Raw genomic sequence first — 54,521 nt, 5'->3', positions numbered from 1 at the left:
TCCTTACCGCCCGACATGACCAGGCCCGGCGAGCCCAGTTCCCGTACTCGCTGGATCACCGCCTCGTACAGACCCCGTCCGGCACCGCCGGAGGAGCGGGCCAGGATCAGGTGCAGGCCGATATCCCTTGCCTGCGGGAGGAATTCCAGCAAGGGCAGCACGGGGTTCCGGCCCGCGGTGGCGACCAGTTCGTAGTCGTCGATCACCACGTACAGGTCCGGGCCCCGCCACCAGGAGCGGTTGCGCAGTTGGTCGGGCGTGACGTCCGGGCCGGGGAGCCGGTTGCGCATCGCGGTCGCGCATTGGTTGACCAAGTCCGTCAACGTGTTCTCCGCACCGGCATAACCGAGCAGGTGCGGTTGGTCCACCACGCCCAGCAGGCCGCGCCGGTAGTCGCCGACCAGGATCAGGGCTTCGTCGGGGGTGTGCGTTTGGCAGATGCCGGTGACGAGGGCGCGCAGCAACGAACTCTTGCCCGATTCGACGTCGCCGAACGCCAGGAAGTGCGGGTCCGTCCGGAAGTCCAGGTGGACGGGGCGCAGGGTGGATTCGGCCAGGCCCAAGGTGATCCGGCCGTGCGGGGCGGCGGGGAGCGAGTCCAGCGGGACTTCTGGTGGGAGCAGGCGGACTTGGGGCGCGCGCGGACCGGTCCAGGCGGCGGAGACTCGGCGGACCAGGTCTAGGCCGCCGGCACCGACGGTTTCTGGGCGTTGGTCCGAGTCGATACGCGGGAGGGCTGCGAGGAAGTGCAGTTTGTCCGCGGTCAGGCCGCGTCCGGGGCGGTCGGCGGGGACGTTTTGAGCCACCTTGCGGTCGATCGACGAATCCGCTGGGTCGCCCAGACGCAGTTCGAAGCGGGTGCTGATGGCGTCGCGGAGTTGCGCGCGGGCGCCGATCCACTGGTTCAGCGAGACCAGGACGTGGATGCCGAAGCCCAGACCACGTTGGGCCAGCGCGGTGATCTGTTCTTCGAGCTTCTCGTACTCCGAGCGGATCGTGGTCCAGTTGTCCACGAACAGGAACACGTCGCCGAACTCGCGGTCGTCGCTGCTTTCGGTGAATTCGCCGCGGCGGCCGCGGAAGGCGGCCATCGACTCGATCCCGTGGGCGGCGAAGAATTCTTCCCGTTGTTCCAGCAAAGTGACCAGTTCCGCGACGACCCGGCGGCAGCGTTGCGGGTCGCGGCGGGTGGCGTAACCCGAGACGTGCGGGAGACCGGCGATCGGGGCCAGCGCGCCGCCGCCCATGTCGAGGATGAAGAACTGCACCTCAACGGGGGTGTGGGTGAGCGCGAGCATCGCGGCGATGTCCTTCATCAATGTCGACTTGCCGCTTTGCGGTGCGCCGACGATGACCGCGTTGCCCGCCGCGCCGGAGAAATCTGCCCACTGCATGTCGCGACGCTGTTCGAAAGGCTTGTCCACCAAGGCGACCGGGATGGTCAGCTTGCCGTTGCCGCCCCAGCCGAGAGGACACAAGCCGCGGCGCGGGTCTTCGCCGATCGGGGGCAGCAGCTGGTCCAAAGTGGGCGGTTCGGCCAGCGGCGGCAGCCAGATCTGGTGTGCGTCCGGGCCGCGTCCTTCCAAACGGGACAGCATCGCGCCGATGATCGTTTCCCCGGTGCCCTTTGTGGGCGCCTCGGCGGCGGGTTGTTCGGCGACTGGTACTTCAACCGGTCCCAGGGTGAATGGCAGGACGCCCAGTTGTTGTCCGTCTGAGCGCACGATCCGGCTGCGTGGCGGGAGTTCGCCGGACACGTATGCGGCCTTCAGTCGGATCAGGGTGTCGTTGTCGGACTTCAGATACGCAGAACCGGGCACCGGCGGCAGTTGGTACGCGTCCGCGACACCCAGCACCGCGCGGCTTTCCGCGGCGGAGAACGTCCGCAGGCCGATCCGGTACGACAGGTGCGAGTCGAGCCCGCGCAACCGGCCTTCCTCAAGACGCTGCGACGCCAGAAGCAGGTGAATCCCCAGGGAACGGCCGAGCCGTCCGATCGCGACGAACAGGTCGATGAACTCTGGCCGCGAGGACAGCAGCTCGGAGAACTCGTCGATGATCACCAGCAGCGACGGCAACGGTTTCAGCGGCGTACCCTCCGCGCGCGCCTTTTCGTAGTCGCGCACCGACGCGTAATTGCCGGATGAGTGGAGAAGTTCCTGCCGCCGCAGCAATTCGCCGTTCAACGCGTCCGCCATGCGGTCGACGAGCGCAAGGTCGTCGGACAGGTTCGTGATCACCGCGCAGGTGTGCGGCAGGTTCGTCATGCCGGCGAACGTCGCGCCGCCCTTGAAGTCGATCAGCGCCAGGTTCAGCTTTTCCGACGAATGCGTGACGGCCAGCGCGGTGACCAGCGTGCGCAGCAGTTCGCTCTTGCCGGAGCCGGTCGCGCCGATCACCAAGCCGTGCGGACCCATGCCGCCCTCGGCGGATTCCTTGAGGTCCAGGTCGACCGGGCGGCCGTCGGGGTTCACGCCCAACGGAATCCGCAGCCGGTCGCGCGCGGCGCGCGGGGCCCAGGTGACGGTCGGGTCGGTGTCGCGCGGGTCGCCGATGCCGAGCAGCCCGGCCAGCCCGAACGTCGAGGACATCGGTTGTTCGCTGACCACCGCGCCGCCGTGGTGCAGCGGCGTCAGCATCCGGGCCAGCGCTTCGGCGGCGCCGTGGTCGAGCCGGTCCGGCATGCCGAGGAAGCCGAGCCGCGCTTCGGTGCCGTCGAGCACCACCATGCCGAGCTGGTCGGGCGAGATGTGCAGGCTCAGCAATCGGTCGGTCGACGTCGCGCGCGGCTGGTCGCCGCTGACTTCCAGCACCGTCACGCCCAGCCGGCCTTCTTCGGCCAGCAGCCGCGGTTCGCCGTGGGAGTCGCCGCCGTCGACGACGAGCACGAGGTGCGGCAGATCCACGGACGCACCACGACGCGAGAACGCCGGACGGTCGCCCAGATCCGGGCCGAGCAACCGCGCCAGTTCCGCGGCGTTGTCGGCGAACAGCCGCCGCGGGCCGGTCGCGTCGGCGAGCACCGGCGCGGTGGCGTGCGGCAGCCACTTCGCCCAATCCCAGTCGTGCGAACGGTCCGGGGCGACGCAGAACGCCACGCGCAGGTCGGTCGGGGAGTGGAAAGTGACCAGCTGCGCCAGCACCGCGCGCGTCATCCCGAGCACGTCGAACCGGCGGCCGGACAGCGTCGCGGCCGCGTACGAGCGCAGCGAAACCGAAACCGGCAGTCCCTCGACGGTCGAGAAAGTCTGGATGAAGTGCTTGAGGTTGGTGGAGGAAACCGGGTCCAGCTCTTCCAGCGGCGCGATCTGCGGCGCGCGCAACGGTGTCGCGAGCGGCTGCGGACCGGTGGCCGCGCGCACCATCCCGAAGGAGCGGTCGCCCCGGCGGCGGTCCCAGTGCTGGTCGGTTTCGACGTACGCCCACAGGTCCGCCGGATCCGGCTGCTGCGCGATCAGCGTGGCGCGCTGGGAGTCGGCGACCGCGCGCACGCGCGTGCGCAGGCCGGCGAGGTACCGCTGGTAGTCGCGGCGCTCCTCGTTGATCTGCGCCTTCTTCGCCATGCCGCCGCGGCCGAGCGACATCACGATCATGCCGCCCATCGCGGTGACGAACAGCGCGCCGAAGATCCAGGTCATCACCCCGCCGTCGCGTCCGATGTAGACGAACGACATCGCGCCCATGCCGAGCATCATCGGCAGGAACATCATGAGCTGCATCACGCCGCCGGAACCGCTCTTGGGCAGCATCGGCGGCGACTGCAGCATGATCTCCCCAGGCTGCTCGCCGAGCAGGCCAAGGCGGTCGCGGGGGGAACTCATGCCCCGTATTTTGGCCGCCCGTTGTCCGGTCGCGGTGGGTACTTTTGCCGTCCGCTCGCCCGGCGGCGCGAACCTACGCTCTGCGCGGACGCCCCGCACCGGTGCGTCGACCGCAGGAGACCGGGAGGGTGAGCCATGGGCACGACCGGCGAGTACCGGGCCGAGCCGGAGGCCATGCGCTCCACCGTCGGCAACGTGGGCGGCATCATCGCCCACGGCATCAACGCCGTCGCAGACCTGGAAAAGCTCGTCCTGCAGCCGACGACGTTCGCCAGTTTCGGCAGCGTCGTCGCGGCGGCGAACGAGGCGCTGCACTCGCAACAGGTGACCGCGGTGCGTTCGCTGCTGCAGCTGCTGCAGGAAATCAACGGCCTGGTCAAGCACAGCGCGGACGCTTACCAAAGTGCCGACGAAGCGGTTTCCGACGGCTACGGCGGCGGCCATGCTGGGTCGTCTGGGTCTTCTGGGTCGCCGCTGACGTCGATCTGGGGAGCCCCGCACGCCGCGCACCTGGCCGAGGCGGCGATCACCGACAGCACCGGCGCGCACGGCGAACCGTCCTCGGTCGGCAACGTGCTGCGCTACCTCGGCGACGCGGACCTGGGCAGGCTCGCCGACCATCCGCTGACCGACGCCCGCTTCCACGGCGTCGCGGACTTCAACGACTGGCTGGCCGGCGATGCCGACAACCAGGCGCGCGTCGGCCTGATCGAGGTTTATTCGGGCACCGCGCGCACCTTCGGCGACGTGCCCGGCGGCGTGCACAGCGGCGACGTCGTCGTCGTGGAGCCGCTGCTGCTGCCCGACCACCACCCGGTGATCGGCGTCGCCGGGGACGGCGGCGCCCTCTACAACCACGGCCCTGTCGATCCGGGCCTCGGCGGACTGGCCAAGGTCAGCGTGTACCGGCCCGCCTCCGTCTGACCCCGATCCCCCGACCAAGTGAGGTCCGAAGCCGATGTTCTTCCCGAACTCCAGCGCGATGGACGCCACCGCGACCAGCGGCGGCCCGATCACCGTGCTGCCGCAGATCGTCACCGGCCAGCCCGAGCAGATCGCCAAGCACGTCCTCGACCTGCTGCACAAGGCCGCCGAGCTGACCTCGCTCTACACCGAGCTGAGCAAGGCCGCCGACCAGCTCGGCAAGGTCTGGTCCGGCGGGGCGTCGGAATCGGCGCTGCAGAAGATCTCCCATTCGCTCGAGCAGCTCACCAAGATCATCAACGTGATCGAGAAGGGCGCTGAGCTGCTCGGCGTCTCGGGCACGCTGGTGAAGGCGGCGCAGGAGGCGTACCGGTCGGTGGTCGCGGCGGTGAACCCGACTGTCGCGTCGCTGATGTCGAACTGGTGGACCTACGGGGCTGCAGTAGCGCTTTCCACCGCCACCAGCGCCACGCTGCGCGGATTCATCACCGCGGTCGGCGGTCTGCTGAAGGCGCTCGGCGCGGGCGACCTCGCGAACCAGATCAGCCAGGTCGCGACGATCATCGGCGACCTCGAGAAGCTGTTCCACCACGGTGCTTCCGACGCCAACGGCGCGGCGGGCAACGCGGCGGTCTCCGGCACTCCGGTCACCGCGCCGCAGATGCCCGCGCCGGTCGCGAGCGCGTCCGGGCAGGCGGCCATCGGCGGCAGCGGCGGGGGAGCGCCCGGCGGCAACCCGTCGTTCACGAACTACACGCCGCCCGCGTTGTCCAACGGCAGCTGGCCTTCGGGAAGCGGAACCGGCACTGGCACTGGGACCTGGCCGTCCGGCGGAGGTGCCGGAACTGGGGCCAATCCCGGGAACAGCTGGATCCCCGTGGATCCCGCCCCGGCTCCGTCCCCCGCGCCTTCGGTGCCGGGACAGTCGACGGGCGCGCACGAGGTCGTGATCCACACCGACCTCAACACCGGCCAGTCGACGGTCGAAGCGCCGGCCGGGCAGGACGTGGACATCGATGTCGACGTCACTTACCAGGGCAAGCACTTCCAGCAGCACGTCGACATCGACGCGAAGGGCGCGTAACCGGTGGCCGTGGACGCGTCCGGAGTCGTCAGCTCGGTGCTGTCGAATTACCGGCAGGTGCTGGTCGAATACCAGCGCCGGGTCACGGGCGACCCGGCGGCGCTCGAGGCGGCCGCGAACCGCTGTGGCACCAACGCGTCCACGATTACCGGCAAGGCCACCGAAATCGCGGACGCTGCCACGGCTTTGCACGCTGACTGGGACGGTGCTGCGTACACCGCGTACGCGACAGCAGCATCCGATGTCGCGCACGCGTTGACCGAAGACGGCACGAAACTGGCAGACCAGAGCAAGCGGTTGTCGATGGCCGGACAGCTGCTGCGGTGGGCGCGCTCCGGGGTCGACTCGGTTCTCTCGCAGTTCGATCAGTACGGGGCGCAGCTCACCAATCAAGCGCGGTCGGCGGATCCGAACGCGGTGGGCGCTTTTATCGCCGCCGCAAGGGATTTGGGCGAGCAGGCAGTCGCGGCGGCCGGGCAGGTCGCCGACGAGCTGTCGGACGCGTTGGCGGAGCTGTTCCCCGCGCCGTGGGCCGGGCCGATGAGCAAGCCGGGCAAGCTGGGCAAACGGACCTACGGCCCGCTCTCCTGGGTCAACGGCGACACGCTCGACGGACGGAAGCGACCTCGTTCGGCACCGTCGTGGTTCGGCAACTCCGGCTGGAAGAAGCTGACCTGGAACGGCTTGGAAGGCACTCGCGCGCCGAAGAAGGCCGACACTCCGTTCGGGCAGCCGAAACAGAAGAGCGAGATTGCCCGCGCCACCGAGATCACCTACTACAAGACGGCGCACGAGCAAGACGGCTTCATTCCGGAGTATGACGGGAAAATCTCCTCGCAGGGCTGGGATGCGAAGGCTTCCGGCCATGCGGAACTGGGATTCCGCGAGGACATCGGGACCAGCGGCAGCTACGGCGTCGCGCACGGCAGCGCTCGCGGTTCCGCGTTCGCTGGCGGCGAGGTGAGTGCGTCGGGGCAGCTGGGGTTGCACGGACTTGGCGTGCACGCCAACGCTTTCGCGGGCGGCAAGCTGGAGGGCCAGGTCGCCGCGGATGTCGCGGGGGTCGGCGTCGGCGCGAGCGGGAGTGTCCAATATGGAATCGGTGCACAGCTCGACGGCCAATTTGTCTATGACAACGGGCATCTGAAGATGAACTTCAAGGCCGGTGCCGCGCTAGGACTCGGCGCTGGTCTTGGCGCGAAGATCGACATCGACCTGCCGAAGGTCGGCGCGGCGGTCAGCGAATACGGCGGCGCGGCGGTCGACGCGGTCGGCCACACGGCGAGCCAGGCGGCGGACGCCCTGGGCGGGGCTTGGGACGACGCGGTGCAGTATGCGGGTTCGTGGTGAGCGCCATGGCGGATCTGGTGACGCTTCCGCTGGGCTTCGACGTCCCCGAGGGCTGGACGCCGGTGCCGCCGATCTCGCCCGGCCTGGTTTTCGTCGCGGTGCACCCGAAACCGCTCGCGGACTTCACGCCGAACATCACGCTCGGCATCCAGCAGCGGCAGGATTCCTTGCCGATGAAGGACATCGCCGACGAGGCCGTCGAACGGCTCGGCCGGACGATGGCGCTGCTGGACGTCCTCGACCGCCAAGAGGTTGGCAGCCCCGATGCGCCCGGCTGCACCCAGACGGTGCGGATGCGCACCGGCGAAGGCCAGGACCTGCTGCAGATCCAGGTGTTCCTGACCGTGCCCGGTCCGGCCGGGCGGGTCGTGCTGGAGCTGGTCTGCACCGCCGATCCGCAGGACGCGCGCACGCTCGTCCCCGACTTCCGGAAGTTCGTCGCCAGCGTGCACGTCCGCCGGGAAACCCCGCAGGAGAAGGAGAACGACGGTGACTGAACCGTATGCCGTGCCGGACATGGACGATCTGCTCGCGCAGGTCCGCAAGCAGACCGAAGAGGTCCAGCGGATCCAGCGCACGGTCGAGGCGATGGAGGTCAAGGCGGCTTCGCGGCAGAACGAGGTGACCGTGACGCTGCGCGGCGACGGCCGGTTCACCTCGGTCGACATCGACCAGCGCGCGATCCGCGAGTACGACGCGCGCACGCTGTCGGAGATCGTCCTCGAAGCGGTGAACGCGGGCCTGCAGAAGCTTGCCGAGGCGAGCAGCGCGAAGTTCGCCCCGGTGATCGAGGCGTCCAGGTCCCAGCTGTGAGCGCGCCGGCCGTCGCCGGGTCGACCCGGCGCGTCACGATCGTCACCCCGCGCGCCAGGGTGGACGTCGCGCTGCCGCAGCAGAGCACGTTCGCCGAACTGGTGCCGCAGCTGGTCCGGCTCGCCGGGGCGGCCGGGCAGGCGTCGGCCGAGCATCCGGGCTGGGTGCTGTCGCGGCTCGGCGGCGCGCCGCTCGCGCTCGGGCTCACCGTGGCCGCCGCGCAGGTGCGCGACGGCGAGGTGCTGCACCTGACCCCGCGTGAACGTCCGCGGGGTCCGCTGCTGTTCGACGACGTGGTCGATTCGATCGCGAGCGTCGGCGAATCCGCGTCGACCGCGTGGGGGCCGAAGATCGCGCGGCGGGCCGGGATCACGGCAGCCGCGGTGCTGTTGTTCGCGGGCGGGCTGCTGATCCAGGCCTCGCTGGCGGGCAGCGTGCTCGCGCCGATCGGCACCGGGCTGCTCGCGATCGTGCTGCTGCTCGGCGGCGGCGCGCTGAGCCGGGCGTACGGCGATTCGGGCGCGGGTGCGGCCGGTGCGCTGGCCGGGGTCGGCGTGGCGTTCCTGGCCGGAATGTCTTTGCTGCCACCGCATTCGATGTTCTCGCTCGCCGCCGGACCGCTTGCCGCCGGTCTGGCCGCGGTGACTGTTTACGGTGTGCTGGCCGCGGTTTCAGTGTCCGACCGGCTGCCATTCTTCGTCGCGGTCGTTGGTGCGGCTGGGATCGGCGCGATCGCGACCGGCGTCGTGTTGCTGACTGGCGCGAAGCCGGTCGCCGCCGCGGCTGTCGCGGCAGTATTGGCGACGGCGTTGGCGGCTGTCGCGCCGATGCTCGCGCTGCGCCTGGGCCGGATGCCGCTCCCGCGCGTGCCGGACGACATGGAATCCTTCCGGGCCAACGAACAACCGTCGCTCGGCGTGGAAATGGCCGGCCGGACGACGCACGCGCAGGCGTTGCTCACCAGCCTGCTGGTCGCGCTCGGGCTGGCGGTGATCGGTTCGTCGATCGTGCTTGCCACCGGCGGCCCGTGGGAAGCCGGGCTGGCCGCGCTTCTCGGGACGGCGTGGATCCAGCGTTCGCGTTCGTACGCGGGCCGCACGCAACGGCTGGTGCTGGTCGGCTTCGGCCTCGCCGCGTTGCTGACCGCGGGTTTCTGGCTGATCGCGGACAACCAGCGGATCGCGCTGCTCGCGGTCGGGCTGGTGCTGGTGGTGGCCGCGGTGGTGTCGCTGTTCTACGCGACGCGGGTCGCGCGCGGGGTGCGGTCGCCGTATTGGTCGCGGTTGCTGGACATCTCGGAATTCCTGGTGCTGCTGTCGCTGGTGCCGTTCGTGGCGTTGATCGCCGGGGTGTACGAGGCGGTCAGCGGCTGAGCGGACTGGCGGCTTTCAGCGTGCGCAGGACTGGCGCGGTTTCACACGAGCGGATGCCGGGCAGCGCGCCGAGCCGGTGGGTGAGGTAGCGGTGCAGCGCTGGGGGATCGGCGCAGAGCGCGTGCGCGAGGAGATTTGTCGGCCCGGTGGTCGCGGCTACGACGGCTAGTTCGCGATGGGCGGCGAGTTCGGTGGCGACGGCGTCGAGATCGGCGGGGGCCACGGCCATCCACAGCAGGGCTTGGGTGGTCGCGCCGAAGAGCCGGGCGTCGATTTCCACGTCGAAATAAAGGGTTTCCGCTGCGCGCAGGTCGGCGATCCGGCGCGCGACGGTCGCGGCGGACCAGCCGGTGACGGTCGCCAGTTCGGTCTGCCCGAGGCGGCCGTCTCGCTGCAGCGCGGTGAGCAGGGGTTCGTCGGCGGGAGTTGCGTCGATGTGGGTGGGGCTCGTTTCTGGCTCCAGTTGGCGGCGTTGGTCGTCAGTCAGGACCTCGGCGCGGCCCAGCCAGGCGGTGGGGCCGCCGTGGTACAGGTGCAGCAGCTGGTGCGCGGAGACGGCCGTGATGCCGGTCGTGCGCGGGATGTCGTGCAGCAGCAGACCGTGCTCGGGCGTGGAGTCGTTGGCAGCGTTGACGATCACACAGATTTCGGTACCGCCTCCGGCCAGCTTGACCCAGGTCGTGTCGGTGCGCCGGACGAGCGCGTCGGCGACCCGCTGCGCGACTGCCGGGACGACGGTGAGCCGCACGAGCCATTGCGTCTGTCCGGCGCGATGCGGTGCGGCCAGCCCGACGACGCGCAGCCCGGCTTCGGCGCGCAGCCGTCGGTAGCGGCGTGCGACGGTCTGCGTCGAGACGCCCAGGACGGTGCCGATCCGCGCGAACGGGGCGCGGCCGTCGATCTGGAGCGCGTGGACGAGGGCATGGTCGAGATCGTCGAGCATGGCTTGATTCTGCACCAAGATGTCCTGAGTGGAAGATTTCTGTTCATTTTCGACAGTGGCTGGAATCCGGTGGAGAAGCTGCGCAGCCTGGCCGCATGCCGAACGATTCACGCCGCTGGGCCGCGCTCGCGGTCCTCCTCGTCGCGGAAGCGATGAACCTTCTCGACACCACCATCGTCCAAGTCGCCGCCCCCGCGGTGCACGCCGAACTCGGCGGCGCACCCAGCACGATCTCCTTCTACACCGCCGGTTACACGCTGCCCTTCGCGCTCTTGCTGATCACCGGCGGACGCCTCGGCGACATCCTCGGGCGACGCCGTACGTTCCAGTTCGGCGTGGCCGGTTTCGTGCTCGCCTCAGCTTTGTGCGCGGCCGCGGCTACGCCAGGGTTCTTGCTCGTTTTCCGTGCGCTGCAAGGGGCTTCGGCCGCCTTGGTGATCCCGCAGACGATCGGGCTGATCCGCGTCCTGTTCGACGGCGCGGCCCGGGCGCGGGCGCTCGGCATGATCGGCCCGGTGATGGGACTGGCCGCGGTGAGCGGACCCGTCCTCGGCGGACTGCTGACCGACGCCTGGTCGTGGCGGTCGGTGTTCCTGGTGAACGTCCCGCTAGGACTCGCCGTGCTCGCCGCGTCCGGGCTGCTCGCCGAAGACCGGTCCGCCGCCCGGCCGCGGCTCGACCTGCTCGGGACCGGTCTGGTCGTCCTGGGTGCCGGGCTCGTGGTCTACCCGCTGCTTACCCACTGGAACGGCTATCTCGTCGCTGCAGGAATGGTCGTGCTCGGTATTTTCGCTCTACAACAACGATTCCGGGGCAACCTGGTCGAGCGCAGCCTGTTCCGCGGTCTGGGCTTCCCTGCCGGGCTGGTGACATCGGTGCTGTTCTTCGCCGTGATGACCGGCCTGACCCAAGTCGTCGTCTTGTTCCGGCAACTGACCCAGCACGCCGACGCCCGGACGGCAGGACTCTCGTTGCTGCCGTGGTCCTGCGGCCTGGCCGTATCGTCCTTTGTGGCCGGACGCTGGCTCGTCCCATGCTTCGGAACCCGGATTCTCTTTGCTGGCACGGGATTCCTGGCCGTTGGCATCGCCGGGGTCGCGCTGGGCTGCCCGCTGCTGCCCTCGCTGGCGGTCGCGGGAACGGGGACCGGGCTGTTCACCGTGCCGTTCTTCACCGCTGCGCTGGCACTCGTCCGCCCCGCGGAGACGGGTTCGGCGGCGGGCCTGCTGAACGCGGTGCAGCAACTCGGCGGAACCGTCGGAGTCGCTGTGCTGACCACGGTCTTCCTCGCGTCCGATCTGACCGTCGCGTGCTGGACGGCCGTCGGCTTGACCGTCGCGGCCGGGCTGACGGCGATCGGGCTCACTCGCGGAACGCGCGCCGATAGTCTGTCGGAGCCGTCCCGAGCCGGAGGGTGAAATGGCGGCGGAGGTTGGCCGCCGAGCCGAGGCCGCTGCGTTCGCCGATGAGGCCGATCGGCAGGTCGGTGGATTCCAGCAGCCTGCGGGCGTGCAGAACGCGCTGGTCGAGCAGCCATTGCAACGGCGTCGTCCCGGTGGCCTCGTGGAACCGGCGGACGAACGTGCGCGGGCTGACTCCGGCTTGCCGGGCCAGTTGCTCGACGGTCAGCGGCTGGTCGAGGTGCCGCGTCGCCCAGTGCAGCACCGGACCGAGCCCGGCGTCGTCGGTCTCGGGAACGGTGGCGGAGACGTACTGCGCCTGCCCGCCGCCGCGATGGGCGGGAAGCACCATCCGACGGGCGACCTCGTTGGCGACGTGCGCGCCGAGGTCGCTGCGCACGACGTGCAGGCAGAGGTCGATTCCCGCGCTGCGTCCGGCGCTGGTGAGCACCTGCCCGTCGTCCACGTAGAGCACCGACGCGTCCACCTGGACCTGCGGATGAAGCATGGCGAGCGTGGCGGCGTACATCCAATGCGTCGCCGCGCGCCGACCGTCCAGCAGCCCCGCCGCCGCGAGCGCGAAGGCACCGGTGCACAGCGAAACGATCCGCGCACCCGCGTCCGCGGCCTCCTGGATGGCCTTGACGAGGTTCGCCGGGACGGGCTGTCCAGTTTGGACACACGCATACGGCAACGCGGGCACCAGCACGGTGTCAGCGTCCTTGAGCGCGTCGAGACCGTGACTGGCGTGGTGCCGGAAGCCGAACTCCGTGCGGGTTTCCGGCTTCGCCGCGCAGAACCGCAGCTCGTACCAGGGGTCGGCGAGGTCGGTCCGGGACGGCCCGAACACCTCCGCCGCGATGGCCAGTTCGAACAGCGGCATGTCGTCGACCAGCGCGACCGCGACGGTTCGCATGGGTTCGAGGATACGGCAGGAATTTTGCGGAAGGAGTCAGTCCTGCCACTCGTCCTGGCTTCGGCGCGGTGGCAGATTCGCTGCCGTGACCGTCGTGGAACTTCGCCAGTACACCCTCCGGCCCGGGCGACGGGACGTCCTGATCGAGCTGTTCGACCGGGAGCTGGTGGAACCGCAGGAAGCCGCGGGCTGCACGGTCGTCGGCCAATTCCGCGACGAGGACGACCCGGACCGGTTCGTGTGGTTCCGCTCCTTCCCGGACCTGGCTGCCCGGCACGCCGCGCTGACCGCGTTCTACCTCGAAGGTGAGGCTTGGCGGAAGCATCGCGAGGCCGCCAACGCCACCATGCTCGACAGCGACAACGTCCTGCTGCTCCGCCCCGAAGTCGACTTCCCGCCGTCGCCCCGGACGCTCGAAGCTGCGTCGTCGCGAGTCCTGGTGCTCATCGGCCCGCCTTCCACCTACTTCCTTGAACCGTTCGCTTCCTTCGTCACCGAGCCCGCGGAGAACACCTTCCGCGCGCTGCCGGTGCGGGAAGGGGAGAACGTCCGGGTAGGAGTCTGGGTTTTCCCTGATCTTGCGGCCCGGCAGGCTTTCGAACGCGAGCTGGCTATGCCCGACGTGCAGCGGCTCCGCTTGGCTCCGACGTCGCGTTCTGCGCTGCGCTGATCCGCTGGGCGACCAGCTGGTCGAGACGCTGCCAAGCCGGGCTGTCGAGATGCCCGGTGAGAAGCTCGACGACCTGGCGGGGGACCTTCTGGAAGTCCGGCAGATCAGACGGCAACGTCATTCGCTCCGCGAGCGCCGCTGCGGTGTCGGCGATCGCTTCGAGCCTGGGGTCGTCGGGATTCCACTCGATCGCCTCGTCATAGCCGCGCAGGACGGCGATGTACTCCGGATCGTCCAGCAGCGCGGTGCGTCCCGGGAGGATGGCGCGAGTGATGTCCGGGGCGAGTGCGTAGGCGAGGATCCAGCCGTCGCGGATCGCGCGCTCGTGGCGTTCGGACAGCCCGACCGGCCTTAGCCGCTCCATGAACGCGATGGCCTCGGGCGACAGACACAGCCGGTCAGGCCGATCGAGATCCCGCAACCGGACGCGACGTTGTTGAAGCTGCCGGATCCGGTCGCGCAACTCGGCGTCGATCTGCTCAAGCGCGGTCTCGTCGGCGTTCAGCACCTGGGGGATGCGCGCCAGCGGGACGCCCGCCTGGGCGAGCGTGACGATGCGGGCCAGGTCGATCACCGCCTGCGCGTCGTAACGGCGGTACCCGGACGCGTCGCGCTCGGGCTCGGGAAGCAGCCCTTTGGCGTGGTAGACGCGGACGGCCTTGGCCGAGATCCCGGCTTGGCGGGCGAGCTGGCCGATGGTGAGCATGTCTCCAGTATCGCGCTTGACCTTGTCCCAGGGGCAAGGTTGGAAGCTGGCGGCATGGCTGATTACGACACCCTGCGCGCGCTCGCCGACGAGGGGAACGAGACCGCACTGGACCGCCTCGCCGACCTCGCGGACGGCCGCGGAGACCTGACCCAACTGTCGGATCTGCTGGACGAGGGCAGCGAACACGCCGGTCGGCTGCTGACCCGGCGCGCGGTGGAGAACCGCGATCTGCGGGAGTTGCAACGGCTTTCGGACGCGGGGAGCAGCGAGGCGGATACGGAACTAGAGCGGCTCCTTCGCGCTGATTAACTCGGCTTGCCAGGTCCGTGAGGGGAACCCTGAGGGACTCTGATTCCCTCAGGGTTCCCCTCACGGACCTGGCTGTCTCAGGTGAGCGCGAGAGGCAAAGTCCTCCGCACCGCCGCCCCGTGCCCGCCATGCAACGGAACCACCGAAACCCCCTGCGGCACCGGCACTTCCGCGGCCCGGGCCCCTACCCGGATGGTCAACTCGAGCTTCTCCCGCCCACCCGGCGTCCGCCGCAGCGTCGCGGAAGTAGCGGTAAACGCCGCCCCCGGCACCGCCACGCCCAACGTCCGGGCGAGGCCCCGCGAAGACCGCGGTGAGTAGCACGTCTGCGTGAGCCCGCCCCACTTCCACGCGCGCCACAAGTCCCCGTCGGACTCCGGGTCGCCCGTCGAAACACCGAGCGCCACCCGAAGCTCGTTGGTCAGCTCGCCAGCCTCCAGCACCGTCGACGGATACCCGGCCTCCGCCAACGCCACCATCAAGCTCAACGCCGCACTCGCCGTGCTCCGCAACGCGCCCAGCTCACCGCCGCCTCGGGCGAGGGCGGCGATCGGCGCGTCTTCCGGCCGGTAGCGCACCGCGAGCCAGCGCACCCGGTACACCCGCGAATCCCTTGGCACCGCCCACGTCAGCAGCTGCACGGCGGCCAGCGGGATGTCCGGGTTCTGGAACGTCGTGCGGAGGATCGTCAGCAATTCGTCGGTCGATGGCTCCCCGGCGCCAGGCGTGAGGCGGACGATCGCGCTCCAGTCGCCGTCGACCTCGGCGACGCCGAATCGGTTGCCCGCGCGGTCCACGTGCTGGCGGACCTTCACCGGACCGGCGATGCGCAGGAGCGCGTCCGGACTGTCGCGGCGGCTGTCGTGGCGACGCAGGCGATGCGCGAGCCACGTCCACGCCCAGCCGGCGAAATGCCGTCCGGCGACCCGCACCGACGTCGTCACCACCAGCAGTCCGGCCAGCGCGGCGACGGTGATCCGCACCGGCTGGGCCAGGCCGGGCACGGTGAACGCGAGCAGCAGCGCCAGAGCGGCGATCTCCCACCCGGCTGCCTGCAGCGGGCGGATCGGCAGCAGCCACGGCCACGGCGCGGTGCCCGAAATCCCGGCGGTCCCGGGAGCGCGGACAGGAGCCGGGGCAGGCGGCGCGGACACGGACAACGCATTCCCCTCTTCCCCGGGCAGCGACCCGGCCCCGCGAACGCTAGCGTTCCCGCGCGGGCGCGTGGGCGTAAAAATTACCCTCGTAAGCCCTCCCGGAACTGTCTAGCCTGCGCGAGAAGCGGATGTGATCTCCAGGGGGCCGGGACAGCGTGTGGACGCAGCGGGACCAGATCCAGGCGTACCAATTCCTGCGCCGCCGTCTCGTGTCCGCGCTCGTCGCCGCGGACGCCAACCATCCGGTGTCGCCCAGCCGCCGCCTCGTGCTCGGCACGGTGCTCGGCGTCGGCGCGGCCCTGCTCGCGACCGCGGTGTTCGGGGTGATCGGCCTGGTCAGCCCGTCCGGCGGGAAGGACTGGCTGGCCGGCGGCAAAGTGATCGTGGAAGAGGGCAGCGGGGCGAGATTCGTGCTCGGCGCGGACGGCGCGGTGCACCCGGTGCTCAACTACGCGTCCGCGCGGCTGCTGGCCGGCGGCAACGGCCATGAGACCGTCACGGTGCCCGCCGAGAAGCTCGGCACAGCACCGCGCGGCACGCAGATCGGGATCGTCGGCGCGCCGGATTCCTTGCCCAGCACGCTGATCACCACGCCGTGGACCAGTTGCAGCCGCACCACCCAGGACGCTCCCGCCTCGGCGGAACCGCTCGTCGCCGTGCTGCTGGAAGCGGCCCCGTCCGGGGTCGAGCTGCCGCGCGATTCGGGCGTGATCGTCCGCGTTCCGCAGAGCGGCCGGTTCCTGCTCGCGGGCGGCCACCGGTACCGGCTGAGCGACGAAGCCGCGGCGGCTCTGCAATTCGACAGCTACCCGACGATCACCGTGTCCGCCCGCTGGATCGACACCGTGCCCGCCGGACGCGACCTCGGTGAGATACCAGTCGACGGTGCTGGAAACCGCGGCCCGCGCGTCGGGACGCAGGAGACGCGCGTCGGCCAGGTGCTGTCGGTCGTCGACCCGATGGCCGGGCCCGCCAATGCTTCGACGTATTACCTCGTCCGTCCGGACGGACTCGAACCCGTCGGCCAGACCGAAGCCGCCTTGCTCGTTACGACCCCGGGCAACGAATCGGCGTACTCGGGCCGTCCGGAACCGGTGCGGGTTCGCGCCGCGGACGTCGCCGCGGTGAAGAAGGTGAGCGAATCCCGCTCTGGCGGAGCGGATCCGGCGGCGTATCCGGACCGGATCCCCGGGAAAGCGCCGATCACCGGCAGTGCGGTGACGCTGTGCGCGCAGAACAGCCGCGTGACGGTCTCGGCGGATCTGCCAGTCCCGTCCGGTGCTCGCGCACTGCCGGTGCAGAGCCGGACGGACGCTCGGGTCGCCGATGTCGTGTACGTCCCGCCATCGCGCGGCGCGGTCGTGACAGACCCCGGCTCCGGCACCATTTATCTCGTCACGGACACAGGCCGAAAATATCCGGTGGCGAACGGGACGGCGCTCGCGTCGCTGGGCTACGGTTCTGGTTCCGGGCATCCGATCGCGGGCGGGCTTCTCGCGCTGATGCCGACCGGTCCCGCGCTCAGTCCCGACGTGGCCGGGCAGCCTGCGGGAACGGGGTGAGCGAGCCGGTGACCACGACAGCGCAGCGGACCAGCGACGTAGGAGACCCGGAGCCGGAACCGCCGGAATCCTTGGCGCCCGGCAACGTCCAGGTCGCCGTCATCGAAGACCACCCCCTCTACCGCCGTTCGGTGGAACGCGTCCTCATCGAGGCCCCGGACGTCGAACTGGGCGCGGTGGTCGACTCGGTCGCCCGCTTCCACGTCGCGCGCCAGCCGGCCGGGAGCGTGGTTCTCCTCGACCTCGGCCTGCCTGGCGTCGCCGGTGCGGCTGCCGTGCTCGAAGTGGCCGAGCTGGGCCATCACGTGCTGGTCGTGTCCGCACAAGCCGAACCGGAGACGGTGCTCGCCGCGATCGCCGCCGGTGCCAAGGGATTCCTGTCGAAGGACGTCGACGTCGACGAACTGCTGATCGCCATCCGCGCGGTCGCGGGCGGCGGCGCGTATGTGTCGGCTGTCGTCGCCGGAATGATCATCAAGGACAACACCGACCGCCCGGTCACCCGGCCGGAAATGGAGCTGTCGCCGCGAGAAGTGCAGGTGCTGCGGCTCGTCGCCGCGGGGGAACGGGACGTCGACATCGCGCGGATCCTCGACATCGGCGTCCGCACCGTGCGCGGCTACCTCGACCGGATCCGCGACAAGACCGGCGAACGGCGGCGCCCCGGCCTGGTGAAGGAAGCGATCCGCCGCGGGCTGGTGGGGAAGGAAACACTGAGGTGAAAGCCGACGAGGGGCGGCGCCGGAGCGGACCCATCCAGGTCGGGGTGATCGAAGACCACCCGCTGTACCGCGATGCGGTCGCGCGCGTGCTGAACGAGGCCCCGGACATCGAACTGGTCGCGGTAGCCGACTCCGTGGCGCGGTTCGCGGTGCAGGACCAGCCGCCCGGCAGCGTGGTCGTGCTCGACCTGAAACTGCGCGGCGTCCAGGACGCGGCCGCGGTGCTCGAGGTGGGGCAGATGGGGCACAAGGTGCTCGTGGTGTCCGCGCACGCAGAACAGCCCGAGGTCCTCGGCGCGATGCAGGCCGGAGCCAAGGGCTTCCTGTCGAAGGATGTCGACGGGGACGAGTTGCTGCGCGCGATCCGCACGATCGCGGAGGACAACGCGTACGTCTCGCCGACGCTGGCCGGGATGATCATCCAGGACAGCGACGAACGGCACGCGGGACCGAAGATAGTGCTGTCGGAGCGGGAAAAGCAGGTCCTGCGCCTGGTGGCGGCGGGAGAGCGGGACGTCGACGTCGCGGAGATCCTGGACATCAGCGTGCGGACGGTGCGGTCGTACCTGGACCGGATCCGTGACAAAACGGGGGAGCGGCGCCGGGCCGGTTTCGTGCGAGTGGCGATCCGGGAAGGCTTGCTGCGCTAGGGAGTCGTGAGTGCTTATGCCGGTTCTAACCGGCATAAGCACTCACGAGAGCCGCCGGTTCGCCAACGCCCCAGTAGCCGTCCGAGCCTTCCCAGCCACCTCCGGCTCGACATCCACCACCAGCATCTCCGCCCCGGCCCCCGCCTGCTCCGCCACTCGCCCGAAGCCGTCCGCCACCAGCGAGTACCCGATCCCGGTCGGTGCCTTCGGATTGACCTCCACCCCGGTCGCCGAAGGATCAGCCTGCCCGCAAGCAGCCACCCAGCACCCGGAGTCCAGGGCCCGCGCCCGCACCAGCACCTCCCACTGCTCCCGCTTCCCAGCCCCCGCACCCCACGAAGCCGGGACCGCCACCACGTCCGCCCCGTCGTCGGCCAACCGCCGGAACAGCTCCGGGAACCGCAGGTCATAGCAGGTAGCGACCCCGAACACGGTCCCCTCCGCGGAGAACGTCACGACCTCCGACCCCGGCGCGACAGTGTCCGATTCGGCGAACCCGAACGCGTCGTACAGGTGGATCTTGTCGTACCCGAGATGCTGCCCCAGCCCGGTGACCAGCAGCGTGTTCCGCACCCGGCCGTTGTCCGCGGGCGTGAACATCCCCGCGATCACCAGCACGTCGTGCTCCGAAGCGATCGAAGCCACCGCCGACGCCCACGGGCCGTCCAGTTGCTGCGCGACCGGGGCGAGCGGGCGGCCGAAGCGGGCCATCGTCGCCTCCGGGAACACCGCCACCCGGGCGCCGGCGGCCGCCGCGGCCTCCACGCCGGAGCGAACCGGTTTCAGGTTTTCTTCCGGGTCGTCGCCCGAGTTGAGCTGGCACAACGCGATCCGGGGCACACGAGCCTCCCTGGTCCGGGGACAGCGGGTCGACACCGAGTATCCCTGCCGGGCGCGCGCGGGCCACCTCGTACCCTGGTGTCCATGTTGAACCGCACCGACCTGCGCGGGCAGGTCCCCTCCGCTGCCGAGCTCCGTGCCGCGCTTCCGCGCGCCGAGTACGACGTGGACGCGGCGCTGCATCAGGTCCGGCCGGTGGTCGAGGCCGTGCGGGACCGCGGGGTCGAGGCGGTCCTCGAGTTCACCGAGCGGTTCGACAAGGTGCGCCCGGAGACCGTCCGGGTGCCCGCCGAAGAGCTTTCGAAGGCACTGTCCGAGCTGGATCCGCAGGTCCGCGCCGCGCTGGAGGAGTCCGTCAAGCGCGCCCGGAAGGTGCACTCGGACCAGCGCCGCCAGGACGTCACGACGCAGGTCGTCCCCGGCGGCACGGTCACCGAGCGCTGGGTGCCGGTCGACCGCGTCGGCCTGTACGCGCCGGGCGGGCTGGCGGTCTATCCGTCGACCGTGGTGATGAACGTCGTCCCGGCGCAGCTGGCCGGCGTGCGCTCGCTGGTCGTGTGCTCGCCGCCGCAGGCCGCGTTCGGCGGGCGGCCGCACCCGACGATCCTGGCCGCGGCCGCGCTGCTCGGCGTGGACGAGGTCTGGGCGGTCGGCGGCGCGCAGGCGGTCGCGCTGGTCGCGTACGGCGGCGTCGACACCGACGGCGCCGAGCTGGCCCCGGTGGACATCGTCACCGGACCGGGCAACATCTACCTCACCGCGGCGAAGCGCCTGGTCCGCGGCGTGATCGGCATCGACTCCGAGGCCGGTCCGACCGAGATCGCGATCCTCGCCGACGAGACGGCCGACCCGGCGCACGTCGCGGCCGACCTGATCAGCCAGGCCGAGCACGACCCGCTGGCCGCGAGCGTCCTGGTGACCACGTCGGAGGAGCTGGCCGACGCGGTCGACCGCGAGCTGGTCGCCCGGGTCGCCGCGACGAAGCACTCCGAGCGGGTCGGCCAAGCGCTGGGCGGCAAGCAGTCCGGCATCATCCTGGTGTCCACTGTGGACGACGGCCTGCGCGTCGTGGACGCGTATGCCGCCGAGCACCTGGAAATCCAGACCGCGAACGCCCGCGAAGTGGCCGCCCGGGTGCGCAACGCCGGAGCAATTTTCGTCGGCGCGTACGCCCCGGTTTCGCTGGGCGACTACTGCGCGGGCTCGAACCACGTGCTGCCCACCGGAGGATTCGCGCGGCACTCCTCGGGCCTGTCGGTGCAGAGCTTCCTGAAGGGGATCCACGTCGTGGACTACTCCGAGGACGCCCTGCGCGAGGTCGCCTCCCGCGTCGTCGCGCTCGCGGACGCCGAAGACCTGCCCGCCCACGGCGAAGCCGTCACCGCACGTTTCGAAGGAGACGGCCGATGAACGAAGCCATCCCCGGCGGAGAGGTCACCCTCGCCGACCTTCCGCTGCGCGAGGACCTGCGGGGCCGCACCCCGTACGGCGCGCCGCAGCTGGACGTCCCGATCCGGCTCAACACCAACGAAAACCCGTACCCGCCGCCGCCCGAGCTGGTCGCCGACGTCGCCGAGGCCGTCCGCGCCGAAGCCGCGTCGCTGCACCGGTATCCGGACCGCGGCGCGGTGGCGCTGCGCACCGATCTGGCCGACTACCTGACGGTGTCCACGCGAGTGGTGCTGTCCGAGTCCAACGTGTGGGCGGCGAACGGGTCCAACGAGATCCTGCAGCAGATCCTGCAGGCGTTCGGCGGTCCCGGGCGCACCGCGCTGGGCTTCGAGCCGTCGTACTCGATGCACCCGATCATCGCGACCGGCACGCGCACCGACTGGCTGCCGGTGCCGCGCCGCGCGGACTTCTCGCTCGACACCGCTCAGGCCGCCAAGGCGGTCGCCGAGCGCAAGCCGGACATCGTCTTCGTGACCAGCCCGAACAACCCCACCGGCGGGTCGATCCCGCTGGACCAGCTGCGCGGCGTGCTCGACGCGGCCCCGGGGATCGTCGTGGTGGACGAGGCGTACGCGGAGTTTTCGTCGCAGGCCTCCGCGATCGAGCTGATCGCGGAGTACCCGGCGAAGCTGATCGTGTCGCGCACGATGAGCAAGGCGTTCGCCTTCGCCGGCGGACGGCTGGGCTACCTCGCCGCCGCACCGGCCATTGTGGACGCTCTCCAGCTCGTCCGCCTGCCGTATCACCTTTCCAAGGTCACCCAGGCGGCCGCCCGCGCCGCCCTCCGGCACGCCGACGCCACCCTCGCGTCGGTGCACCGGCTCTCCGCCGAACGCGACCGCGTCGTGGAAGCCTTGCTGGGCTTGGGATTCACCCCGGTGCCGAGCGACGCGAACTTCGTCCTCTTCGGACGGTTCAGTGACGCGCCGGCCAGCTGGCAGTCCTATTTGGACCACGGCGTGCTGATCCGGGACGTGGGCATCGAAGGCCACCTGCGGGTGACCATCGGGACCCCGGAAGAGAACGACGCTTTCCTCGAAGCGAGTAAGGACATCAAGCGATGAGCCGCGTCGGCAAAATCGAGCGCACCACGAAGGAATCGTCCATCCTGGTCCAATTGGACCTCGACGGGACCGGGCAGGTGGACATCGCCACCGGCGTGCCGTTCTACGACCACATGCTCACCGCGTTCGGCGTGCACGGCTCGCTGGACCTGAAAGTCGAGGCGACCGGCGACGTCCACATCGACGCGCACCACACCGTCGAGGACACCGCGATCGTGCTCGGCCAGGCACTGCGCCAGGCCCTCGGCGACAAGAGCGGCATCCGCCGATTCGGCGACGCGTGGATCCCGATGGACGAAACCCTCGCGCACGCCGCGATCGACGTCTCCGGCCGCCCGTACTGCGTGCACGTCGGGGAACCGGAGCAGTACAACACCTTCACCATCGGTAACAACTACCCGTTCGTCCTGACCCGGCACGTCTTCGACTCGCTGGCGTTCCACGCGCAGATCGCCTTGCACGTCCGGGTCATCCACGGCCGCGACCCGCACCACATCGCGGAGGCGGAGTACAAGGCCGTGGCACGCGCGCTGCGGGCGGCGACGGAACCGGACCCGCGGGCGGGCGGGATTCCGTCCACGAAGGGCGTGCTTTAACGCCGCACGCGCGGAACACCGTGCGCGGCGTCGCTGCTTGACGTCGCGCGCGGTGCTCTCACGGAGATAGTGCGCTCTCGCGGGCGATCTTGTGGCTGCTGACCCGCGGGTTCTGGCCGCCCAAAGCGAACACGCTGGCGACCGGATCCTCGTGGAACGCGATCGGATCGTGCGCCGGAACCGCTGCTCGCCCTCGTCCCGGACGGACAGGCCAGCCGAGGACCGCCGACCGGCCCGGCCGAGCAGAGCGCCGATCGTCGCCCGGTACCAATTCGGCTTCAGCCGACTCCGCCAGCCCGAGTCCGGGAGTTGCTGATCGATCTTCTCCAGGACATCCTCCGGGAGGCGCGGATCGCCGCGACGCGCGCACTCGGTTCGCTGGGGGAGTTCGCGATCCTGGAAGAACACCGTCCGAAGTCGTCTCGTGATCAGCGAGAATGGGCAAGAATTCTGCGGGGCGAGATTCCGCCGTTGAAACGAACCTGGCCAGGGGATCTCACGAGCTGACAACTCACACGCGGAACACCGTGCGCGGCGCGGCGTAAGCCACCGGACCGGGAAAGTGTTCGGCGGCAAGGCGAACCGCGTCGCGTGGGGTGACCGTGTGGCCGACATGCGTGAGCACCAGCCGCGCAGCCCCAGCGGCCGCGCGGCCCGCCTCCTCGGGTGTCAGATGTTCCGCGGACGGCTCGATGCTGTCCGCCTCGCACAGGAACAGATCCGTCCCTTCCGCCAACGTCGAAAGCGCCTCGCACGGGCCGGTGTCCCCGGAGTACGCGAAAGTCCGCGTCCCGTCGGTGATCCGCACCCCGAACGCCGGAAACCCGTGCGACACGGCCACCGTCTCCAGCTGCAGGCCGCCGACCCGGGTCCGCCGTCCGTCGTGCAACTCCCGGACGGCGAACGCCTCCTCGATCGGCGCGCGGCCGGTGTTGCTGAGGAAGGCGGAGATCCGCGCCGAGGTCCCCGGCGGGCCGTACAGCGGGATCGGGCGCGTGAGCCGCAGATCCGCGAACAACAGCGCGTACACCGCTGGTAACAGATCCGCGACGTGGTCCGCGTGCAGATGCGAGATCCAGATCGCGTCGAGTTCCGCCGGCGAGACGTGTTCCTGCAGCGCAGCGAGGGTGCCGGGCCCGGCGTCGAGCCAGATCGAGGTGTCCTCGTGGCGCACCAGGTACCCGGAGCAGGGAGCGTCCGGGCGCGGGTACGGTGTCGCGCTGCCCAGTACCGTCACGGTGAAGGCCATGTGGCACGCTAACCCCTGTGAGCAAAGAGCTGATCGCGGTCCTGCTGCTGGCCCTCGGCGGCTTCCTGGCCGGCGGGGTCTACTCGCTGTGGAAGACCGCGAAGTTCTTCGCTGTGGTGCTGGGCGTCGCCGCGGTGCTGGCGATCGGCGGGGCCATCGCCTGGCTGGTCAGCTGACCGACGCGGACCTTCCCGCACCTGCCCTGCACCTGCCTCGGATCTCCGCACAACTACGCCCGGCCTCCGCGCGACGAACGCGAACCTCCTCGCGACTAGCCAGGACTCCGTGCGCTTGACGCGATCTCCCCGCACGTGACACGCGTTTCTCCACGGCCAACGCGGATCTTCCCGCACCTGACGTGCAGTTCTCCGCGTCTAACGCGACCCTCCCGCACCTGACGCGCGCCTCCGAGCGACCAACACAGCCCCGCTCGAACCTGACACGTACCTACCTCCGCGCGACCAACGCGGAGCTTCTCACGCTTGACGCGTGCTTCTTCGCGACTAACGCGACCTTCCCTCGCCTGACACGTCCCCGTGACCAACGCGACCTCTCCGCACCAACCGCCGCGCTTCTCGGCCACTAACGCGGATCTCCGAGCGTCCGATGCGCGCCTCTCCGCGCCTAACGCGACCTGCCCACTCCTGCCGCGCGCTTCTCCGCGACTAACGCGGAGCTTCTCGCGCTTGACGCGTGCTTCTTCGCGACGAACGCAACCTCTCCGCACCAACCGCGCGCTTCTCGGCCACTAACGCGCCTCTCCGAGCGCCCGATGCGCGCCTCTCCGCGCCTAACGCGACCTGCCCACTCCTGCCGCGCGCTTCTCCGCGACTAACGCGGAGCTTCTCGCGCTTGACGCGTGCTTCTTCGCGACGAACGCGACCTCTCCGCACCAACCGCGCGCTTCTCCGCCACCGACGCGGATCTCCGAGCGCCCGACGCTCGCCTCTCCGAGCGCCGACGTGCGCCTCTCCGCGCCTAACGCCACCTCCCCGCGCCTGCCGCGCGCTTCTCCTCGCCTTAACGCGGCAGCACCTACCGCGCGCCTCCCCACCCCTAAGGCTCCAGCGGCTGATAAATGCACTCGCCCAGCGTCGCGTGCTTCTTCCACCCCAACGTCTCGTACAGCGCCCGCCCGGCATCCGTAGCCCCGAGGACACCGAGCACCGCACCGTCCTCGAGAGCGCGGTCGGCGAGCGTGCGCATCACGAACCCGCCCAGGCCGCGTCGCCGGTGTGCCTCCTCGGTCGACACCCGGTCCACGATCACCGCGTCGCCGACCTTTGCCATCTGGCCCTTCGCCGCCTGCTCGCCCGACGCGTCCAGCACCCGGAGGAACGTGACGGCTCCCCTGATCTCCATCGTCACCGTGTAGCCCTCCGGCGCGACCGGGTTCGTGGCCAGCAGGTCCGTCGCCATCAGATGCCCGGTGTCCTGCCACGCGACGACCCAGCCGTCCGGCATCCACGGCTCCAGCGTCTCCGGTTCGGCGGGCGCTTTCAGCCACGTCCGAGGTTCGCTGACCGCGCCCGCGGCGGCGCGGACCAGCGATTCCTCAGCTTCGGGCAGGACGTGCCTGCCTGCCTCCGCCGGATTGTCCGGGACCTCGACGAAAAGCCCCCATGGCTTCTCGACCGGCGGCGGGGTCTGCCGCGACAACGCCCATCCCGCCACCCAAGTCCGTACCGTGTCCTCGATCATCAAGCCCCCTGTGCTCACCGATGAACCGATGGTACGAACCAGCACCGACAAAAATCAGACACCGACAAAAATCAGACCCGCGTCAGTTCGCGTTCGTCGTCGCCGGGGGCGCCGAGTTCGCGGACCAGGCCCTCGCCCTCGACATCGACGTTCGGCAGGATCCGGTCCAGCCACTTCGGCAGCCACCACGCGCCGCGTCCGAGCAGGGACATCACCGCGGGCACGATGGTCATCCGGATCACGAACGCGTCCACCAGCACGCCGAAGGCCAGCGCGAACCCGATCGACTGGATCAGCGTCGACTCGGCCAGCACGAACCCGGCGAACACCGAGATCATGATCAGCGCCGCCGCCACGACGACCCGCGCGCCGTGCCGGAACCCGGTCGCCATCGCCTCCTGCGGCTCGGCTCCGTGCACGTGTTCCTCGCGCATCCGGGTCACCAGGAACACCTGGTAGTCCATCGCGAGTCCGAACAGGACGCCGATCAGCAGGATCGGCAGCATGCTCATGATCGGACCGGTCGAGGCGACGCCGAGCAGATCGGTGAGCCAGCCCCACTGGAACACCGCGACGACCGCGCCGAACGTCGCGACCACCGAGCCCAGGAACCCGAGCGTCGCCTTCAGCGGCACCACGACCGACCGGAACACCAGCATCAGCAACAGGAACGCCAGCCCGACGATCAGCGCGAGGTAGGGCAGCATCGCGTCGGACAGCTTCTGCGACACGTCGATGTTGGCCGCGGTCTGGCCGGTCACCGCGAGGCTGCCGCCGGTGTTTTCCTGCAGCGGACCGGATTGTGCGCGGATCGCCGACACGAGGTCCTCGGTCTGCGTGCTGCTCGGGCCGCTCTTCGGGATCACCGTGAGCACCGCGGTGTCCCCGGCCGGGTTGACCTTCGGCGGCGTCACCGCGGCGACGTCCGGCAGCTTGCCGATGTCCGCGGCGGCCTGCTTCAGCGAAGCCGGGTTGTGGTTCGGGCCGGTGTCGACGACGACCAGCAGCGGTCCGTTCGCGCCCTCGCCGAAGCCCTTGCTGACCAGGTCGTACGCCTTGCGCTGCGTGGTGTCCGGCGCGGCGGTGCTGTCGTTGGGCAGGCCGAGTTGCATGCTCAACGCGGGAATCGCGACCACGGCCAACCCGACGAGTGCGGCCAGCAGCACCGGAACCCGGTGCCGCGCAACGAAACGCGCCCAGCGTTCGCCGTGCGTCGGACCCTCGGTGCGGCGGCGCACGCGGATCTTGTTGTTGCCGACGCGAGTGCCGGCGAAGCCGAGCACGGCGGGCAGCAGCGTCAACGCGATGAGCACGGCGACCACGACGGTCGCAGCAGCGGCAACGCCCATCTGGCCGAGGAACGGAATGCCGACCACGGTCAGCCCGGCGAGCGCGATGATCACGGTGAGTCCGGCGAACACCACGGCAGAGCCTGCGGTGCCGACAGCGCGACCGGCGGCTTCCTCGGGTTCACGACCCTCGGCTAGTTCGTGCCGATAACGGGAGACGATGAAGAGCGCGTAGTCGATGCCCACCGCGAGCCCGATCATCAACGCCAGCACCGGAGTGTTGGAGTTCAGCTCCATCGAACCCGACGCCAGCATGATGCCCGCCATCCCGACGCCGACCCCGATCAACGCGGTGAGCAACGGAATTCCGGCGGCCAGCAGCGAACCGAAGGTGATGATCAGGACGACCGCCGCGACCGCGACGCCGAGTCCTTCGGTGGCCCCGGTCGCCGGGATGCCCTGCACCGCGTCGCCGCCGTACTCGACCTGATATCCCAACTGCTTCGCGTGATTGCCGGTAGCGAGCAGCGCTTCGCGGTCAGCGTCGCCGAGTTCGAAGCCCTTGACCTGGTAGCTCACCTGCGCGAGCGCGACGCGGCCGTCCGGGGAGATCGACTTCGCCTGGAACGGGTCGACGACCGAGGCCACCTTCGGCGCGGACTTCAGCTTGCCGACCACGCCCTCGACGGCCGCCTGGCCCGCCGGGTCGGTGATCTTCTGCCCGTCCGGCGCGGCGATCGCCACGCGCGCGGTGCCGCCGCCCGCCGCGGCCTGCGGGAAGTGCTCGGCCAGCCGGTCGATCGCCTGCTGCGATTCGGTTCCGGGAATGGTCACCGAATCGGACAGCTTGCCCGACAGCGTGAGCGCGCCCGCGCCCAACGCCATGAGGACAAGCGCCCAGACCGCCGCCACGAGGGCCCGGCGGCGGAACGACAGCCTGCCGAGCCGGTACAGGAAAGGTGCCACGAGTCGTCTCCGTTTCGCGCCCGAAGCGGGCTCTCCGCACTGGAATCGCCCTTTCGAAGCTAGCCGTTCGGCAAGGAGCTGCCAAGCCGATCGGCTAGGATGTGACTAGCCGCACGGCAAGTGTCGGGCTAGTCGCTCGGCTAGTATCATGATGTGCTGCGGAGCAGCGCACTCCGCTCGACGAGGAGGGCGCGATGACGACCGTCGAACCGGTCGCGGACACCCGGACCAGGCTGCTCGCGACTGCGCTGCGGCTGTTCTCGGAGCACGGCGTGGAAGGCACGTCGCTGCAGATGATCGCCGACGAGCTGGGCGTCACCAAAGCCGCGGTGTACTACCACTTCAAGACGAAGGCGGAGATCACCGAGGCGGTCGCGGAGCCGGGCATCCGGGAGCTGGACGAGCTGGTCGTCGAGGCGGCGAAGCACCGGCGCCACGGCGCGCGGGTGGACCATCTGCTGGACGGTTTCGTCGATCTCGTCGTGCGGCACCGGGTGCTGGTCGCGCTGTTCTCCAGCGATCCGGGAATCGACGCGGCGCTCGCGAAATCGGCGCACGGCGTCGAAGGGTTCAAGCAGGCGCTGATCTCGATCGTGGCCGGAGGACCGGAGCTGGACGTGACCGCCCGCGTCACGGCGATAGTGGCGTTCACCGGCATCGCGATGGCGGGCGGAGCGCCCGATCTGGCCGAGGTGGACGACGAAACCCTGCGCCAGGAATTGATCGGGGTGGGGCGCCGGCTGCTCGGCAGGCCGCGCCGCCGGGTCTGCTGAGCGCCCGGGCCTTTCTCGAATCCTGAGAATTCTGTTGCAGTATCTGGGAACACGCTCCTAATCTCGGACTATGTCTTCGGAAAGCGCTTACGGGCAGGGGCACGCGGAAAGCGTCGTACGTTCTCAGCACTGGCGCACCGTCGACAATTCGGCGGCCTACCTGGCCCCGGAGCTGCTTCCTGGGCGCAGCGTGCTGGACGTCGGCTGCGGTCCCGGGACAATCACGGTGGACATCGCTCGCCGAGTGGCCCCTGGTGAGGTGCTCGGTATCGACTTGTCGGAAGCCGTTCTTGAACAGGCACGGGCCCACGCGAAGCGCGAAGGCGTGTCCAACGTCCGGTTCGAGCGCGCCGACATCACGGCGGCCCCTGAGATCGGCCGATTCGACGTCGTGCACGCGCACCAAGTCCTGCTGCACCTGACCGAACCGGTGGAAGCGCTGCGGCACATGCTGGCGCTGGCCAAGCCCGGCGGTGCCGTCGCCGCCCGCGACACCGATTACGCCGCGGCCTTCTGGTGGCCAGCGGACTCGCGACTGGACCGCTGGCTGGAGGTCTACCGCGCGGTCGCGCACGGCAACGGCGCCGAGCCCGACGCCGGACGGCGATTGCTGGCCTGGGCGCACGCCGCCGGAGCGCGCGACGTCACGCCGAGCGCTTCCATCTGGTGTCATTCCACGCCGGAGGAGCGGGCGTGGTGGGGCGGCATGTGGGCGGACCGGATCCTGGACTCCAAGATCGCCGAGCAGGCTGTGGCAGGCGGGTATGCGTCCGCCGAAGACCTCCGCGAGATCTCCGAAGCGTGGCGCTCGTGGGCTGCCGACCCGGACGGCTGGTTCGCGATCCCGCACGGCGAAATCCTGTGCCGCGTCACCGAAGCCGGCTGAAGCGACGGAAATGTTCCTGGGCTCCCGCAAGGTCCGTGAGGGGAACCCTGAGGGAATCAGAGTCCCTCAGGGTTCCCCTCACGGACCTTTGCGGTGCCTGAGTAAATCTCACGGTGGCTGATTACGGCAGCCGGGAGTCTTTCAGTTCTTGCGCCGCGCGCAGTTCCTCGGCGGTGAGCTGGTCCGCGGAAACTCGGGCAACACTGCGGAAACGGTGGCACACCGGGCATTTCTGGACCCGGCGGTCGCCGAGCCGGATCGCCTTGAGCGACACGAACGGGATCCAGATGGTGGAGAAATAGTGGCCTTGGCTGCACTGGACGACCGTGTAGTCGGGCATAGCCACCTCCTTCGGCGCGACCGATTCAGTATGCGCTACTCGGACACCGTCAGAAACTCGGCCGGAACCTTCGAGACAAGCCACACCCCGTTGTCGCTGACCTGAAACGTGTGCCCGCGCGCGGCCATTTCCCTGGCCGCGACCGTCAGCACCACCGGTTTCCCGTGCCGCGATCCGACTTTCCACGCGGTTTCGCGAGTCGCCGACAAATGCACGGCATGCCGTTTCATCGGCCGCAGCCCCTCCGCCCAGATCGACGGCAGGAACCGCGTCGCCGTGCCATGGAAGAGGATTTCCGGCGGCACAGCGTCCGACAGCTCCAGATCGACGCTCACGCTGTGCCCCTGGCTGGCGCGGATTAGCGTCCCCGTTTCGTCAAAGGCGAACCGCTGTTTGGCGCAGTTCGCGACGACCTCGTCCAGCTCCTCCCGGCTCACCGGGAACCGGTGCCGGGCCAGCGCCGCGAGCAGTTCGGCGACCGGAATCCAGCCGCCGGGGGAGAGGGTCAGGCCGAGTCCGCTGGGATCGTGGCGCAGGTGCCGGGACAGTCTTTTCGATACCCGGATTCGATGTTTCTCGTTCATTTCAACCCGCAGTAACCCACACCGACGCCGTGGCGCGCAACGGAATTCAGATGCCGCCCTCCAGGACCGGGCGGAGTTTGCTGGCACCGGGGCCGAAGCGGGCGAGTTCGTCTTCCGCGTTGTACAGGCCGCAGCTGCGCAGCGACAAACATCCGCAGCCGACACATCCGGTCAGGCGGTCCCGCAGCCGCTGCAGCGCGTCGATCCGGGCGTCGAGTTCGGTCTGCCATTCGCGCGACAGCCGGGCCCAGTCCGCCTTCGTCGGCGCGTGGTCCGCGGGGAGCGTCTCCAGCGCCGCGCTGATGTCTTCCAGCGACAGCCCGACCCGCTGCGCGGCGCGGATGAACGCGATCCGCCGCAGCACCGAACGCGCGTAGCGGCGCTGGTTGCCCGCCGAGCGCTCGGACGTGATCAGGCCGCGTTCCTCGTAGAACCGCAGCGCGGTGTGCGGCACTCCGCTGCGTTCCGCGACCTGGCCGATGCTCAGCTTGTCCGCCAACCTCGTCATTGCTTCAGGTTAGCGCTTGACCTTCAGTTTGGTCGAGGTTGCATGGTCGGGACATGACCACGACGACCTCCGAGCCGGGTTACGCGGACCTGCCCCGGCTGATCTCGCTGATGACCGGCGACGACAAACACCACGCGGCCGCGGAGTCCACATTGGACGTCCTGTGGGTGCTGTTCGACCGCGTCCTGAACCTCGGCCCGGAAACCGCCCGCCAACCCGGGCGCGACCGGTTCCTGCTGTCCAAGGGACACGGGCCGATGGCGTACTACGCGGTGCTCGTCGCCAAGGGCTGGCTGGACGAGGACGAACTCGCCGGCTGGAGTTCGGCGCGTTCGCGGCTCGGCCACCATCCGGACCGCGTGCGCGCGCCCGGCGTCGAGATCTCCAGCGGCTCGCTCGGGCACGGACTGCCGATCGCCATCGGCACTGCGCTCGGCCTGCGCGCCCGCCGGTTCAGTTCGCGCATCGTCACGCTGATCGGCGACGCCGAACTCGACGAGGGCTCCAACCACGAGGCGATCGTCGTCGCCGCGCGGCTCGGACTAGACAAGCTGACCGCGGTGGTCATCGACAACCAGTCCTCGACCCACGGCTGGCCGGGCGGCATCGCGCGCCGCTTCGAAACGGAGGGCTGGGCCGTGCGGACAGTGTCCGGCCGCGACCACGAAGCGCTGTACGACGCGTTCACCACCCCTCATCCCGGACGGCCGCTCGCGGTCGTCGCCGTCGTGGAACCGAAAGGCGCGCACTGATGCCGAACATGCGGGACACCTTCCTGGCCACCGCGGAAGAAATCGTCAACACCGACCCGGACGTGGCGGTCGTCCTCGCCGACATCTCGGCCGCGTCGCTCGCCGAGGCCGCGCGACGGCATCCGGACCGGGTGATCAACGTCGGGATCCGCGAGCAGCTGCTCGTGAGCACCGGCGCGGGCCTCGCACTCGCCGGGCTGCGGCCGATCGTGCACACCTTCAACGCGTTCCTCGTGGAGCGCGCGTTCGAACAGATCAAATTGGACCTCAGCCACCAGGAACTCGGCGCGGTGCTGGTGTCCTACGGCGCTTCTTACGACATGCCAATGGAAGGCCGCACGCATCAGGCTCCCGGCGACGTCGCGCTGATCGATTCCTTGCCAGGCTGGTACGTGCACGTTCCCGGTCATCCGGAGGAGGCGCGGCGGCTGCTGCTCGATTCGGTGCCGGGAGACAGCCGGACGTACCTGCGCCTGTCCGCACAGGAGAATTCCGCGCCGTACCTAGGCGTCGGCCTCCAGACGATCCGGCAGGGGACGCACGGCGTGGTGATCGCGGTCGGGCCGATGCTGGACCGGGTGCTGGAGGCGACCGAGGGCATGGACGTGACGGTGCTCTACACCTCGACGGTGCGCCCGTTCGACGCCGAGGGCTTGCGCGCCGCGATGACGGACGTCGCGGAGGTCGCGCTGGTGGAGCCGTATCTCAAGGGAACGTCCGCGCATTGCGTCGCCGACGCGCTGGCGGACCGGCCGCACCGGCTGCTGAACGTCGGCACCCGCCGGGACACCGAGGTGCGGATCTACGGCACGCTCGCCGACCACGACCTCGTGCACGGGCTCGACGCGGGTTCGATCGCGTTGTCCCTCAAGGAATTTTTCACCGGATAAGGGGAGATCCGGGCAGCGGGAAACTGCCCGCGGTCACCAGCCGCTGTCGGCGCGTCGCACGGGGTTCGCCGTGCGCGCGGTCGACCGGCGCGCCAGGTCGATCTCCGCGCGGGTCTTCTGCAGCGGGATCGTCAGCTCCCTGAACTGCGGGAACGGCACGCTGTCGATGTCTTCCCGCCATGCTTGGAACATCCGGCAAAGCAGATCGGACTCGGACATTTCGTCCTCTTTCCGGGTCCGGGGGCACCGGCGGTGCCACACATAGCTGGGTGGGTACCCGGTCGCCTCGCGAACCAAACGGGGTCGGAGCGAAATTCGCCGGGGGACTACGCTCGGGAGCGTGTCTCGTGTGGTGATCCTCGATTACGGTTCCGGAAACCTCCGCTCGGCCGAGCGCGCCGTCGCGCGCGCGGGCGCCGAGGTGGAGGTCACCGCCGACCCGCACGCCGCACTCGAAGCCGACGGCCTCGTGGTGCCCGGCGTCGGCGCGTTCTCCGCGTGCATGAGCGGGCTGCTGGGCGTGCACGGACACCGGATCATCGGCAAACGGCTGGCGGGCGGACGTCCGGTGCTGGGCATCTGCGTCGGCATGCAGATCCTGTTCTCGCGCGGCGTCGAGCACGGCGAGGAGACCGAGGGCACCGGCGAATGGCCGGGCACGGTCGAGCGCCTGCACGCCGACGTGCTCCCGCACATGGGCTGGAACACCGTCCGCGCGCCCGCCGATTCGCAGCTGTTCGCCGGGATCGATTCCGAGGAACGGTTCTATTTCGTGCACTCCTATGCCGCGCGGAAGTGGGAGCTGGACTCCGGACTCGCCGGCCAGCAGCCCAAGGTGACCTGGGCCAACCACGGCGAGGACTTCGTCGCCGCGGTGGAGAACGGGCCGCTGTGGGCGACCCAGTTCCACCCGGAGAAGTCCGGGGACGCGGGGGCGCAACTGCTGCGCAACTGGCTGGGCACACTCTGAGCAACCCTCGTGAGCGGCGGCGCCGGTGAGAACCGGCATAAACGCTCACGAGGGAGGATCCCCCGGAAGGTGCGCCCGACCCCGCCGCTTAGTCTGTGCGCGTGACTTTCACGCTCCTTCCCGCAGTTGATGTTGCCGACGGCCAGGCGGTCCGACTCGTCCAGGGCGAGGCGGGCACCGAGACCTCCTACGGCAGCCCGCTCGAGGCGGCCTTGCAGTGGCAGCGCGACGGCGCCGAGTGGATCCATCTCGTGGACCTCGACGCCGCGTTCGGCAAGGGCAGCAACCGCGAGCTGCTCGCCGACGTCGTCAAGCGGCTCGACGTGCAGGTGGAGCTGTCCGGCGGCATCCGCGACGACGCGTCGCTCGAGGCGGCGCTCGCCACCGGCGCGCGCCGGGTCAACCTCGGCACCGCGGCGCTCGAGGACCCGGACTGGACCGCGAAGGTCGTCTCCGAATACGGCGACCGCGTCGCGATCGGGCTCGACGTGCGGATCACCGAGGCCGGGCACCGGCTGTCCGCGCGCGGCTGGACGTCCGACGGCGGCGACCTCTGGGAGGTCCTGGAGCGGCTCGACCGCGACGGGGCCAGCCGGTACGTCGTCACCGACGTGAGCAAGGACGGCACGCTGCGCGGCCCGAACCTGGAACTGCTGCGCGAGGTCACCGCCCGCACCGACGCCCCGGTGATCGCCTCCGGCGGAGTGTCCAGTGTGGACGATCTGCGCGCGCTGGCCGGGCTGGCGTCGGACGGGGTCGAGGGCTCGATTGTCGGGAAGGCGCTGTACGCGGGCGCTTTCACGTTGCCGGAGGCTCTCGCCGCCGTCCGCTGACGGCGGAAACTGTTGCTGGGCAACCGAAATCACGCGGCCCGGTCGAGCGCGACCTGTCCGGCTGGTCGCATCCGGCCTTCCTTCCGGAGCAGTTCGGCGCGGGCGAGATTCCGCGGTGACCACGGGCTTTTCGGCCGTCGCGGCGTGTACCGCTGGGTGTAGGTGGAGCCGTCGCGGCGGCGGGTCAGCCCGTCGATCCAGCCGTAGCAGAGCGCTTCCTGGAGCGCCTGCTCGTAGGTGAGCCCGGGCGCGCCCTTCTTGGCCAGCACCACCCACACCTCGGCGGCCGAATCGTGGTGCTCGGCCAGCCAGTCACGCCACGACGCGGCGTCGCTGAAGATCATCATGACTGCACCAGCGTTCCCCGGACCGAGACGTAGTGCGGGTTGTACATCAGGCCGAGGACGTTGCCCCACGGGTCGATCACCGACGCGGTGATGAACCCGGTGCCGCGGTCGCGCGGGGCGTCGTGGACCTTCGCGCCCATCGCGACGACTCGTTCCAGCGTCGCGGGGACGTCCTCGACGTGCCAGAAAACGACCGCGCCCGCGGGCTGCCCGACGGTGGCGAGATCGGCGGTCCGGGAGAGTTCGCTGGTGGCGTACGAGCTGTGCACGATGCCGAATTCGTGCTGGTAATCGCCGATGCGCCACTCCAGGTACGCCGGGGTGTCCAGGTACGGCGCGACGCCAAGAAGGTCGGTGTACCAGCGCTTCGCCGCCTCGAAGTCGGGGGAGTAGAAGGTGACGGTGCTGAGTCCTCGAAGCATGTCTGATTCCTTGTCTGCTCGCTTGTGGGACTAGCTTCTCCTCCAAAGTGCTCACCTTCTGAGCACTTTTAGCGAGAGAATCGAAAACATGCGCGCTGACCGTCTCGTCGCTGCCGTCCTGCTGCTTCAGGCCCGCGGCCGGGTGACCGCTGCCGAACTGGCTGAGGACCTGGAGATCTCCGTGGCGACCGCGCGTCGTGACCTGGAGGCGTTGTCGGCGGCCGGGATCCCGGTCTATCCGCAGCCCGGACGCGGTGGCGGATGGTCGCTCGTGGGCGGGGCCCGCACCGACCTCAGCGGGCTGACCGCGGCCGAGTCCCAGGCGTTGTTCCTGATGCTGGGCCCGGCGGCGTCCGGCGGTGCGGAGCTGTCGTCCGCGTTGCGCAAGCTCGTCCGTGCGCTGCCTGCCACGTTCCGGGCCGACGCGGAAGCCGCCGCGCGGGCCGTCGTGTCCGATCCGGCGGGATGGGGCGAGCAGGATCGCGAGCCGCCCGCGCTCGTGCAGTCGCTGCAGCAGGCGGTCGTGCAGCGGCGCAAGGTGCGGTTCGACTACAGCGGCAAAGCGCGGCTAATCGATCCTTACGGCCTCGCCGACAAGGACGGCGTCTGGTATCTCATCGCCGGAACCCCTGCGGGACAACGGACTTTCCGCGTCGACCGGATCTCGGCGGCGGAAACCACGGACCTGCCTTCGGAGCGGCCGGACGACTTCGATCTCCGCGAACAGTGGGCGCGGGTCGTGGAGGAGATGGAGCAGCGGCGTTCGCTTGTCTCGGCCACTGTGCTGGTCGACGCGCGGTATTTGTCCGTGCTGCGGTCGCATTTCGCGCGGCACTGCGAGGTGATCGGGGAGCAGGACGGCCGGGTTCAGGTGAAGGTGGCGGCGCATTGGGCGCGCTCGATCGCGGAACAGTTGGCGGGATGGGGAGCCATGGTCGAGGTGGTGGAACCGGAGTCGGTCCGCGTCGAACTCGCGCGCATCGGACGGGAGCTGACGGCCCGCTACGGGAGCTGAACGCTTACCCGCCAGGTAATCGACGCTGTGCACCGGATCGGACAGGATTGCTTGGCAGGCAACGAAATCGACCCGAGGAGCCGGACATGACCGCCTACGCCATCGCCCACCTGCGTCAGCCCGGAACCGTGCACACCGAGGTCTACGAGTACCTGGAGCTGATCCAGGCGACGCTCGACCCGTTCGCGGGCCGGTTCCTGGTCCACGGTGGACAGACCCGAGTGCTGGAAGGCGCCTGGCCGGGCGCGACCGTCGTGCTCGAATTCCCCGATTTCGCCGCCGCCGAGGCGTGGTACGCATCGGCGGATTACCGCAAAATCCTGCACCTGCGCACCGACCATCTCGTTGGCGACGTGATCCTGGCCGAGGGCTGCGGGCCGGACCACGATTCGGCCGCGATGGGCGCCCGGCTCCGCGCGGCGGCCCAGTGACTCACTCCGCGAGCTTGATCGCGATCCCGATCGTCCGCTCCGGCCCGCCGCGGAGCCGGCTGAAGAACATCGTCACCCGCCCGACGACGCCGTAGTCCCGCGCGATCACCCCGCGAATACGGTCGCTGTCGGCGGCGTCGAGCAGCCGGGCGGTTCCGCTCGCCTCGGCGCCGTGCACCCGGCGGCCGCGGACGTCGCACGCCTGCAGCCGAACCTCGCCGTTGTTGCGGATCCGCTTGACCTTGCCCGCGGTGCGTTCCGAGAACAGCACCAGTTCGTCGCCGTCGCGGGAAGCCCACACCGGAGTCGGGACCGCGCGGCCGTCGCGGCGGAAAGTGGTCAGCACGACGTACTTCTCGGCGCCGAGACGCTCCAGTTCGGACATAGCCCTACGGTAGACGGCGTCACAGTCCTCGGCAGCGGTCGGCGGGCTGCTGCCCGGCGGGTGCGGTCGGCACGGCGACCGAGGTGCCGTGGTCGGCCACCTTGTGCATCACCACGTGGGTCGCCGCGACGTAGCCCCAGGTGAACAGGACGACCAGAGCCGCGGAAATGCCGAGAGTCGCCTTTCGCACCCCGAGGCGTCCGAAGAGCGCCGAAATCCCGGCTCCGGCGAGCAGGAACAGCACCAGGGAACTGACCTGCCACAGCGTCATGCCCAAGCCCGACCACGGCACGAGATTGCGCAACCGGCAGGTCAGCTCCTCGCCCGCGGTCAGCTGGGCGAGGTAGTTGGCACCAATGCACCAGGCCACCAGAACGGCGATGATCGCGGCGCCGATCCCGATGGCGGTCGCTATCCGCGCGAACGTGCCCCGAGACTCCCCCAGTTCGGACATGGCCTCACGGTAGCGGTCAGGCAGTGCCGAGCCAGCCGTAATCCGGTGCCGAATCGAGCACGATCCCGTCCGCCACCGCGACGAGCTGTTCGCGCGGCAACCGGCCGGAAGCCGTCAGCCAGCGCCCGGACGACAGCCGCACAGCGACCTGCGCGTCGGCCGGTCCGGAGGCCGGCACGTAGGCTCCGGGCAGGCCGCGCACCTGGACCGGCCCAGATCCGCCGAGCGCAGGAGAACCGCCGCCGATCGTCACGCGCACTTTGCCGGTCGGCCCGCTGGCGTCGAGCACGGTTGTCGCGTTGTCCGAGTTGTTTCCGCGCACTGTCGTGGCTTCTTCGCGCATTCCCGCGGGCAGCGGTCCGAACCGTGCCTCGCCGCGGACCAGCACTGGCTTAGCGGTCACGGAATCGGCGATCTGCTCGGCCGCCGCGCGCGCGTCCGGGACGCCTTCCACCTTGGCGGTCAGCACGTGGCGGTCGTCCGGCATCCAGGTCAGCGTCGCGATCGTGTCGCTCGGGCCGGTCACCATGGCGACCCGCCCGTGCACCACGACCTGGTCCCTCAACGCCGAGATGCGCAGCGCGGTCTGTGCCCATTCCGGATCGGCCGTGGAATGCGCCGCGACTTCCACCCGGCTCGCGCCTGCCTGCCATTGCCGCACCTGTGCGGTGTTCCCGGGCCCGCCTGAGCGGTACTGCTCGGTGAAACCGTCCGGCAGCCAGCCCGGCGTGTACGCGAGCACCGGTCGTCCGGCGGCGGGGGTGAGCTGCGCGGGCGCTTCGGTGACCGCGTTGACCACCAGCGGCACCCCGGCGGCGACCGCGATCACCGCGGCGGCCGCGGCGGCGAGCGCGAGGCGGGGACGGCGCCGGTGCTGGCGTTGCCGGGCTCGGGCGAGCGCGTTGAGCACCTCGTTGCCGTCCGGTGCCTGCTCCGCGAGCCGTTCGAGGCTGTCGCGCACCAGCGTCTCGGTCTCGTTCGACGGGGTCATTCTCCTGCTCCGGTGGTGAGGACGGGCGGCAACGAGGGCAGGCCGGCGCGCAGTGTCGCCAGCGCGCGCGAGATTTGGCTGCGCACGGTCGAAACGCCGCAGCGGAGGAAGCTGGCGATTTCGGCGTCGGTGTAGTTCTCGTAATAACGCAGGACGACGGCGGCGCGCTGTTTCCGCGGCAGCGTGGCCAGCAGGGCGAGCATTTCGTCGCGTTCGTCGTAGGCGGTGCTGGGATCGGCCGTCGGCGGCCCTAGCGAATCGAGCACCGAATGGTTCGACGGCACCACGCGGCGGGCGGCGCGGCGACGCCACGACAGGTACTCGTTGGTGATCATCTTGCGGACGTAAGTGGGCGGCGATTCGATCTTCGACCAGCGCTGCTGGGCGCGCAGAAGCACGTCTTGGACGATGTCCTGCGCCAGATGCGGGTCGTCGGCGAGGACGGTCGCGTAGCGCAGCAGCCCGTCGAGGCGTTCCGCCACGAAATCGTCGAAACCGATGGTCACGATCATGAGACGCGCGAGCGGGCGGTTTTGATGCATCGGATCCGAAATCTGTGAGGAAGCCGTCGCGGCGGCCTTGGGCGAGCGGCCGACTAGGCTGGACGGCATGGCTGTGGCGGTTCGGGTGATTCCCTGTCTCGACGTCGACGCGGGCCGGGTCGTGAAGGGCGTCAACTTCGCCGACCTGCGCGACGCGGGCGACCCGGTGGAGCTGGCGCGCCGGTACGACGCCGAAGGGGCCGACGAGCTGACCTTCCTCGACGTCACCGCGTCCTCCGGCGACCGCGAAACCACCTTCGACGTGGTCCGCCGCACCGCCGAGCAGGTCTTCATCCCGCTCACCGTCGGCGGCGGCGTGCGCTCCACCGACGACGTCAACCGGCTGCTGCGCACCGGCGCGGACAAGGTCAGCATCAACACGGCCGCGATCGCACGCCCGGAGCTGCTGCGCGAGGCGTCGCGCCGGTTCGGGGCCCAGTGCGTCGTGCTGTCCGTCGACGCGCGGCGCGTGCCGGAAGGCAGCGCACCGACAGCGTCCGGCTTCGAGGTCACCACGCACGGCGGCCGTCGCGGCACCGGAATCGACGCGGTGGAATGGGCCGCGCGCGGCGAGGAACTCGGCGTCGGCGAGATCCTGCTCAACTCGATGGACGCGGACGGCACCAAAACCGGCTTCGACCTGGAGCTGATCGGCCTGGTTCGGCGCGCGGTGCGAGTCCCGGTGATCGCCAGCGGCGGCGCGGGCGCGACCGAACACTTCTTGCCCGCGGTGGAAGCCGGTGCCGACGCGGTGCTCGCGGCGAGCGTATTCCACTTCGGACAGTTGACGATCGGCGACGTGAAGGGCGCGCTGCGCACCGGCGGGGTGGTCGTGCGATGAGCCTCTCGCCGGAACTTTCCGCACGGCTGAAGTGGAACGCGGACGGACTGATCGCCGCGGTCGTGGTCGACCACGCGACGTCGGACGTGCTGATGATGGCCTGGATGAACGACGACGCGCTGGAATCGACGCTCACCACCCGGCGCGGGACGTATTGGTCGCGCAGCCGGCAGGAGCTGTGGGTGAAGGGCGAGACCTCGGGGCACGTCCAGCACGTGCGAGAGGTCCGCGTCGACTGCGACGGCGACACGGTGTTGCTGCGAGTGGACCAGACCGGTCCGGCTTGTCACACCGGGACGCACACGTGCTTCGACACCGACGAGCGGTTGCTGCTCGCCGACGAGTCGTGAGTGTTTATGCCGGTTCTAACCTGGTTCTAACCGGGACAAACACTCACGAGGGCCTAGTCGATGTCCCCGGTGAGATAACGCTGCAAGGTCGGCGCCACCGCCGCAATCAGCGTGTCCACCTCCGCCTCCACCATCGGCGGGAACCGGGCCACATACCGGATCAACCCCATCCCCACCAGCTGCGAAGCGCACAACGCCACCCGCAGCTCCTGGCGGTCAACGCTGGTCTCGCTCAGCAGTCCGGTGAAAAACTGCGAGAAAAACTCCCGCAGCACCGTGCTGGCCGCCTCGTGACTGGCGACGCTGCGGATCAGCGCCTGGAACGTGTCGCCGCCGACGCCGTCCCATCGGGTCAGGAAGGTGCGCGCGATCCGGACGCCCAGCTCGTCGACCGGGCCGTCGCGCAGGACCGTCACCAATTCCGTCGGTTCGAACGGCAGTTTCAGCACCGCTTGGGCGAACAGGCCTTCCTTGCCGCCGAACCAGTGGTTGACCATGGCCGCGTCCACCCCGGCGCGCGCGGCGATCGAGCGGACCGTCGCGCGTTCGTAGCCGTTCTCGGCGAACACCGCGCGGGCGGCTTCCAGCAGCACCGCGCGGGTGTCCTGACCAGCAGGGCGGCGGCCGCGGCGGCGCGCGGTAGTGTCTTCGGTGCTCACCGGACCATCTTGACCGGTCGCCGCCTCAAATTCAACAGTCATTGAATTGAGAGCCCGCTGACCGGCGGACCCGGCCGTAGCGGCACAATGAGGCGCATGGTCAGCTCAGCAGCCTCGTCCACGGCCGGGCCCGGCCCGGTCAGCCCGTCCCGCGCCGGCTTCCGCGCGCTGGCCGAGAGCCGCCGCGTGATCCCCGTGGTGCGCCGGGTGCTCGCCGACGGCGAGACCCCGCTGGGGATCTACCGCAAGCTCGCCGCCGACCGGCCCGGCACGTTCCTCTTCGAATCGGCCGAGAACGGGAAATCGTGGTCGCGCTGGTCGTTCGTCGGGGTGCGCAGCCCGGCCGCGCTGACCGTCCGCGACGGCAAGGCGGTCTGGACCGGCACCCCGCCGGACAACCTGCCCACCGAGGGCGACCCGCTGCAGGTGCTGCGCGCGACCGTCGAGGCGCTGCACACCGAGCCGCTGCCCGGCCTGCCCCCGCTGACCGGCGGAATGGTCGGCTATCTCGGCTACGATTCGGTGCGCTGGCTGGAAAAGCTGCCCGAGCTGGCCGAACGGGACCTCGACATCCCCGAGCTGACCATGCTGCTCGCCACCGATCTCGCCGCGTTCGACCACCACGAGGGCACCGTCACGCTGATCGCCAACGCGGTCAACTGGGACGACTCGGCCGAACGCGTGGACGCCGCGTACGACGACGCGCTGGCCCGGCTGTCCGCGATGACCGAGCAGTTGCGGGTGCCCGCGCCGCCGACCGTCGCGACGTTCGACCGGCCCACTCCGGAATTCCGCCGCCACCGCAGCAAGGAAAACTTCCACGCGGCCGTCGACAAGGCGGTCGAGGCCATCAAGGCCGGCGAAGCGTTCCAGGTCGTGCCCTCGCAACGGTTCGAGATCGAAACCGGAGCCGACGCGCTCGACGTCTACCGCGTGCTCCGCACCTCCAACCCGAGCCCGTACATGTACTTGCTGCGGCTGGAGGGCTTCGACATCGTCGGCTCCAGCCCGGAATCGCTGGTGACCGTCCGCGACGGGCGCGCCACCACGCATCCCATCGCGGGCACCCGCTGGCGAGGGGCGGATCCGGAGGAGGACGCGCAGCTGGCCAAGGACCTGCTCGCGGACGAGAAGGAACGCGCCGAGCACCTGATGCTCGTCGACCTCGGCCGCAACGACCTCGGCAAGGTCTGCAAACCGGGCACCGTGCACGTGGTCGACTTCTTCCAGATCGAGCGCTACAGCCACGTCATGCACATCGTGTCGACGGTGACCGGCGAGCTGAAAGACGACGCCACGGCCTTCGACGCGGTCGCCGCCTGCTTCCCGGCGGGCACGCTGTCCGGCGCGCCGAAGGTGCGGGCGATGCAGCTGATCGAGGAGCTGGAACCGGTGCGCCGCGCGCTGTACGGCGGCGTCGTCGGCTACCTGGACTTCGCGGGCGACGCGGACACGGCGATCGCCATCCGCACCGCGCTGATGATCGACGGGACCGCTTACGTGCAGGCGGGCGGCGGCGTGGTCGCGGACTCGGTCCCGGACTACGAGGACACCGAATCGCTCAACAAGGCCCGCACCGTGCTGTCCGCGATCGCCGCGGCGGGCACGATGGTCCCGGCGGGCGAGCTGGACCCGGCCGAGGACGCGGCCGGTGTCTGAGCGGCCCGAGGAGGCGGAACCACGACGCGGCGGCGCCGAGGCGCAAGAGGCTCATGACGCGGTGGAACCGGCGGATGTCGGTGAAAAACCGCCTGACGCAGGGAAAACCGCTGCCGAAGAGCCGGTTGGCAGCGTGAAATCGCCGTCGGCAGCCGAGCCCGCTGCCGCTTCGGCGCGCCGTCCACTGTGGACGATCATCCTCGCCCTCCTGCTCGGCGCGCTGGCTCTCTGGGGAGCGTCCCGGATGGTGTGGTTCGCCGAATTCCGCGACGAGGGCGTGCGCGGCACCGTCCTGTACACCGAACCCGGCGAACAGCGCTCCACCGCGCTCGTGCCGCTCGCGATCCTCGCGCTCGCGGGCGTCGCCGGGGCCATCGCGACCGGCGGCTGGCTGCGCCGCGTGCTCGGGATCGTGCTGGTGCTCGCCGGCGCGGCGGGCGTCTGGAGCGGGGTCGACGGAATCAAGTTCGGCGGGTTCGCGCCCGGGCTGCCCGGCACGGAAATCGTGCTCGGCCACCTGATCGCGGCACTGGGCGGAATTCTTGTCGCACTCGGCGGGTTGGCAGCGATCAAGTGGGCGGGAGCCGCGCGCAAGCTCGGAGCCCGTTACGCCGCACCGGGAGCCAAGGCGGCGCGGAAGGATCCGGACACCGAGCTGTGGGAGGCGCTGTCGGAGGGGGACGACCCGACCGACGGCGGGGATCCTCGTCGCTGAGCAACCCGGGACCGGCCGGTCATCGAGCGGGGGTTAGCATCGTTTCGGCGGGAAGGGGAAGGTTTTTGTGAGCGAGCTTGCGAGTGGACCCAGGAGTGCGGCAGCGGGTAGGGGCGTCCGATGAGCGTGCTCGAAGACATCGTCGCCGGCGTGCGCGAGGATCTCGCGCAGCGGGAATCCGCGCTGCCGTTCGACGAACTGAAGGCCAGGGCGGCCAAGGCCGTCCCCCCGCGTGACGTGATGGCGGCGCTGCGCGAATCCGGCATCGGCGTCATCGCCGAGGTGAAGCGGCGCAGCCCGTCGAAGGGCGAGCTGGCCACGATTTCCGACCCGGCCGCGCTGGCCCGCGACTACGAGGACGCCGGCGCGCGCGTCATCAGCGTGCTCACCGAACAGCGCCGCTTCGGCGGATCGCTCGCCGACCTCGACGCGGTGCGCGCCGCGGTCGACATTCCCGTGCTGCGCAAGGACTTCGTCGTCAGCCCGTACCAGGTGCACGAGGCCCGGCTGCACGGCGCGGACATGGTCCTGCTGATCGTCGCCGCGCTGGAGCAGAACGCGCTCGCCGCGCTGCTCGACCGCGTCGAATCGCTCGGCATGACCGCGCTCGTGGAGATCCACAACGCCGAGGAGGCCGACCGCGCGCTCGAAGCGGGCGCGAAGGTCATCGGCGTCAACGCGCGCAACCTGCACACCCTCGAAGTGGACCGCGACGTGTTCTCCCGCCTCGCGCCCGGCCTGCCGATGGACGTGTTCAAGGTCGCCGAGTCCGGCGTCCGCGGCCCGGGCGACCTGATGTCGTACGCCGGCCACGGCGCGGACGCGGTGCTGGTCGGCGAGGGCCTGGTGGCCTCCGGCGACCCGAAGGGCGCGGTCGTCAAGCTCGTCACCGCCGGTTCGCACCCCGCCTGCCCGAGGCCCTCGCGGTGACCGAGCGCGGCAAGCACGACCCGGACGAGCGCGGCTACTACGGCCCGTACGGCGGCCGGTTCATGCCGGAAGCGCTGATCGGCGTGGTCGACGAGGTCGCGGCGGAGTACGAGAAGGCCCGCCACGACCCCGCGTTCACCGGCGAACTGAACCGGCTGCTGACCGAGTACGCGGGCCGTCCGTCGCTGCTCACCGAAGCCAAGCGGTTCGGCGAGCAGGCCGGCGGCGCGCGGGTGTTCCTCAAGCGCGAGGACCTCAACCACACCGGTTCGCACAAGATCAACAACGTGCTGGGCCAGGCGCTGCTCACCGTGCGGATGGGCAAGAAGCGCGTCATCGCGGAGACCGGCGCGGGCCAGCACGGCGTCGCCACGGCCACCGCGTGCGCGCTGCTCGGCCTCGACTGCGTCGTGTACATGGGCGAGGTCGACACCGAACGGCAGTCGCTGAACGTCGCGCGGATGAAGCTGCTCGGCGCCGAGGTCATCCCGGTGAAAACCGGGTCGCGCACGCTCAAGGACGCGATCAACGAGGCGCTGCGCGACTGGGTCACCAACGCGGACACCACGCACTACCTCTTCGGCACTGCCGCGGGCCCGTACCCGTTCCCGATGATGGTGCGCAACTTCCACCACGTCATCGGCGAGGAGGCGCGGGCGCAGATCCTGGAGAAGGCGGGCCGCCTGCCGGACGTCGTCGCGGCGTGCGTCGGCGGCGGGTCCAACGCCATCGGCATCTTCTCCGGCTTCTACGACGACCCGTCGGTGCGGCTGGTCGGCCTCGAGCCGGGCGGCGAAGGCATCGAGGGCAACCGGCACGGCGCGACGCTCACCAAGGGCACTCCCGGCAACCTGCACGGCGCGATGTCGTACCTGCTGCAGGACGAGGACGGCCAGACGGTCGAATCGCATTCGATCTCCGCCGGGCTCGACTACCCGGGCGTCGGCCCGGAACACGCGTGGCTCAAGGACTCCGGCCGCGCCGAGTACCGCCCGGTCACCGACGCGGCCGCGATGGACGCCTTCCGGCTGCTGTCGCGCACCGAGGGCATCATCCCGGCGATCGAATCGGCGCACGCGCTCGCCGGGGCCCTGGAACTGGGCCGCGAGCTGGGCCCGGACGGGCTGATCGTGGTCAACCTGTCGGGCCGGGGCGACAAGGACATGGACACCGCGGCCCAGTGGTTCGGGCTCGTGGACGGGGAGGGCAAGTGAGCGGCCTCGACGAGCTGTTCGCGGCGACGCGGGCGGAACACCGGGCCGCGCTGGTCGGCTACTTGCCCGCCGGATTCCCGTCCGTGGACGGCTCGAAAGACCTGCTGGCCGCGACGATCGACGGCGGAGCGGACCTGGTCGAGGTCGGCGTCCCGTACTCCGATCCGGTCATGGACGGCCCCACCATCCAGGCGGCCGCCGAGGCGGCGCTGGCGAGCGGGTTCCGGCTGAAGCAGCTCTTCGAGGTCGTGGAATCGGTCTCCGCGCGCGGCGGTCGCGCGGTGGTGATGACGTACTGGAACCCGGTGCACCGGTACGGGGTCGATGCGTTCGCCCGCGACCTCGCTTCGGCCGGTGGTCTGGGCTTGATCACGCCGGACCTGATCCCGGACGAGGCCGACGAGTGGATGGCCGCGTCCTTGGAACACGGCTTGGACCGGATTTTCCTGGTCGCGCCGTCGTCGTCGGAGGAGCGACTGGCGAAGACCACGGCGTCGTCGTCGGGCTTCGTGTACGCGACCGCGGTGATGGGCGTGACGGGCGCTCGCGACGCGGTGGGTGTGCACGCGGAGGATCTGGTTCGGCGGACTCGCGAGCACACGGAACTGCCGATCGGGGTGGGCCTCGGGGTCCGTTCGCGGGAGCAGGCCGCGCAGGTGGCCGGGTTCGCGGACGCGGTGATCGTGGGATCCGCGCTGGTCACGGCCGCGGCGGACGGTCCGGACGGCGTGGCGAAGCTGGCTTCGGAGCTGGCGCAGGGCGTGCGCGAGGCGGTTGCTCCGGCCTGATCCCGGGTCGATCGCCGGAAACTGCCGGTGGTCGTTCGTACTCTCTCGGTATGCAAACCAGCGACATCAACCCTGGTGAGGCTCCCGGGTTGGCAGAAGTGCTTGCCCTGCCGAACGAACAGCTCCTCGGCAACCGGATCGAAGGAGTCGACGGGACGCTGGTGATGGGTCCGGCTCCGACAGCGCTGCACCAACAGTGGCTCCAGCGATTGCAGCTCGCAGTGGCGCCAGTCTTGCCGAAAGGCAGTGCGCTGCTCCCCGGCGTCGCGGTCCGCTGCGGTGAAAACCGGCTGCTGATCCCGGACTTCGTGATCGTCACCTGCCCCGACGTGGCCACGACCTGGTATCCGGCGTCCGAGGTGCTGCTGGCCGCCGAGATCGAATCGCCGTCCACCAGGGTGCAGGACCGGATCTTCAAGAAAGCCCTCTACGCCGAAGCGCTCATCCCGTACTACCTGCTCGTCGACCCGGAGCAGGAGGCCGCCACCGTGTACGCGCTTTCCGACGGCGACTACCTGCCGCACGCGAAAAGCGAGAGCGGCGTGCTCAAGCTGGATGAACCGTTCCCCGCGGAGCTGGATCTGCGCGCCTGAGCGGCCGGTTGTACGCATCGTGTACGCCGTCCGCGCACAGTGCGGCGCATGGCTTTCGACATCGGACAGGTTCCCCGGAGGACGTTCCTGCGCGGGGCGGCCGGCGTGAGCGCTGCCGCGGCGGCGGGGCTCGTGCTGCCCGGCCTCGCGGACGCCGCGGCCGCGCCGCGCATCTACAGCTGTGCGGAATGGGGCGCGCGCCCGCCCGCGGATCCGCTCACCACGCTCGACCATCCGGCCAATCGCGTGCTCATCCACCACATCGACTGCCCCAACAGCACCGACTACTCGCTCGAGCACGCGTTCCAGGTCGCGCGCGACGACCAGGCCGACCACATCGACAACAACGGCTGGTCCGACACCGGCCAGCACTTCACGGTCTCCCGCGGCGGCTACCGTCTCGAAGGCCGCCACGGCAGCCTGGACGCGTTGCGCAGCGGGAAGAAGATCGTCCGCGCGGCGCATTGCCCCGGCCAGAACGACAACGCGATCGGCATCGAGAACGAGGGCACCTACATGCAGGTCGCCCCGCCGAAGGCGCAGTTCGATTCGCTCGTGGTGTTCGTGGCGTACGTGTGCCGCCAATACGGCATCCCGGTGAAGGAAATCAAGGGACACCGCGACTTCTACAACACCGACTGCCCGGGCGACAAGCTGTACGCGATACTGCCCGAACTGCAGTCCCGGGTGGCGGCCCTGCTTCGTTGAACCGGCTCAGTGCAGGAAGCGCATCACCCGGCACAACTCCGCCGGTTCCAGCGACCCCAGCTCGGCCGCTTCGGCACGGCGCACGTCCGCCAACGTCGTGGCCAGCTGGGGTCCGAACGCGCCCGGCAGCACATCGTCGGCCTCGAACGCCGCGACAGCCTCCGACAACGATTGCGGCAGCCGCGTCACTCCAGCCGCGGCGGCGTCGGCGGGGGAGAGCGACCCCGGATCCACCCTGACTGGTTCCGGCAAGCGTGCGTCGGCGTCGATGCCTGCCTGGCCGGAGAAAAGCAGTCCCGCCACCACCAGGTACGGGTTAGCGGTGAGGTCGAAGCACTTCACCTCAAGGTTCGCTGCCGTGTCGCGCTGTCCGGCCGCGCCGCGGATCAGCCGCAGCGGTGCTTCGCGATTTTCCAGTCCCCACGCGGTAAACACGCCCGCCCAGTGATGCGGTTCCAGCCGCAGATAGCTGACCACCGACGGTGCGCCGACCGCCAGCAGCGCGGGCAACCGGCGGAAAATGCCCGCACCGAAGGAATCCGCGGTCGAGGTCAGCCCGAATGCCCCGGTCCCGCCAGCGCACAGATTGCGCTCGCCGTCCCAAAGACTCAGGTGCACGTGCCCGCCATTGCCGACGCCGCCAGGCTCGAACTTCGGTGTGAATGACGCGCGCAACCCGTGCGCAGCGGTCACTGTCCGCACGGTTTCCTTTGTCAGTACCGCTAAATCGGCTGCCCGAACCGGATCGGTCGCGGCGATCGACAGCTCGAACTGACCCGCGGCGTATTCCGGATGGATCTGCTCCACCTCGACGCCACAACTGTCTAAAGTGGACACGAGTGCCCGGAGATATTCGTGGTTCGCGCTCAGCCGCGAGTATCCGTAGGCCGGGCCGGGCAGCGGGACCTCGTTCGCGTCGGTCGCGATCCACTCCAGTTCGAAAGCCATCCGCGCGGTCAGGCCACGTTCGGCGAGCTGTGCCACGGCGGCAGCGGCGAGAGCCCGGGTGTCCTGCGGATGCTGGTGCCCGTCCTGGTCGTAGCGCCACGCCGGGGCCCATGCCCAGCCAGGTTGCGCGGCGAGCACGGTGAGCGCGTCGAGGTCGGGGTGCAGCCGCAGGTCGCCGACCGGGCCGAGGGAATGCTCGCCGTCCGCGATGCTGTCGGTGCCGAGGAAGAAGTCGAACGAGTTCGACGCGCCGACACCCCACGCCGCGACCTTCGCCAGCCTCGCCACCGGCACCGCCTTGACTCGCGAAATGCCGGAGTTGTCCACGAAACTCAGCGCGACGAGTTCGACGCCCGCCTGTTCCATCCGACCGGCGGCGGCCGCGCCGAGTTCAGCGAGCCGGTCGCGGTCGAGTCCGGCCGAAGACGAGAAAGGGGACGACAAGGGGTGCTCCTTCAACGCTGGAGGGGAGGTTCAGCCGGTCGCGGTCGAGGTTGGCGGGAACGAGAGTTCAGCCGGTCGGCGCTCGCTCTCCGCGCCGCCTGGAAGGTTCACTGTGTACTCCTCGGGAAAGGAGCGCATCCGTGTCCGGAGACCGTCCCGAATTGCGGCGCACCCTCTCGGTCTGGCAGGCCGTCGGGCTGTCCGTCGCGCTCATGGCACCCAGCATGGCCGCGAACATCAACCCACAGCAAACAGCGACGGCCGCCGGACGCGCGGTTCCGCTGGCGTTCCTCCTCTCGGCGGCGGGAGTGTTGCTGGTCGCGTACGGCTTCGTCCAGCTCTGCCGCCACTACCAGCACGCCGGATCGGTCTACGCGTTCGTCGGCGCGACCCTCGGTCCGCGCGCGGGCGTCGTGTCCGGAATCGGGCTGCTCGGCACGTACACCTTCTACGCTGTGGTCACCAGTTCCGCCGCCGGCGTGCTGGGCACGGCGTTCCTGACGCAGGTCGGGATCTGGCCGCACCCGCCGTCGTGGGGTCCGTTCGTGCTGACCGCGGTCGCACTGATCGGCAGCTGGCTGCTCGCGGTCGCCCCGGCCCGCCGCGGTACCAGCACGTTGCTTGCCGTCGAGGGCGCGACCATTGCGCTGATCTTGCTGGTCACCGTGGTAATCCTGGTCCGGCTCGTCGCGGGCGACGCTCCCAGCGGCCGGTTCACGCTGCAGGTTTTCGTGCCGGACACCGGAGTCTCCGGCATCTTCCTCGGCGCGGTATTCGGTTTCCTGTCGTTCGCCGGTTTCGAAGCCGCCGCGACGCTCGGCGAGGAAACCCGCGACCCGCGCCGCAACATCCCGCGCGCGATCCTCGGCACGGCCATCTTCGGCGGCGCCTACTTCGTCCTTGTGACCGCCGTCGAGATGATGGCGTTCGGCGGCGACGCCACGGCGTTCCACAATTCCCCTTCGCTGCTGGGCGATCTCGGCAGCCGCTTCGTCGGCCCGTGGGTCGGCGACGTCATCAGCGCGGGTGCCGCGATCAGCGCGTTCGGCTGCTGCCTCGCCTGCGTCGTCGGCGGCTCGCGATTGCTGTTCGCCCTAGGCCGCGACGCATTCGACGGACGCGGCATCGGCCGGATCTCCGCCAAGGGCACTCCCGCCGTCGCGGTAACCGTGGTCGCGCTCGCGGCGGCACTGATCATCTTGGTGTGCGCAGTGTTCTTCGGCGCCACCGCAGACGACACCTTCGCCTGGGCCGGTTCGATCGGCACCTTGATCTTGTTGGTGATCTACCTGCTCACCACCCTCGGCGCGATCCTGCTGCTGTTCGTGCGGCGCCGGATGCGCGTGCCGTGGTGGCATCTGGCGTTCCCGATCGGCGCGCTGGTCTTGCTCGGCTACACCGTGTACGTCAACGTCGTGCCGTATCCGACCGACGGCCCCGCACGGTGGTTCCCCGTCGTGGCGGGCGGGGTGCTCGTGCTGGCCATCGTCGTAGTCGCCTCGGCACCCGGTTTCGCCCGTAGGGTGGGGGAGAGGCTCGCTGAAGGAGAGGCATGACCGGACTGCTCGATTTCGTCGCGGACCTGCAGTTGGTCGACCACCATTGCCACGGCGTAAGCACCGGCGACGTCGACCGCGGCGGGTTCGAGGGGATGCTTACCGAGGCGGACACCGTGTCGCCGCTCGGGACGTCGCTGTTCGACTCCCTGATCGGCCTCGCCGTGCGCGAACGCTGCGCGCCGATCCTCGACCTGCCGAAACACGCGCCGGCCGACGACTATCTCGCCCGTCGTACCGAACTGGGCGCGGCGGAGGTCAACCGGCGGTTCCTGCGCGGCACCGGCAGCACGGATTACTTGCTGGACGGCGGTTTCCTGCCCGAATCCCTCACCACCACAGAAACCTTCGCCCAACTGGCCGACGCCCGCGCACACGACATCGTCCGGCTCGAACAGGTCGCCGAAGACGTCATTCGCAACACCAGCGCGGCCAGCTTCGCCGATGACTTCGCCGCTGAACTCGACCGCCGTACGACGAACGCGGTCGGCGTGAAGACGATCGCGGCCTACCGAGTCGGGCTGGAGCTGTCCGGCGAACGACCGGCTCCAGCCGAGGTCGAAGCCGCCGCCGGACGCTGGCTGGCTCGGATCGAGGCGGGCGAAGAGGCCCGGCTGGCTGACGAGGTGCTGCACCGCCACCTGATCTGGGCCGGAATCGACCGACGGCTGCCGGTGCAATTCCATGTCGGCTACGGAGACTCCGACCTGGACCTTCACCGTTGCGATCCCTTGCGGCTCACCGGTTTGCTGCGCGCGACCCGCGACGAGGGCGTCCCGATCCTGCTGCTGCACAACTACCCGTTCCACCGCAATGCGGCCTACCTCGCGCAGGTCTTCGAGCACGTCTTCGTCGACGTCGGCCTCATCACGCACAACGCGGGCTTCCGCGCGCCCGCCATCCTCGCCGAGACGCTGGAGCTGGCGCCGTTCGGAAAGCTGTTGTTCTCCACCGACGCGTTCGGGCTGGCCGAGCTGTATCACCTGGGCACCGCGTTGTTCCGGCAAGGACTGTCCGACTTCCTGCGCGCCGCTCTCGCCGCCGATGCACTGTCCGAAGTGGACGCGATCCGGCTGGCTCGCTTGGCCGGACACGAGAACGCGGCCCGGATCTACCGGCTGGGGCGGAAATGAACGACCTGGTCGGGAACTGGCGTGCCGCGCTGGCCGAAGAACTGCCCGCCGCGATCGAACTGCGCCACCGGATCCACGCCGACCCGCGTGCCTCCGGCGACGAGGACGACACCGCCCGGATCGTGGCCGCCGCGCTGGGGGAGGGCGAGCGGGTTGCGAAAACCGGGCGGCTCATCCAGATCTCCGCGGCGCACCCGGGCCCAGCAGTCGCGCTGCGCGCTGAACTGGACGCGCTCCCGGTAATAGAGCGCACCGGCGTCGGATGGGCCGCGAAGACCGGCTTGATGCACGCCTGCGGTCACGACGTCCACCTCGCCGCACTGACCGCGGTCTGCCGGGCAGCGCGGCGCGTCGAACTCCCGCGTCCGTTGTTCGCGATCCTGCAGCCACGCGAGGAAACGTCGCCGTCCGGAGCGCTCGACCTGGTCGAATCGGGCATTCTGGAAGAGCGCGGCATCGACACGGTGATCGGTGCGCACGTCCAGCCGCGGCTGCCCTACGGCGTCGTCTCGGCCGCGCCCGGGCCGGTGAACGCGTCCACCGACGAGTTCGAGGTCGTGGTGCACGGCCAAGGCGGCCACGCCGGATACCCGCATCTGCTGCGCGACCCGGTGCTGGCGCTCAGCCAACTGGTCGTGAGCTTGCAGCAGGTCGCGAGCCGCCGGATCGATCCGATGCACGGCGCGGTCTGCACGATCGGACGGCTCAGCGCGGGCACGGCGGCGAACGTCGTCCCGAATACGGCGTCGGCTTTCGGTTCGCTGCGGCTGATGCGCGCGAGCGACCGCGAACGCGCGCTGGAAGCCCTCGACGAGGTCGTGCACGCCACCGCACGCGCCTACGGCTGCACCGCCGACCTCCGGATCAGCCCGTGCGAGCCCGTCCTGGTTAACGATCCCGCGCTGGCCGCTGCCGCACGGAGCTGGCTCGAAGACGGAGGCGCGGATGTAGACGTCGATTTCCGGTCCTTCGGCGCGGACGATTTCGCGCATTATTGCGGCGACGGCATCCGCGGCCTGATGCTGTTCGTCGGCCTCGGCGAGACCGCGGGGGCGCCCAGCCTGCACGGCGAAACGTTCCTGCCCGAGGACGCCGCGGTCGGCCAGGTCGCGGACGCGCTGCTGGCCGGATACCTGGCCGCGGCCTCCGACCCGCAGTATCCGGAGGCGGCCGTGACCGGGCTGTGACCGGGTCTTGACGAAGGGTTCCGCGGCACCGGGACCACGACCGGCGCCCGACGCGCTACGGTGGCCGCGTGTACTCCGCAGCATTCCTGGCCACGATCCCGAGCCCCGACCAAGGCGTCTGGCACCTGGGCCCGATCCCGATCCGGGCGTACGCGCTCTGCATCATCGCCGGCATCATCGTCGCGATCTGGTGGGGCGAGCGGCGCTGGGAGGCCCGGGGCGGCACGAAGGGCACGGTGCTCGACATCGCGGTGTTCGCGGTGCCGTTCGGCCTGGTCGGCGGTCGGCTCTACCACGTCATCACCGACCCGGAGCTGTACTTCACCGAGGGCAAGAACCCCTGGAACGCCTTCGCCATCTGGGACGGCGGCCTCGGCATCTGGGGCGCGGTCGCGCTGGGCGCGGTCGGCGCGCTGATCGCCTGCCGGCGCCGGGGGATCCCGCTGCCCGCGATGGCCGACACGATCGCGCCCGGCATCATCGTGGCGCAGGCGATCGGGCGGCTCGGCAACTACTTCAACCAGGAGCTGTACGGCGGGCACACCGACCTGCCGTGGGGCCTGGAGATCTACCAGCGCTTCGACCCGGCCACCGGGGCCCCGGACGCCCTTGGCGGCGTCGCGACCGGGCACATCCCGCTGCCGGAAAGCCCGGTGCACCCGACGTTCCTGTACGAGCTGATCTGGAACCTGCTCATCGCGCTCGTCGTGGTGTGGGCGGACCGCAGGTTCAAGCTCGGCCACGGCCGCGCGTTCGCGCTCTATGTTGCGGGCTACACCGTCGGCCGCTGCGGGACCGAACTGCTGCGCTCCGACCACGCCAACCACATCCTCGGCCTGCGGGTCAACGTGTGGGTGTCGATCCTGCTGTTCATCGGCGCGACGGCGTACTTGGTCGTCGCGGCCAAACGCGGGCCGCGCGAAGCCCCGGAGACGTTGCGCAGCAAGGGAGACGAACGGGACGCCGCAGTCGAGTCCACTTCGGACGAGGCGGGGGAGAAGCCGGAGCCGGACGAGAAGGACGCCGCCGCGGAGGACACTGTGGACGCGGGGTCTTCCTCGAGCGAGAACGGCAAGTCCGAGAAGTCTTAGGCACAGAGCCGAAAAAGGGGTCCTCGCCCAGGGTGGGCGGGGGCCTCTTTTCGTGTGGTCGGCTGAGGTCCGTGAGGGGAACCCTGAGGGAATCAGAGTCCCTCAGGGTTCCCCTCACGGACTTCTGCGAGAGCGGAGCGGGGTTCAGCCGAGGAACGAGCCGCCGAAGTAGTCGTCGTCATCGCCGGAGTCCTGACGGCGGGCACGGCGGCCCGACGACGGCGGCGGCTGCGGCGCGGACCGCTTCGGCCGGTCGCCCCGGTCGGCGAGGGGATCGGCGAAGTCGTCCTCCGGCTCCGGTTCCGGGGCGCGATGCCGCGGCGGGGCGGGAGGAGTCGGCGGAGCGGGCGGTTCTTCCTTCGGCGGCGCCGGAGGCGGCGGCATCCGGTCGGCGAGCGGATTCTCGTTCGAGTACTCGGCCGGTCCCGGCGCGGGTGGGGCCGGAGGTTGCGGACGGCCGCTGCTCGCCAACGGGTCCTCGGCGGAGAAGCCGGCGGGCTTGTCCGGCGCGTCCGGATACTTCGCGCGTCCGGTGTCCGACAACGGATTCCCGGCGCCGCCGGTGCGCGCCTCGAGGATTTCTTCGGGGGTCTGGCCCTCCTCCAGTTCCTCGAGGATGTCCTTGGCCTCGCTGAGCTTTTCGTCGGCGAGAGCGCGGACCTCGGGGTCGGCGAAGGCGCGGCCCGCGGCGACGTCCTCCCAGGAGAACTCGCCCGCCTCGACCTTCCGCTTGACCAGCCGCAGCTGAGCGGGCGCGTCCGGACGCGAGGCGGCCTTCTTGATCGCCTCGACCCGTTCCGGGGTGTCGGTCTTCGGCAGCGGGCGGAGCTTGATCTTCTCCAGGTCCTTCAGCAACTGCTGGGACTTGCGGACCGTCCGGTCGAGCGCGGCCTCGGCCTCCCGCAGCTCCGGCGTCTTCCACGAATCGTCCGCGGTGACGGGGTGGGACATCTCGGCAGTTCCTCCTTAGTCGATGCGGCCGTGGATCCGGCCGCTCGCCGAGCGACGGGGCGGGTGGGACG

Annotated in this window: 59 protein-coding genes (1 of these 59 running past the window's edge); 37 read left to right on the top strand and 22 right to left on the bottom strand. The window is 70.1% G+C overall.

Features of this window, described 5'->3' with window-relative positions; genetic code table 11:
- A protein-coding gene (gene eccCa, locus D0D37_RS21020) for a type VII secretion protein EccCa (protein WP_116202265.1) crosses the window boundary here: on the bottom strand, window positions 1-3,821 show its 5' portion. 124 nt of this gene lie to the left of the window's left edge; 3,821 of the gene's 3,945 nt are visible here — the first part of the coding sequence; the start codon lies at window positions 3,819-3,821; its stop codon lies beyond the left edge, outside the window.
- Between the two features lie 135 nt (window positions 3,822-3,956).
- On the opposite strand from eccCa, the gene D0D37_RS21015 reads away from it, so the two are divergent.
- Genes D0D37_RS21015 through eccD form a run of 6 tightly spaced genes read left to right on the top strand, consistent with a single transcriptional unit; the run spans window position 3,957 to window position 9,365 of the window.
- A complete protein-coding gene (locus tag D0D37_RS21015) occupies window positions 3,957-4,745 on the top strand; it encodes a WXG100 family type VII secretion target (protein ID WP_116202264.1) in 789 nt (262 codons plus the stop codon).
- A gap of 34 nt (window positions 4,746-4,779) precedes the next feature.
- The gene (locus D0D37_RS21010) at window positions 4,780-5,829 is read left to right on the top strand and encodes a WXG100 family type VII secretion target (RefSeq protein WP_116202263.1); all 1,050 of its coding nucleotides are present in this window, start codon (window positions 4,780-4,782) and stop codon (window positions 5,827-5,829) included.
- Between the two features lie 3 nt (window positions 5,830-5,832).
- A complete protein-coding gene (locus tag D0D37_RS21005) occupies window positions 5,833-7,179 on the top strand; it encodes a WXG100 family type VII secretion target (RefSeq protein WP_116202262.1) in 1,347 nt (448 codons plus the stop codon).
- Between the two features lie 5 nt (window positions 7,180-7,184).
- Window positions 7,185-7,676, top strand: a complete 492-nt coding sequence (locus D0D37_RS21000) for a hypothetical protein (protein ID WP_116202261.1) — start codon at window positions 7,185-7,187, stop codon at window positions 7,674-7,676.
- Window positions 7,669-7,992, top strand: a complete 324-nt coding sequence (locus tag D0D37_RS20995; protein WP_116202260.1) for a YbaB/EbfC family nucleoid-associated protein — start codon at window positions 7,669-7,671, stop codon at window positions 7,990-7,992. Before D0D37_RS21000 ends, D0D37_RS20995 begins: the two co-directional genes overlap by 8 nt.
- Window positions 7,989-9,365 (top strand): type VII secretion integral membrane protein EccD, encoded by a 1,377-nt coding sequence (eccD, locus tag D0D37_RS20990; RefSeq protein WP_116202259.1) that lies wholly within the window; start codon window positions 7,989-7,991, stop codon window positions 9,363-9,365. The genes D0D37_RS20995 and eccD overlap by 4 nt, the downstream gene beginning before the upstream one ends.
- Here eccD and D0D37_RS20985 read toward each other — a convergent pair.
- Complete coding sequence (locus tag D0D37_RS20985; protein WP_116202258.1) at window positions 9,355-10,308, bottom strand: Lrp/AsnC family transcriptional regulator; 954 nt, start codon at window positions 10,306-10,308, stop codon at window positions 9,355-9,357. The two genes, eccD and D0D37_RS20985, sit on opposite strands and share 11 nt — an antisense overlap.
- A 95-nt stretch (window positions 10,309-10,403) precedes the next feature.
- Here D0D37_RS20985 and D0D37_RS20980 point away from each other — a divergent pair, with 95 nt between their 5' ends.
- Complete coding sequence (locus D0D37_RS20980; protein WP_116202257.1) at window positions 10,404-11,726, top strand: MFS transporter; 1,323 nt, start codon at window positions 10,404-10,406, stop codon at window positions 11,724-11,726.
- Here D0D37_RS20980 and D0D37_RS20975 read toward each other — a convergent pair.
- Window positions 11,671-12,624, bottom strand: coding sequence for a helix-turn-helix domain-containing protein (locus D0D37_RS20975; protein ID WP_116202256.1), 954 nt, complete (start codon window positions 12,622-12,624; stop codon window positions 11,671-11,673). The genes D0D37_RS20980 and D0D37_RS20975 overlap by 56 nt on opposite strands.
- An 85-nt stretch (window positions 12,625-12,709) precedes the next feature.
- Here D0D37_RS20975 and D0D37_RS20970 point away from each other — a divergent pair, with 85 nt between their 5' ends.
- The gene (locus D0D37_RS20970) at window positions 12,710-13,294 is read left to right on the top strand and encodes an NIPSNAP family protein (protein WP_244223596.1); all 585 of its coding nucleotides are present in this window, start codon (window positions 12,710-12,712) and stop codon (window positions 13,292-13,294) included.
- On the opposite strand, the gene D0D37_RS20965 is transcribed toward D0D37_RS20970, so the two are convergent.
- Entirely contained in the window at window positions 13,236-14,000 is a 765-nt protein-coding gene (locus D0D37_RS20965) for a MerR family transcriptional regulator (protein ID WP_116202255.1), read from the bottom strand. The two genes, D0D37_RS20970 and D0D37_RS20965, sit on opposite strands and share 59 nt — an antisense overlap.
- Window positions 14,001-14,054: 54 nt before the next feature.
- On the opposite strand from D0D37_RS20965, the gene D0D37_RS20960 reads away from it, so the two are divergent.
- Entirely contained in the window at window positions 14,055-14,312 is a 258-nt protein-coding gene (locus D0D37_RS20960; RefSeq protein WP_116202254.1) for a hypothetical protein, read from the top strand.
- Window positions 14,313-14,389: 77 nt separating this feature from the next.
- On the opposite strand, the gene D0D37_RS20955 is transcribed toward D0D37_RS20960, so the two are convergent.
- Complete coding sequence (locus D0D37_RS20955; RefSeq protein WP_116202253.1) at window positions 14,390-15,472, bottom strand: type VII secretion protein EccE; 1,083 nt, start codon at window positions 15,470-15,472, stop codon at window positions 14,390-14,392.
- 152 nt (window positions 15,473-15,624) lie between these two features.
- Here D0D37_RS20955 and eccB point away from each other — a divergent pair, with 152 nt between their 5' ends.
- From eccB to D0D37_RS20940, 3 genes are all read left to right on the top strand, one after another.
- Window positions 15,625-17,031, top strand: coding sequence for a type VII secretion protein EccB (gene eccB, locus D0D37_RS20950; protein WP_116202252.1), 1,407 nt, complete (start codon window positions 15,625-15,627; stop codon window positions 17,029-17,031).
- A gap of 71 nt (window positions 17,032-17,102) precedes the next feature.
- Complete coding sequence (locus D0D37_RS20945; protein ID WP_116202273.1) at window positions 17,103-17,753, top strand: response regulator transcription factor; 651 nt, start codon at window positions 17,103-17,105, stop codon at window positions 17,751-17,753.
- Window positions 17,750-18,403 carry a response regulator gene (locus D0D37_RS20940; protein ID WP_116202251.1) on the top strand — a complete coding sequence of 218 codons (654 nt, stop codon included), beginning with the start codon at window positions 17,750-17,752 and terminating at the stop codon, window positions 18,401-18,403. The genes D0D37_RS20945 and D0D37_RS20940 overlap by 4 nt, the downstream gene beginning before the upstream one ends.
- A 42-nt stretch (window positions 18,404-18,445) precedes the next feature.
- Here D0D37_RS20940 and D0D37_RS20935 read toward each other — a convergent pair whose 3' ends face one another.
- Complete coding sequence (locus D0D37_RS20935; protein WP_116202250.1) at window positions 18,446-19,243, bottom strand: carbon-nitrogen hydrolase family protein; 798 nt, start codon at window positions 19,241-19,243, stop codon at window positions 18,446-18,448.
- Window positions 19,244-19,327: 84 nt separating this feature from the next.
- On the opposite strand from D0D37_RS20935, the gene hisD reads away from it, so the two are divergent.
- From hisD to hisB, 3 genes are read left to right on the top strand one after another with little or no spacing between them, the layout of a single operon-like run.
- Window positions 19,328-20,653, top strand: coding sequence for a histidinol dehydrogenase (gene hisD / locus D0D37_RS20930; protein WP_116202249.1), 1,326 nt, complete (start codon window positions 19,328-19,330; stop codon window positions 20,651-20,653).
- On the top strand, window positions 20,650-21,759 hold the full coding sequence (locus D0D37_RS20925) for a histidinol-phosphate transaminase (RefSeq protein ID WP_116202248.1): 1,110 nt from the start codon (window positions 20,650-20,652) through the stop codon (window positions 21,757-21,759). The genes hisD and D0D37_RS20925 overlap by 4 nt, the downstream gene beginning before the upstream one ends.
- Window positions 21,756-22,355, top strand: a complete 600-nt coding sequence (gene hisB / locus D0D37_RS20920; RefSeq protein WP_116202247.1) for an imidazoleglycerol-phosphate dehydratase HisB — start codon at window positions 21,756-21,758, stop codon at window positions 22,353-22,355. Before D0D37_RS20925 ends, hisB begins: the two co-directional genes overlap by 4 nt.
- Window positions 22,356-22,866: 511 nt before the next feature.
- On the opposite strand, the gene D0D37_RS20915 is transcribed toward hisB, so the two are convergent.
- The gene (locus D0D37_RS20915) at window positions 22,867-23,604 is read right to left on the bottom strand and encodes an MBL fold metallo-hydrolase (RefSeq protein WP_116202246.1); all 738 of its coding nucleotides are present in this window, start codon (window positions 23,602-23,604) and stop codon (window positions 22,867-22,869) included.
- 17 nt (window positions 23,605-23,621) lie between these two features.
- Here D0D37_RS20915 and D0D37_RS47135 point away from each other — a divergent pair, with 17 nt between their 5' ends.
- Window positions 23,622-23,780, top strand: a complete 159-nt coding sequence (locus D0D37_RS47135; RefSeq protein ID WP_009074926.1) for a hypothetical protein — start codon at window positions 23,622-23,624, stop codon at window positions 23,778-23,780.
- A gap of 880 nt (window positions 23,781-24,660) precedes the next feature.
- On the opposite strand, the gene D0D37_RS20910 is transcribed toward D0D37_RS47135, so the two are convergent.
- Together D0D37_RS20910 and D0D37_RS20905 are read right to left on the bottom strand one after the other, a co-directional pair.
- Entirely contained in the window at window positions 24,661-25,323 is a 663-nt protein-coding gene (locus tag D0D37_RS20910) for a GNAT family N-acetyltransferase (protein ID WP_244223595.1), read from the bottom strand.
- Between the two features lie 53 nt (window positions 25,324-25,376).
- The gene (locus D0D37_RS20905; protein WP_116202244.1) at window positions 25,377-27,560 is read right to left on the bottom strand and encodes an MMPL family transporter; all 2,184 of its coding nucleotides are present in this window, start codon (window positions 27,558-27,560) and stop codon (window positions 25,377-25,379) included.
- Window positions 27,561-27,754: 194 nt separating this feature from the next.
- Here D0D37_RS20905 and D0D37_RS20900 point away from each other — a divergent pair, with 194 nt between their 5' ends.
- Window positions 27,755-28,333: a TetR/AcrR family transcriptional regulator gene (locus D0D37_RS20900; RefSeq protein WP_116202243.1), complete on the top strand. Its 579-nt coding sequence runs from the start codon at window positions 27,755-27,757 to the stop codon at window positions 28,331-28,333.
- A 70-nt stretch (window positions 28,334-28,403) separates the two neighbouring features.
- Window positions 28,404-29,219 carry a class I SAM-dependent methyltransferase gene (locus D0D37_RS20895; protein ID WP_116202242.1) on the top strand — a complete coding sequence of 272 codons (816 nt, stop codon included), beginning with the start codon at window positions 28,404-28,406 and terminating at the stop codon, window positions 29,217-29,219.
- A gap of 121 nt (window positions 29,220-29,340) precedes the next feature.
- Here D0D37_RS20895 and D0D37_RS20890 read toward each other — a convergent pair whose 3' ends face one another.
- The 3 genes from D0D37_RS20890 to soxR are packed head-to-tail and all read right to left on the bottom strand — an operon-like array spanning window position 29,341 to window position 30,651.
- The gene (locus D0D37_RS20890) at window positions 29,341-29,559 is read right to left on the bottom strand and encodes a hypothetical protein (RefSeq protein WP_116202241.1); all 219 of its coding nucleotides are present in this window, start codon (window positions 29,557-29,559) and stop codon (window positions 29,341-29,343) included.
- Window positions 29,560-29,594: 35 nt separating this feature from the next.
- A complete protein-coding gene (locus tag D0D37_RS20885) occupies window positions 29,595-30,143 on the bottom strand; it encodes an RNA 2'-phosphotransferase (RefSeq protein WP_116202240.1) in 549 nt (182 codons plus the stop codon).
- A 46-nt stretch (window positions 30,144-30,189) separates the two neighbouring features.
- Window positions 30,190-30,651, bottom strand: coding sequence for a redox-sensitive transcriptional activator SoxR (gene soxR / locus D0D37_RS20880; protein ID WP_116202239.1), 462 nt, complete (start codon window positions 30,649-30,651; stop codon window positions 30,190-30,192).
- 53 nt (window positions 30,652-30,704) lie between these two features.
- On the opposite strand from soxR, the gene D0D37_RS20875 reads away from it, so the two are divergent.
- Both D0D37_RS20875 and D0D37_RS20870 read left to right on the top strand, forming a co-directional pair.
- Complete coding sequence (locus D0D37_RS20875; RefSeq protein WP_116202238.1) at window positions 30,705-31,403, top strand: thiamine pyrophosphate-dependent enzyme; 699 nt, start codon at window positions 30,705-30,707, stop codon at window positions 31,401-31,403.
- On the top strand, window positions 31,403-32,293 hold the full coding sequence (locus D0D37_RS20870; RefSeq protein WP_116202237.1) for a transketolase family protein: 891 nt from the start codon (window positions 31,403-31,405) through the stop codon (window positions 32,291-32,293). The genes D0D37_RS20875 and D0D37_RS20870 overlap by 1 nt, the downstream gene beginning before the upstream one ends.
- A gap of 33 nt (window positions 32,294-32,326) precedes the next feature.
- On the opposite strand, the gene D0D37_RS20865 is transcribed toward D0D37_RS20870, so the two are convergent.
- Window positions 32,327-32,512, bottom strand: a complete 186-nt coding sequence (locus tag D0D37_RS20865) for a hypothetical protein (protein ID WP_043828918.1) — start codon at window positions 32,510-32,512, stop codon at window positions 32,327-32,329.
- A 130-nt stretch (window positions 32,513-32,642) separates the two neighbouring features.
- Between D0D37_RS20865 and hisH the strand changes: the two genes are divergently transcribed.
- Window positions 32,643-33,263, top strand: coding sequence for an imidazole glycerol phosphate synthase subunit HisH (hisH, locus tag D0D37_RS20860; protein WP_116202236.1), 621 nt, complete (start codon window positions 32,643-32,645; stop codon window positions 33,261-33,263).
- 101 nt (window positions 33,264-33,364) lie between these two features.
- The gene (priA, locus tag D0D37_RS20855; protein WP_116202272.1) at window positions 33,365-34,096 is read left to right on the top strand and encodes a bifunctional 1-(5-phosphoribosyl)-5-((5-phosphoribosylamino)methylideneamino)imidazole-4-carboxamide isomerase/phosphoribosylanthranilate isomerase PriA; all 732 of its coding nucleotides are present in this window, start codon (window positions 33,365-33,367) and stop codon (window positions 34,094-34,096) included.
- A 29-nt stretch (window positions 34,097-34,125) separates the two neighbouring features.
- Here priA and D0D37_RS20850 read toward each other — a convergent pair whose 3' ends face one another.
- A complete protein-coding gene (locus D0D37_RS20850) occupies window positions 34,126-34,443 on the bottom strand; it encodes a YdeI/OmpD-associated family protein (protein WP_116202235.1) in 318 nt (105 codons plus the stop codon).
- Complete coding sequence (locus D0D37_RS20845; RefSeq protein WP_116202234.1) at window positions 34,440-34,865, bottom strand: VOC family protein; 426 nt, start codon at window positions 34,863-34,865, stop codon at window positions 34,440-34,442. The genes D0D37_RS20850 and D0D37_RS20845 overlap by 4 nt, the downstream gene beginning before the upstream one ends.
- 88 nt (window positions 34,866-34,953) lie before the next feature.
- Here D0D37_RS20845 and D0D37_RS20840 point away from each other — a divergent pair, with 88 nt between their 5' ends.
- A complete protein-coding gene (locus tag D0D37_RS20840; RefSeq protein WP_116202233.1) occupies window positions 34,954-35,880 on the top strand; it encodes a helix-turn-helix transcriptional regulator in 927 nt (308 codons plus the stop codon).
- A gap of 86 nt (window positions 35,881-35,966) precedes the next feature.
- Window positions 35,967-36,311, top strand: a complete 345-nt coding sequence (locus tag D0D37_RS20835; protein ID WP_116202232.1) for a DUF1330 domain-containing protein — start codon at window positions 35,967-35,969, stop codon at window positions 36,309-36,311.
- Between the two features lies 1 nt (window position 36,312).
- Here D0D37_RS20835 and D0D37_RS20830 read toward each other — a convergent pair whose 3' ends face one another.
- Genes D0D37_RS20830 through D0D37_RS20815 form a run of 4 tightly spaced genes read right to left on the bottom strand, consistent with a single transcriptional unit; the run spans window position 36,313 to window position 38,653 of the window.
- A complete protein-coding gene (locus tag D0D37_RS20830; protein WP_116202231.1) occupies window positions 36,313-36,696 on the bottom strand; it encodes a PPOX class F420-dependent oxidoreductase in 384 nt (127 codons plus the stop codon).
- Between the two features lie 19 nt (window positions 36,697-36,715).
- A complete protein-coding gene (locus D0D37_RS20825) occupies window positions 36,716-37,150 on the bottom strand; it encodes a hypothetical protein (RefSeq protein ID WP_116202230.1) in 435 nt (144 codons plus the stop codon).
- Between the two features lie 16 nt (window positions 37,151-37,166).
- Window positions 37,167-38,141 carry a hypothetical protein gene (locus D0D37_RS20820; RefSeq protein WP_116202229.1) on the bottom strand — a complete coding sequence of 325 codons (975 nt, stop codon included), beginning with the start codon at window positions 38,139-38,141 and terminating at the stop codon, window positions 37,167-37,169.
- Window positions 38,138-38,653 carry a SigE family RNA polymerase sigma factor gene (locus D0D37_RS20815; RefSeq protein ID WP_162834361.1) on the bottom strand — a complete coding sequence of 172 codons (516 nt, stop codon included), beginning with the start codon at window positions 38,651-38,653 and terminating at the stop codon, window positions 38,138-38,140. The genes D0D37_RS20820 and D0D37_RS20815 overlap by 4 nt, the downstream gene beginning before the upstream one ends.
- A 97-nt stretch (window positions 38,654-38,750) precedes the next feature.
- Between D0D37_RS20815 and hisF the strand changes: the two genes are divergently transcribed.
- Together hisF and hisI are read left to right on the top strand one after the other, a co-directional pair.
- Entirely contained in the window at window positions 38,751-39,524 is a 774-nt protein-coding gene (gene hisF / locus D0D37_RS20810; protein ID WP_116202228.1) for an imidazole glycerol phosphate synthase subunit HisF, read from the top strand.
- Window positions 39,521-39,874: a phosphoribosyl-AMP cyclohydrolase gene (gene hisI / locus D0D37_RS20805; RefSeq protein ID WP_116202227.1), complete on the top strand. Its 354-nt coding sequence runs from the start codon at window positions 39,521-39,523 to the stop codon at window positions 39,872-39,874. The genes hisF and hisI overlap by 4 nt, the downstream gene beginning before the upstream one ends.
- A 53-nt stretch (window positions 39,875-39,927) precedes the next feature.
- Here hisI and D0D37_RS20800 read toward each other — a convergent pair whose 3' ends face one another.
- Entirely contained in the window at window positions 39,928-40,533 is a 606-nt protein-coding gene (locus D0D37_RS20800; RefSeq protein WP_116202226.1) for a TetR/AcrR family transcriptional regulator, read from the bottom strand.
- Window positions 40,534-40,629: 96 nt separating this feature from the next.
- Here D0D37_RS20800 and D0D37_RS20795 point away from each other — a divergent pair, with 96 nt between their 5' ends.
- From D0D37_RS20795 to D0D37_RS20765, 7 genes are all read left to right on the top strand, one after another.
- On the top strand, window positions 40,630-42,192 hold the full coding sequence (locus tag D0D37_RS20795; RefSeq protein WP_116202225.1) for an anthranilate synthase component I: 1,563 nt from the start codon (window positions 40,630-40,632) through the stop codon (window positions 42,190-42,192).
- A gap of 196 nt (window positions 42,193-42,388) precedes the next feature.
- Entirely contained in the window at window positions 42,389-42,907 is a 519-nt protein-coding gene (locus D0D37_RS20790; RefSeq protein ID WP_208720067.1) for a Trp biosynthesis-associated membrane protein, read from the top strand.
- A gap of 120 nt (window positions 42,908-43,027) precedes the next feature.
- Window positions 43,028-43,837, top strand: a complete 810-nt coding sequence (gene trpC, locus D0D37_RS20785) for an indole-3-glycerol phosphate synthase TrpC (protein WP_116202224.1) — start codon at window positions 43,028-43,030, stop codon at window positions 43,835-43,837.
- Window positions 43,834-45,051 carry a tryptophan synthase subunit beta gene (trpB, locus tag D0D37_RS20780; RefSeq protein WP_425266961.1) on the top strand — a complete coding sequence of 406 codons (1,218 nt, stop codon included), beginning with the start codon at window positions 43,834-43,836 and terminating at the stop codon, window positions 45,049-45,051. The genes trpC and trpB overlap by 4 nt, the downstream gene beginning before the upstream one ends.
- Window positions 45,048-45,839 carry a tryptophan synthase subunit alpha gene (trpA, locus tag D0D37_RS20775; protein WP_116202222.1) on the top strand — a complete coding sequence of 264 codons (792 nt, stop codon included), beginning with the start codon at window positions 45,048-45,050 and terminating at the stop codon, window positions 45,837-45,839. Before trpB ends, trpA begins: the two co-directional genes overlap by 4 nt.
- 50 nt (window positions 45,840-45,889) lie before the next feature.
- Entirely contained in the window at window positions 45,890-46,432 is a 543-nt protein-coding gene (locus tag D0D37_RS20770; protein WP_116202221.1) for a Uma2 family endonuclease, read from the top strand.
- Window positions 46,433-46,480: 48 nt separating this feature from the next.
- A complete protein-coding gene (locus D0D37_RS20765; protein WP_116202220.1) occupies window positions 46,481-47,140 on the top strand; it encodes a peptidoglycan recognition protein family protein in 660 nt (219 codons plus the stop codon).
- Between the two features lie 6 nt (window positions 47,141-47,146).
- On the opposite strand, the gene D0D37_RS20760 is transcribed toward D0D37_RS20765, so the two are convergent.
- A complete protein-coding gene (locus D0D37_RS20760; RefSeq protein ID WP_116202269.1) occupies window positions 47,147-48,454 on the bottom strand; it encodes a type I glutamate--ammonia ligase in 1,308 nt (435 codons plus the stop codon).
- A gap of 218 nt (window positions 48,455-48,672) precedes the next feature.
- Between D0D37_RS20760 and D0D37_RS20755 the strand changes: the two genes are divergently transcribed.
- From D0D37_RS20755 to lgt, 4 genes are all read left to right on the top strand, one after another.
- Window positions 48,673-50,088: an APC family permease gene (locus D0D37_RS20755; RefSeq protein WP_116202219.1), complete on the top strand. Its 1,416-nt coding sequence runs from the start codon at window positions 48,673-48,675 to the stop codon at window positions 50,086-50,088.
- A complete protein-coding gene (locus D0D37_RS20750) occupies window positions 50,085-51,221 on the top strand; it encodes an amidohydrolase family protein (protein ID WP_116202218.1) in 1,137 nt (378 codons plus the stop codon). Before D0D37_RS20755 ends, D0D37_RS20750 begins: the two co-directional genes overlap by 4 nt.
- Window positions 51,218-52,408 carry a M20 metallopeptidase family protein gene (locus D0D37_RS20745; protein ID WP_116202217.1) on the top strand — a complete coding sequence of 397 codons (1,191 nt, stop codon included), beginning with the start codon at window positions 51,218-51,220 and terminating at the stop codon, window positions 52,406-52,408. Before D0D37_RS20750 ends, D0D37_RS20745 begins: the two co-directional genes overlap by 4 nt.
- 68 nt (window positions 52,409-52,476) lie before the next feature.
- Complete coding sequence (gene lgt / locus D0D37_RS20740) at window positions 52,477-53,499, top strand: prolipoprotein diacylglyceryl transferase (protein WP_116202216.1); 1,023 nt, start codon at window positions 52,477-52,479, stop codon at window positions 53,497-53,499.
- A 144-nt stretch (window positions 53,500-53,643) separates the two neighbouring features.
- On the opposite strand, the gene D0D37_RS20735 is transcribed toward lgt, so the two are convergent.
- Window positions 53,644-54,450 (bottom strand): hypothetical protein, encoded by an 807-nt coding sequence (locus tag D0D37_RS20735; RefSeq protein WP_116202215.1) that lies wholly within the window; start codon window positions 54,448-54,450, stop codon window positions 53,644-53,646.
- Window positions 54,451-54,521 lie beyond the last annotated feature (71 nt).

Origin of the sequence: Amycolatopsis circi, from assembly GCF_003385235.1 — a bacterium.
Taxonomy (GTDB): domain Bacteria; phylum Actinomycetota; class Actinomycetes; order Mycobacteriales; family Pseudonocardiaceae; genus Amycolatopsis; species Amycolatopsis circi.
The sequence above is the reverse complement of the archived record's forward strand: the minus strand, read 5'-3'. Positions and strand labels throughout refer to the sequence as shown.

Bases quoted from the DNA above. Each gene is read 5' to 3' on its own strand.
- D0D37_RS21015 (WP_116202264.1), top strand. From the start codon at position 3,957: ATGGGCACGACCGGCGAGTACCGGGCCGAGCCGGAGGCCATGCGCTCC.
- D0D37_RS21010 (WP_116202263.1), top strand. From the start codon at position 4,780: ATGTTCTTCCCGAACTCCAGCGCGATGGACGCCACCGCGACCAGCGGC.
- D0D37_RS21000 (WP_116202261.1), top strand. From the start codon at position 7,185: ATGGCGGATCTGGTGACGCTTCCGCTGGGCTTCGACGTCCCCGAGGGC.
- D0D37_RS20985 (WP_116202258.1), bottom strand. From the start codon at position 10,308: ATGCTCGACGATCTCGACCATGCCCTCGTCCACGCGCTCCAGATCGAC.
- D0D37_RS20980 (WP_116202257.1), top strand. From the start codon at position 10,404: ATGCCGAACGATTCACGCCGCTGGGCCGCGCTCGCGGTCCTCCTCGTC.
- D0D37_RS20975 (WP_116202256.1), bottom strand. From the start codon at position 12,624: ATGCGAACCGTCGCGGTCGCGCTGGTCGACGACATGCCGCTGTTCGAA.
- D0D37_RS20965 (WP_116202255.1), bottom strand. From the start codon at position 14,000: ATGCTCACCATCGGCCAGCTCGCCCGCCAAGCCGGGATCTCGGCCAAG.
- D0D37_RS20960 (WP_116202254.1), top strand. From the start codon at position 14,055: ATGGCTGATTACGACACCCTGCGCGCGCTCGCCGACGAGGGGAACGAG.
- hisD (WP_116202249.1), top strand. From the start codon at position 19,328: ATGTTGAACCGCACCGACCTGCGCGGGCAGGTCCCCTCCGCTGCCGAG.
- D0D37_RS20925 (WP_116202248.1), top strand. From the start codon at position 20,650: ATGAACGAAGCCATCCCCGGCGGAGAGGTCACCCTCGCCGACCTTCCG.
- hisB (WP_116202247.1), top strand. From the start codon at position 21,756: ATGAGCCGCGTCGGCAAAATCGAGCGCACCACGAAGGAATCGTCCATC.
- D0D37_RS20915 (WP_116202246.1), bottom strand. From the start codon at position 23,604: ATGGCCTTCACCGTGACGGTACTGGGCAGCGCGACACCGTACCCGCGC.
- D0D37_RS20900 (WP_116202243.1), top strand. From the start codon at position 27,755: ATGACGACCGTCGAACCGGTCGCGGACACCCGGACCAGGCTGCTCGCG.
- D0D37_RS20895 (WP_116202242.1), top strand. From the start codon at position 28,404: ATGTCTTCGGAAAGCGCTTACGGGCAGGGGCACGCGGAAAGCGTCGTA.
- D0D37_RS20890 (WP_116202241.1), bottom strand. From the start codon at position 29,559: ATGCCCGACTACACGGTCGTCCAGTGCAGCCAAGGCCACTATTTCTCC.
- D0D37_RS20885 (WP_116202240.1), bottom strand. From the start codon at position 30,143: ATGAACGAGAAACATCGAATCCGGGTATCGAAAAGACTGTCCCGGCAC.
- soxR (WP_116202239.1), bottom strand. From the start codon at position 30,651: ATGACGAGGTTGGCGGACAAGCTGAGCATCGGCCAGGTCGCGGAACGC.
- D0D37_RS20875 (WP_116202238.1), top strand. From the start codon at position 30,705: ATGACCACGACGACCTCCGAGCCGGGTTACGCGGACCTGCCCCGGCTG.
- D0D37_RS20870 (WP_116202237.1), top strand. From the start codon at position 31,403: ATGCCGAACATGCGGGACACCTTCCTGGCCACCGCGGAAGAAATCGTC.
- D0D37_RS20865 (WP_043828918.1), bottom strand. From the start codon at position 32,512: ATGTCCGAGTCCGATCTGCTTTGCCGGATGTTCCAAGCATGGCGGGAA.
- D0D37_RS20850 (WP_116202235.1), bottom strand. From the start codon at position 34,443: ATGATGATCTTCAGCGACGCCGCGTCGTGGCGTGACTGGCTGGCCGAG.
- D0D37_RS20845 (WP_116202234.1), bottom strand. From the start codon at position 34,865: ATGCTTCGAGGACTCAGCACCGTCACCTTCTACTCCCCCGACTTCGAG.
- D0D37_RS20840 (WP_116202233.1), top strand. From the start codon at position 34,954: ATGCGCGCTGACCGTCTCGTCGCTGCCGTCCTGCTGCTTCAGGCCCGC.
- D0D37_RS20835 (WP_116202232.1), top strand. From the start codon at position 35,967: ATGACCGCCTACGCCATCGCCCACCTGCGTCAGCCCGGAACCGTGCAC.
- D0D37_RS20830 (WP_116202231.1), bottom strand. From the start codon at position 36,696: ATGTCCGAACTGGAGCGTCTCGGCGCCGAGAAGTACGTCGTGCTGACC.
- D0D37_RS20825 (WP_116202230.1), bottom strand. From the start codon at position 37,150: ATGTCCGAACTGGGGGAGTCTCGGGGCACGTTCGCGCGGATAGCGACC.
- D0D37_RS20820 (WP_116202229.1), bottom strand. From the start codon at position 38,141: ATGACCCCGTCGAACGAGACCGAGACGCTGGTGCGCGACAGCCTCGAA.
- D0D37_RS20815 (WP_162834361.1), bottom strand. From the start codon at position 38,653: ATGATCGTGACCATCGGTTTCGACGATTTCGTGGCGGAACGCCTCGAC.
- hisF (WP_116202228.1), top strand. From the start codon at position 38,751: ATGGCTGTGGCGGTTCGGGTGATTCCCTGTCTCGACGTCGACGCGGGC.
- hisI (WP_116202227.1), top strand. From the start codon at position 39,521: ATGAGCCTCTCGCCGGAACTTTCCGCACGGCTGAAGTGGAACGCGGAC.
- D0D37_RS20795 (WP_116202225.1), top strand. From the start codon at position 40,630: ATGGTCAGCTCAGCAGCCTCGTCCACGGCCGGGCCCGGCCCGGTCAGC.
- trpC (WP_116202224.1), top strand. From the start codon at position 43,028: ATGAGCGTGCTCGAAGACATCGTCGCCGGCGTGCGCGAGGATCTCGCG.
- D0D37_RS20770 (WP_116202221.1), top strand. From the start codon at position 45,890: ATGCAAACCAGCGACATCAACCCTGGTGAGGCTCCCGGGTTGGCAGAA.
- D0D37_RS20765 (WP_116202220.1), top strand. From the start codon at position 46,481: ATGGCTTTCGACATCGGACAGGTTCCCCGGAGGACGTTCCTGCGCGGG.
- D0D37_RS20760 (WP_116202269.1), bottom strand. From the start codon at position 48,454: ATGGAACAGGCGGGCGTCGAACTCGTCGCGCTGAGTTTCGTGGACAAC.
- D0D37_RS20750 (WP_116202218.1), top strand. From the start codon at position 50,085: ATGACCGGACTGCTCGATTTCGTCGCGGACCTGCAGTTGGTCGACCAC.
- D0D37_RS20745 (WP_116202217.1), top strand. From the start codon at position 51,218: ATGAACGACCTGGTCGGGAACTGGCGTGCCGCGCTGGCCGAAGAACTG.
- D0D37_RS20735 (WP_116202215.1), bottom strand. From the start codon at position 54,450: ATGTCCCACCCCGTCACCGCGGACGATTCGTGGAAGACGCCGGAGCTG.